Here is a 55,605-nt window from a genome sequence, read left to right on the forward strand (position 1 = left end):
GACACCATCACCAGCGGCCTGCCGGCCTCGTCGCTGTTCGTCGATCCGATCGCGCAGGCGATCGCCAATCGCTTCGTCGCAATCAATTTCCACAAGCCGAGCGTGGAGGCCGGCAAGCATCCGAACCTGCTCAGCAACCGGCAGATGGCCCGGATCCGCGAATTCGTCGACACCAACCTGGATACCGATATCCGGCTCGACCAGCTGGCAGAACTATGCGGCCGCAGCACCGAATATTTCGTGCGCCTGTTCAAGGCGACCAGCGGCATCTCGCCCTACCAGTACGTGCTCAATCTGCGCATCGAGCGCGCCCGGGCGCTGCTCGCCGACGAGACGCAAAGCCTCGCCGACATCGCGCTGGCCTGCGGCTTCTCCCATCAGGAGCATTTCACCCGCATGTTCCGCCGCTTCACCGGCGTGACGCCGGGGCGATACCGGCGCAGCCACTAGCGCCCGGCCGGCGGTTCGGACGGGCGCCGACGCTAGCCCAAGCCTGCGGATGATTTTTCCGGTTTCGTGCAGATTTTCTCCGGTTTCGTGCAGGCCCGCCGGGGCCGCCGGCCGCTAGCTTTCTCCCAACAAGACGAGACTGCCGGTTCGCCGGCTTGGGAGAAATGCCATGAGCATCGCAGTGCCTGATGCCGTACGCCCGCCCATCGTGGCGGCCGGAGATGCCGGCAGCGGCACATTTGCCTATTGCTCGCAGCAATATCGCGTGGTGTTCGGCGCCGGCACCTCGGCGCGGCTTGGCGAGGAGAGCGAGCGCCTTGGCATCAAGCGGGCGCTGGTGCTGACCACAAGCGAGCAGCAGCACCTCGGGCGACGGCTCGGCGCAGGCCTCGGCGACCGGCTCGCAGGGCTGTTTGCCGGCGCACGCATGCATACGCCGGTCGAGGTCACCAACGAGGCGCTTCGCATCGTCGAGTCCCGCGACATCGACGGGCTCGTCGCCATCGGCGGCGGCTCGACGGTCGGGCTCGGCAAGGCGCTGTCGCTGCGCACGGGGCTGCCGCACATCGCGATGCCGACCACCTATGCCGGCTCCGAAATGACGCCGATCCTTGGCGAAACCAGCAACGGCATCAAGACCACGCAGCATTCCCAGGACCTGGTGCCGGACACCGTCATCTACGACGTCGATCTCACTGTGAGCCTGCCGCCGCACATCTCCGCCGCCAGCGGCATGAATGCGATCGCCCACGCCGTCGAGGCGCTCTATGCGCCCGACGCCAATCCGCTGACCTCGTTGATGGCGGAGGAAGGTATCGCCGCGCTCGCGCGCGCGCTGCCGCGCATCATGGCGGCGCCGGCCGATGCCGGAGCGCGGCGCGACGCGCTCTACGGCGCCTGGCTGTGCGGCGTCTGCCTCGGCGCGGTCGGGATGTCGCTGCACCACAAGCTCTGCCACGTGCTGGGCGGCATGTTCAACCTGCCGCATGCCGAAACCCACGCGATCGTGCTGCCGCACGCCGCCGCTTACAACGCCGCCGCGGCGCCGGAAGCGATGAGCCGTGTCGCACGAGCGTTGCACAGCGCCAACGCCCCGCAGGGCCTGTTTGATCTTGCCCGGCAGCTCGCGTTGCCGCGCCGGCTCTCCGACATCGGGATGCCCGAGGACGGCATCGCGCGCGCTGCCGAGATGGCGGTGCGCAATCCCTATGCCAACCCAAGACCCGTGGAGCGCGTCGCAATCCAGGACCTGATCGCGGCAGCCTGGCGCGGCGATGCGCCCGTGCAGCACTGACATCTCCAAATCAAAGGACAACACGATGGCCAATTTCAACGAGCACGACCTCACCGACGAGGTGATCAGCAGCTTCGCCAACACGCCGAACACGCGGCTCAAGTTCCTCATCGAGGAGACGGTCAAGTCGCTGCACGATCTGGTGCGTCGCACCGAGCTCACTTTCGAGGAATGGAATCAGGCGATCGAATTCCTGACCCGCACCGGCCAGACCTGCACCCCGCTGCGCCAGGAATTCATCCTGCTCTCCGACGTGCTCGGCGTTTCGATGCTGGTCGACGCGGTCAATCACCGTGAGCGCGAGGGCGCCACCGAGACCACGGTGCTCGGCCCGTTCTATGTCGGCGAGCACCGCGTCACGCCGCACGGCGCCAACATCTCGGAAGGCATCGACGGCGAAGTGATGTTCGTGCAGAGCCGCGTCACCGACCTCGCCGGAAAACCGCTCGCCGGTGCCGAGATCGATGTCTGGCACGCTGACGACGATGGCTTCTACGATTCGCAGAAGGCGGACTATGCGGCGCAGGGCCCGTCGCTGCGAGCACGCTTCGTCACCGATGCCGACGGCCGCTTCTCGTTCCGCACCATCCTGCCGTGCAGCTATCCGATCCCGACCGATGGTCCGGTCGGCGATCTGATCACCGCGACGAAACGTCATCCGATGCGGCCGGCGCATGTGCACTTCCTGGTCAAGGCCGAGGGTTACGAGCCGTTGATCACCCACGTCTTCCTCGATGGCGACGAATATCTGCGCAGCGACGTGGTGTTCGGCGTCAAGGACGAACTGATTGCACGCGTCGAGCCGCGCAATGAGCCGGCGCTGCCGAACGGCGAGCGCGTCTCCGGCCCGTGGCACCTGATGTCCTACGACTTCCAGATGCGGCCCGGCGCAGGCCTGGTGCCGCAGCCGATGATGGCCGCGGAATAGCGATCGCAACCAACAAGACGACGGAGGAGACGACCATGACCAGCAAACCGATCGAGACCGACGTCCTTGTCGTCGGCAGCGGCCCGGCCGGCGCGACGGCGGCGGCGCTGCTCGGCATGTATGGCGTCAAGCACATCCTGGTGACGAAATATGGCTGGCTGGCGGACACGCCGCGCGCCCACATCACCAACCAGCGCGCGATGGAGGTCCTGCGCGACCTCGGCCTCGAGGAGAAGGCCGTGGCGCAGGCGGTGCCGCAGCATTTGATGGCCAATAACGTGTTCTGCGAGAGCCTCGCCGGCGAGGAGTTCGGCCGGCTGTATTCCTGGGGCAACCATCCCTCGCGCAAGGCGGATTACGATCTCGCCAGCCCCGCGCGCATCTGCGACCTGCCGCAGAACTTCCTCGAGCCGATCCTGATCGAGGCCGCCGGCCAGCGCGGCACCTCGCTGTGCTTCAACACCGAGTTCATCGACCTGGTGCAGGATGCCGACGGTGTCACGGCCACGGTGAAGGATCGTCTGTCCGGCGAGACCTATCAGATCCGCGCCAAATACCTGATCGGCGCCGACGGTGGCCGCAGCCGGGTTGCCGAAGTGATCGGGCTGCCGATGGAGGGCCAGATGGGCCGCGCCGGCAGCATGAACATCATCGTGCAGGCGGATTTGAGCAAGTACGTCGCGCACCGGCCGAGCGTGCTGTACTGGGTGCTGCAGCCCGGAGCCGAGATCGGCGGCATCGGTGCCGGCCTGATCCGAATGGTGCGGCCGTGGAGCGAATGGCTGATCATCTGGGGCTACGACATCGAGCAGGGCGAGCGCAAGCTCTCTGATGACGAGGCGATCTCGATCGTGCGCAATCTGGTCGGCGACGAGACGCTCGAGGTCAAGGTGCGCTCTACCTCGACCTGGACCGTGAACGAGATGTATGCCGGCCACTACGCGTCGGGCCGCGTGTTCTGCGTCGGCGACGCCGTGCACCGCCATCCGCCGACCAACGGCCTCGGCTCCAACACCTCGATCCAGGATTCCTTCAATCTGTGCTGGAAGCTGAAGCTGGTGCTCGAAGGTCACGCGGCACCGTCGCTGCTCGAAACCTATTCGGCCGAGCGCCAGCCGGTCGGCAAGCAGATCGTGACCCGCGCCAACAAGAGCATCGGCGACTTCCCGCCGATCTTCGAGGCGGTGGGCCTCGTCGCCTCGACCGATCCGGCCGAAGCACGCAAGGCGATCGCCGCGCGCAAGGCGCCGACCGCCGAGGGCAAGGCGCGCCGCAAGAAGCTCTATGAGGCCATCGCCAACAAGAGCTACGAGTTCAACTGTCACGGCGTCGAGATGAACCAGCGCTACGGCTCGACCGCCGTGGTGTCCGACGGCACGCCGATGCCGGCGTTCACCCGCGACCACGAGCTCTATTATCAGGCCACCACCTGGCCCGGTGCGCATTTGCCGCATGTCTGGGTCGAGCATCAGGGCGAGCGGAAGTCGACGCTCGATCTCACCGGCAAGGGCCGTTTCACGCTGCTCACCGGAATCGGCGGCGACGGCTGGAAGGCGGCTGCCGCCGCGGTCGAGAAGGCCTACGGCCTGCCGGTCGACGTCGTCACCATCGGCCCGCAAGGCTGCGATGCGCTCGACATCTATGCGGACTGGTATCGCCAGAGCGAGGTCGACGAGGACGGCTGCGTGCTGGTGCGTCCCGACATGTACGTCGCCTGGCGCGCCCGGGAGGCGGCGGCTGACGCCTCCGATGTGCTGCGCGATGTGTTCGGCCAAATCCTCGGCCGCAGCGCGAAGGCGCAGACGAAGTCCGTCGCCGCCGCGTGATGCGGCGCGACGCCGGCAATTTTTCAGAACGGAATGAACGGCAGCCGGCTTGAAACCGGCTTGCCTCAAGGGAGGGGAAAATGACCAAAGACCATTTGAACGTCATGTCTTTCGATCGCCGCCGTGTGCTGCAGGGCATCGCCGGCGGTTTCGCCGCCGCAGGCACGACGACGTTGCTCGCGCCGGCCGTGCGCGCGGCCAACAAGCCGATCAAGATCGGCTATGTCTCGCCCAAGAGCGGACCATTGGCTGCCTTCGCCGAAGCCGACGATTTCGTGCTCGGCGAATTCCGAAAATTCATCAAGGATGGCGTCAAGGTCGGATCGCAGACCTATCCGGTCGAGGTGGTGACGAAAGACAGCCAGTCGAATCCGAACCGCGCCGCTGAAGTCGCCAAGGAACTGATCACACGCGACAATGTCAGCCTGATCGTGGTCGGCGCCACCCCCGAGACCAACAACCCCGTGGCGACGCAGTGCGAACTCGAGCAGGTGCCGTGCATCTCGACTGTCGCACCGTGGCAGACCAATTTCATCGGGCGGCAGGCCAATCCGGGCGATCCGAAGAGCTGGAAGCCGTTCGACTACACCTTCCACTATTTCTGGGGCCTCGAGGACGTGATCGGCGTCTTCACCAGCATGTGGAGCCAGGTCGCAACGAACAAGTCGGTCGGCGCGCTGTTTCCGAACGATGCCGACGGCAATGCCTGGGGCGACACCACGATCGGCTTCCCGCCGGTCATGGCCAAGCAAGGCTTCAAGCTGACCGATCCCGGCCGCTTCCAGAATCTCACCGATGATTTCAGCTCGCAGATCGCCGCATTTCGAGGGGCCGATGCCGAGATCATCACCGGCGTGATCATCCCGCCGGACTTCACCACGTTCTGGAACCAGGCGCGGCAGAAGGGGCTGAAGCCGAAAGTCGTCTCGGTCGCCAAGGCGCTATTGTTCCCGGCGTCGGTGCAGGCGCTCGGCAAGGGCGGCAACAACATCTCGACCGAGGTGTGGTGGACGCCGACGCATCCCTACAAATCGAGTCTCAGCGGCGTCAGCGCAGCCGATCTCGCCAAGGGATATGAGCAGGCCTCCGGCAAGCAATGGACCCAGCCGATCGGCTTCGTGCATTCGCTGTTCGAGGTCGCGATCGATGCGATCAAGCGCTCCGGCGATCCGGCCGATGGCGCGGCGCTGGCGAAAGCGATCGGCGCCACCAAGCTCGACACCATCGTGGGCCAGGTCGCGTTCGGCTCCAGCGCGGTGCCGCCGTTCGCGGCGAAGAACATCGCCAAGACGCCGCTGGTCGGCGGCCAATGGCGGCTCAACGGCGACAAGTACAGCATGGTGATCACGGACAACAAGCTGGCGCCGCAGATCCCGCTCGGCGGCGACATGCAGGCGCTGAGCTAGCAAGCGCGTTCCGGACGAATTGTTCATCGGAGATGCGCGGGCCACCCGCGCATCTCCTCGAAGCAAATGGATGCGGTGAGCGACCATGCTCGAACTCCATGCCGTCTCGAAGAGGTTCGGCGCCATCGTCGTTGCCGACGCGATCGATCTGACGCTGTCCTCCGGCGAGGCGCTGGGCGTGATCGGGCCGAACGGCGCCGGCAAATCGACGCTGTTCAACCTGATCACCGGACTGCTGCGGCCGGATGCCGGCCGCATCGTCCTCGATGGCGTCGACATCACGGCTCTCTCGCCCGAGGCACGCTGCCGCGCCGGCATCGGACGCTCGTTCCAGATCCCGCAACCGTTCGATCACCTCTCGGTGTTCGAGAACCTTGCGGTCGCCGCCCAATTCGGCGGCGGCCTCTCGGAGGCCGATGCGATCCAGCATTGCGGCCGCATGCTTGATCTGACCGGCCTCGAGGCCAAGGCCAATCGACTGGCGGGAAGCCTGCCGCTGCTCGATCGCAAGCGGCTCGAGCTGGCGCGGGCGCTCGCCACCAGGCCGCGCACGCTGCTGCTCGACGAGATTGCAGGCGGCCTCACCGATGCCGAATGTCATGAACTGGTCGAGACAATCCGCACCATCCATGCCGAGGGTGTCGGCATCATCTGGATCGAGCATGTGGTGCATGCGCTGCTCGCGGTGGTGCAGCGGCTGGTCGTGCTGAACTTCGGCAAGGTGGTCGCGCAGGGCGTGCCATCGGAGGTGATGCGCTCGCGCGAGGTCGAGACCATCTACATGGGTGTGCCGGCATGACCGCGCTGCTCAATGTCTCCGCGCTCGATGCGTTCTACGGCGACTTCCAGGCGCTGTTCGGCATCGATTTCGAACTGGCGGAGGGCGAGGCGGTCGCGGTGATCGGCGCCAACGGCGCCGGCAAGTCGACCATGCTGAAGTCGCTGGCCGGGCTCGTGAAGAACCGTTCCGATGCCATCCGCCTCGGCGGGCGGGCGATCGGTGATGCATCCGCCGCCAGCATAGTGCGGCTCGGCCTTGCGCTGGTCCCCGAGGGCCGTCAGCTGTTTCCCTCGCTCAGTGTCGAGGAGAACCTGTTGATCGGAGCCTACGGCGGCGAACGAACAACTCCGTGGGATCTCGCTGCGGTCTACAGGATGTTCCCGGTGCTGAAGGAGCGGCGGCGCGGTGCCGTCACGGCGCTGTCGGGCGGTCAGCAGCAGATGGTGGCGATCGGGCGCGCGCTGATGTCCAACCCACAGGTCCTGCTGTGCGACGAGATCAGCCTCGGCCTCGCGCCGATCGTGGTGGAGGACATCTACCGCATGCTGCCGCAGATCCGCTCGGGCGGCACCGCGGTCGTGCTGGTCGAGCAGGACATCGCCCGCGCGCTGCGGGCCGCCGATCGCTTCTACTGCTTGCAGGAGGGTCGGGTGACGCTGAGCGGACGGCCCAAGGATGTGGATCAGGACACGATCCGCGCGGCCTATTTCGGAGCATGAGGGCGCCATGAGCGGGTTCGACACCATCATCGAGGGCGTGCTGCTCGGCGGCGTCTACGCTCTGTTCGCGCTCGGCCTGTCGCTGATCTTCGGCATCATGCGCCTCGTCAATCTGGCGCATGGCGACCTGATCCTGCTCGCGGCCTATCTGGTGCTGAGCGCGACCACGGCGCTCGGTCTGCCGCTTGCGGCCGCAGCCCTGCTGGTGGTCGTAACAATGTTCGTGCTCGGCTTCGTGTTGCAGCGGCTGGTGCTGGAGCGCGTGCTCGGCGACGACATCCTGCCGCCGCTGCTCGTCACCTTCGGCATGTCGATCGTGATCCAGAACGGGTTGCTGCTCGGCTACGGCGCGGATAGCCGCCGGCTGCAGGCGGGCGCCTTCGAATCCTCGTCGGTGACGCTCGCACCTGGCCTGAGCGTCGGACTTGCGCCGCTGACCGCGCTGGTCACGGCGATCGCCGCCGTCGCGCTGTTGCAGCTGATCTTCTACCGCACCTCGCTCGGCCGCGCCTTCCGCGCCACCGCCGACAATCCGGCGATCGCGCAGTTGATGGGCGTCAACGAGCGCAATGTCTACGCGATCGCGGTCGGGCTCTCGCTCGCGGTGTCGGTGATCGCCGCTGTCGTGTTCGGCATCCGCGCCAGCTTCGATCCGTCGATCGGCCCGGCGCGGCTGCTCTATGCGTTCGAGGCCGTGATCATCGGCGGCCTCGGCAGCCTGTGGGGGACGCTGGCGGGCGGCATCGTGCTCGGGCTCGCCCAGGCGATCGGCGGGCGGATCAATCCGGAGTGGCAGATCCTGGCCGGCCATCTCGCCTTCCTTGCCGTGCTGATGGTGCGGCCGCGTGGGCTTTTCCCGGCGAGGCGGACATGAGCGTTGAAAGCATCCGCATCCCGGCACGACAAGAGGAGCGTGCGGTGGACGCGCCGGTGTGGCAAGTTCGGGTCGGCACGCGGCTGTCGCGCGTCGCTGCCGTGGCCGGCATCGCGCTGGTCGTGGTGCTTGCCGCGCTGCCCGCGTTCGCCTCGCGCAATCTGATCCAGGATCTGATCTTCGTCTTCACCATGCTGACGCTGGCGCAACTCTGGAACGTGCTGGCCGGGTGGGGCGGGCTGGTGTCGGTCGGGCAGCAGGCGTTTGTCGGGCTCGGCGCCTATGCGCTGTTTGCCGCCATCGTGATGGCCGGGCTCGATCCCGTTGCAGCGATCCCGCTGGCCGGGCTGTTCGCGGCGCTGGTCGCGGCGGTGCTCGGCCCGCTGCTGTTCCGGCTGGAGGGGCCGTATTTCGCGATCGGCAGCTGGGTTGCCGCCGAAGCGCTGCGGCTGATCTGCGCCCAGTTCAAGTCGCTCGGCGGCGGCACCGGGATGTCGATCTCGCCGAGCGAACTGTCACAGATGTTCGGGCTGAAGGCGGTGCAGGCACTGCTCGGATTGCGTCCGGCGGCCGCGCGCGACGTGCTGGTCTACTGGCTGGCGCTGCTGCTCGCCGTGCTGGTCACGCTCGGCATCTACGCCTTCATCCGCTCGCGCCATGGCCTCGCGCTGGCGGCAAGCCGCGACAACGCGGCCGCGGCGCGCAGCGTCGGCGTGCGCACCGCGCGGATTCGCCATCTGCTGTGGATCGCGGTCGCCTTCGCCACCGGCATGGTCGGCGCGGTGGTCTATTTGCAGAAGGCGCGCATCTCGCCTGACGCCGCCTTCAGCGTCACTGACTGGACCGCCTATGTGATCTTCATCGTCGTGATCGGCGGGGTGCGCACCATTGAGGGCCCGATGGTCGGCGTGCTGCTGCTATGGGGGCTCGTCACCTATCTCGCCCAGTATGGCAGCCTGTATCTCGTCGTGCTCGGCACGCTCGCCATCCTGATCATGCTGTTCATGCCGAGGGGCGTGTGGGGTGCCGCGGCGCGGCGCTGGCAGGTGCAGCTGTTCCCGACACAGCGATGGCTCGGCCGCAGTCGGTAGCTCCGGCTGCGCGATCCCACGTCCTCAACCCGTCACCCTGAGGAGCGCGCCCTTGCGCGCGTCTTAGGATGACGGGATTGACGGCGACGCGTCGTCTTTGGATTTCGCCAGGGCGACGTCGGACTTTTATCTCGCTATCGCCTGTGGAGCCTCAGAACATCGTGTTGCTGTTCGCCGGATTTTCCGGCACCGGCTGCACCACGTCCCAATGCTCGACGATCTTGCCGTCCTCGAGCTTGAAGATGTCGACGATCGCATTGCCGCGGGTGCCGGGCTCGCGCACCGCGTGGACGTGCAGGATCACGTAGTCGCCGTCGACGAACGAGCGCTTGATCTCGCTGTGCGAGTTCGGAAACTTCTCGCGCAGGAAGCCGATGAACTTGCGGAAGCCTTCGGGGCCATCGGCCGCGCCGGGATTGTGCTGCACATAGCGGTTGCCGACATAGGCGAGCGCCGCGTCGGCATCCTTCTGGTTCAGCCCCTTCTCGTAGAAGGCCAGCACCGCCTTGCGGTTGGCTTCCTGCTGCGCGTCGCTGGTGGCGGCCATCGCGGTGGACGACGCGAGCGCGAGCAAGAGAGCGGCGGCGGCTGTCCGCGGCCGGAGGATGGTCTTCATCTTGGAACTCCCGAGGCTGATGGCGCGCGACCTGCGCGGTGCATGGCGCTCTCTACAGCCTCCATGCCGTCCCCGGAAGAACGCACCCCCGGCTCACATGGTCACCGGAAGATACCTGCCTCACGCCGCCTTCACTGCCGCCCCATGCGCGTGCTTGTCGATGGCGTCGATGATCTGCGGCCACATCGGGATCGGCAATGCGTGCCCCATGCCCTCGACCATCAGGAGCTTTGCACCGGGGATCGAGACTGCGGTGTCCTTGCCGCCTTCGGGATGCACCAGCGGATCGACGGTGCCGTGGATCACCAGCGTCGGCGCCCTGACGCTGCGCAGCCGCTCCTTGCGGCTGCCGGAGGCGAGGATGGCGCGCAGCTGGCGGCCGACGCCCTCCGGATTGAGACCGCGCTCAAAGGTGCGCCGCGCGCGCTCGGGGTCGAGCGCCTCATCTTCAGGGAACGAGCCGTTGCGCAGCACCTTCCAGGTCTGGCCGAAGCGCACGAAGTACTCCTCCTTGCTCTTCGGCGGCGGCGCCATCAGCACCGCGGTCGCCTCGCGGGTCGGCCCCGGCACCTTCGGATTGCCGGTGGTCGACATGATCGAGGTCAGCGAGCGAACACGCTCGGGGAAGGTGATTGCAACCTCCTGCGCGATCATGCCCCCCATCGAAGCGCCGACCAGATGCGCGGTGCGGATGCCGAGCGTATCCATCAAGCCGATGGTGTCGCGCGCCATGTCGGCCAGCCGGTAGGGCGCTGCGACCGGGATCTTCAGGAAGCGCAGCTTGAGCAGCTCAAGCGCGGTCAGCCGCTTGCCGCCGCTCATTCGGGAGGATTTGCCGATATCCCTGTTGTCGAACCGGATCACGCGAAACCCGCGCGCCGCGAGCTGGCGGCAGAACTCGTCGTCCCAATGGATCATCTGGGCGCCGAGGCCCATGATCAGGAGCAGCGGCTCGGCGTTCGCATCGCCAAAAACCTCGTAGCAGATGTCGATGCCATTGGCGTGGGCGAGCTGCGGTGGCTGATGGGCGAGCGTGGTCACGGGCGTCCTCTCCTGGATTCGCGGTCAGGAACCTCCATGCTGCCACGGATTGACGCAGCGCAGAAGAGCGCCGATGTCGCCGGGCGCGCCGCGCAGTTGACCGATCAGCGGCAACAGTGTCGTATGGCACAAACAAACGGAAGCGCAGCAAGCGCTCGGAATTGGTGTGGAGGAGCGCCGCATGGCCGACAAGGGCAACGACCCTGCCGTGATCTGGCAGACGATGATTGGCGAGATGGAGAAGGGGTTCAACTCCTTCGGCAGTCAGTTGATGACCTCGCCTGAATTCTCGAAGGTGATGAATCAGGCCGGCAGCGCTGCGGCGGGTGCGCAGAAGCAGCTCGGCGAGCTGATGGAGAAATATCTGCTGGCGATGAACCTGCCGAGCCGGGCCCAGCTCGTCGGCATGGCCGAGCGTTTGCAGTCGATGGAGACCCAGCTCAACGAGATCAAGACGCTGCTGCAGCAGGTGCATCACAATTCGCTGGCACCGGATGACGGCCATGGCGCAACGCCGCGGCCGCCGCGCACCAGGCGCCCGCCATCGGAGGGAGACAGCAAATGAATGCTCCCACCGGGTTAGATTTCGCCTCGATTTCCGAGCGGGTCCAGTCCGAGGTGCAGCGCGCGATCCAGCGCAGCATCAAGGGCGTCGAGTATTTCTCGAGCTCCGGCCCCGAGCTCGGCTCGACGCCGAAGGACGTGCTGTATTCGCGCGGCACCATGAACCTCTATCACTACCGGCCGCAGTCCGACGAAGTCTATCGCGTGCCGGTCCTGATCGTGATGGCGACCACCAACCGCGGCTACATCCTCGATCTGGTGCCGGGGCAGAGCTTCATCGAGTTCCTGCTGAAGCGCGGCTTCGACGTCTACATGCTGGACTGGACCGCGCCGAAGCCCGAGGAGAAATCGCTGCGGATGGAGGACTACGTCCTCGACTTCATCCCGGAATCGGTCCGCCGGGTGCAGCAGGATTCCGGCGAGAAGGACGTCTCCGTGATCGGCTATTGCTTCGGCGGCGTGCTGTCGCTGCTCTATGGCTCGATCTTCAGCGACGGGCCGATGAAGAATTTGATCTGCTTCACCACGCCGATCGATTTCCGCGAGATGAAGCTGTTCTCGAATTTCGCCGACCGCCGCTATTTCGACGTCGACCGCCTGATCGACAGCACCGGCAACATGCCGCCCGAACTGATCCTGCAATCGTTCGACATGCTGCGGCCGGCCGCGCGCGTCGTCGGCCAGATCCAGCTCTGGGACAACATCTGGAACGACGAGTTCGTCAAGTCGTACCGGATGTTCGACCGTTGGGCGACCGACACGCTGCCGCTGGCCGGCGAATATTTCCGCGCCATCACCAAGGACCTGATGTGGGCCAACAAGCTCTACAACGACACCATGACGGTCGGCGGCCGCGCGGCGAAGCTTGCCGACATCAAGGTGCCGATCCTGCACGCGGTCGCCGAGCACGACCACATCGTGCCGTATGACGCGGCAAAGCACCTGATCACCAAGATCGGCTCCGAGGACAAGGAGGAGGTGATGCTGAAAGGCGGTCACGTCTCGCTGGTCGCCGGCGCCAATGCAATCAAGCGGCTGTGGCCGAAACTGGACACCTGGTTGAGCAAGAGATCGACATGACCGAGCAACGTTCCTATCCGCGCCACGTCAAGACCGAGGCGGGCGACATCGAGTTCCGGCTGATGAAGCGGGCCGACGAGGCCGCGGTGCTGGCCTTCGCGCAGAAACTGCCGACGCATGATCTGCTGTTCCTGCCGCGCAACATCAGCCAGCCGAAGGTGTTGTCGGCCTGGATCAACGAGATCGAGCGCGGCGACATCACGAGCCTGCTTGCGGTCAAGGACGGCAGAGTGGTCGGCTGCGGCACCTTGGTGCGCGATCCGCATTCCTGGTCGCCGCATGTCGGCGAGATCCGGATGGTGGTGTCGCTCGACGTGCGCGGGCAGGGGGTCGGCCGGGCGCTGTCGCAGGAGACGTTCGCTATTGCCCTTGGCGCCGGGCTGGAGAAGTTCTCGGTGCAGATGACAGTCGATCAGCGGGCGGCGATCGCGCTGTTCGAAAGCCTCGGCTTCAAGGCGGAGGCCCTGCTGCGCGACCATGTCCGCGACGTCGAGGGCAAGGCCCACGATATCGTCGTGCTCGGGCATAATGTGGCGCAAGTCCGGGCGCAGATGGAGGCCTACGGCGTCTCCGAGGCGGTTGGCGGTAATTAGAAACCGGTATCCGCCGGTTTGTTAGGCAATCTGCCGGATATTCATCTCGTTCACGCGCTCGTGATACCGCGCTGCAACATTGATGTTGCGGCGCACCATGGATTGTGACACAACAGCCTTGCCCCGGGCCAAACCGGACGGGGTGAGCCCATAGCTCAAACCTGAGGATGGAGAGACCCCAATGACCACCGAAACCAATTCCGTGCTGAACAGCGTCAAGGAAGCGTTCGCGCCCGTCACCGAGGCGTTCACCAAGCTCCAGAACATGGAAGTTCCGGAAGCCGCCCGTGAGTTCGTGAAGAAGCAGGCCGAGGCCGCCAAGACCCGCGCCGCCGACGCGTATGCCGGCTCCGAGAAGGTGACCAACGTGATCGAGACCGCCGTTGCCGGTTCGGTGACCGAAGCCGCCAAGATCAGCCGCAACATCCAGCAGGCGCTCTACCAGGACGCCGAGGCGTTCTTCGCCGGCATCGACAAGCTCGCTTCCGCCAAGTCGCTGAGCGAAGCTGCCCAGATCCAGTCGGACATGGTCCGTGCGCGTGGCGAACTGTTCGTCTCGCGGGCGAAGGCGACCACCGAGTATCTCGGCAAGCTCGTCACCGACGGTGCGAAGACCGCGCAGGACAACTTCTCGAAGGTCTACAGCAAGACCGCCTGATCGCGCTTGCACTGACCACTGCCCTTTTCGAAGGCCCGCCATTTTGCGGGCCTTCTTTTTTGCCGACGCTTCTCATAGATCGTTGACGTTGCGCCTGCTGTCATTGCGAGGAGCGGTAGCGACGAAGCAATCCACGCCTCCACGTGCGGTGGCATGGATTGCTTCGCTTCGCTCGCAATGACGGTTACATTGCCGCCAATGCGAGAACCACTTCGATCCCCATGACCCTTCCCGCCGCCCTCATCGCAATGCCCGTCGATGCCGAACGCGCCGCCGAGCTGCGGCGCGTGAAGTGGCTGGCGACCGGCGTGCTGGCGGCCACCCTCGTCATCTTCGTCGCAGCGAAGGCGCTGCTCCCGGTGCATCCCGCTTTCGGCTTCATCGCGGCATTTGCCGAGGCCGCGACCATCGGCGGGCTCGCCGATTGGTATGCCGTCGTTGCCCTGTTCAAGCGGCCGCTGGGGCTGCCGATCCCGCACACTGCGATCATCCAGAGCAACCAGGAACGGATCGCCGAGAAGCTCGGCGAGTTCATCGAGAACAATTTTCTGGAATCCGGCCCGGTCGAGGCCAAGCTGCGCGAGATCGATTTCGGCAGCTTCATCGCCGATTGGCTGCGCGACCGCAAACGTTCGGAGGATCTCGCCCGCTTCGTGCTGCGGATGCTGCCCGAAGCGTTTGCGGCGACCGAGAGCTCGGGCCTGATGCAGTTCATCAGCCGCCGCGTCACGACCCAGGTGCTCTCGATCGACCTCGCGCCGCTAGCGGCCGGCGCGCTGCGCGGCTTCGTGCAGGAGGGCAAGCATGGCGGCCTGCTCGACGACCTGCTGCGCGTGCTGCACCAGACGCTGACGCAGCAGGAGACCATGGCCGTGATCCGCGACAAGGTCCGCGCGGAGATGCCGACGCTCTTGAGGCTCTATCGCGCCGACAAGTTCGTGGTGAATCGGATCATCGCCTCCGCCACGAAATTCTTCGAGGAGGTGCGCAACGATCCGCAGCATCCGTTCCGCGGCGAGTTCGACCGCATGCTGCTGTCGTTCGTCGATCGGCTCGGCAGCGACAAGGCATTCGCCGATCGCATCGACGGTCTCAAGCGCGATCTGATGGCGCGGCCGGAGCTCGCCAATCTCGGGCGCACGATCTGGGCCAACGTCAAGGATTTCATCGAGCGCAGCGCCTCGGGTGAATCGCAGGTGCTGCAGCATCAGCTGGCACGGATGTTCGTCGAGGCCGGCGACGCGCTCGACGGCGACGCCGAGCTGCGCGCTGAAATCAACCAGGGCCTGGTCGCGATCCTGCGCTCGGTCGTTGCCGAACAGAAGAGCGGTGTCTCGACCTTCATCGCCGACCAGATGAAGAGCTGGGACATGGAGCAATTGATCGCGTTGATCGAGGTCAATGTAGGCAAGGACCTGCAATACATCCGCTTCAACGGCTCGTTGATCGGCGGGCTTGCGGGTTTGGCACTCTACACGCTGGAATATGTGCTGCGGCTGCTGTGACCGATTGGGCACGGAGGTCACTTAAGTTGTGGCAAGTGTGACCTGGGCCGCTTGCACCAAAGTGATCGGTTCCCTAGCTTTTCAAGGTTGATTGTTGCGTCGCGGAACGATTCCGCCGGGTTTGCGTCAATCCTGTTGACCCATTTCCGTTGATTCCATTGCCGGCCGCCGAGACGTCAGGGGCCGTGCCGAAGAGGAGTTGAAATGTCCGTTGCTGCGCAGACGCTACGCCCGCCGTCCAGGACACTAATGTTCCTGGAAGGCCGCGCCATTCACGAGCTCGGTGCCTTTCTTGGTGCATTGCCGCTGCTGAGCCTCGCGCCGCGCGGCGATGGGCATCCGGTGCTGGTGCTGCCCGGGCTGATTGCCTCCGACATGTCCACGCGCCCGCTGCGCGACTTCCTCAAGAGCAAGGGCTACGCCGTTAGCGGTTGGCGCCAGGGCCGCAACCTCGGGCTGCGCGCCGGCGTGCAGGACGGGATGGTCGATCTGCTGCAGGAGATGAATGAGACCAGCGGCCGCAAGGTCTCGGTGGTCGGCTGGAGCCTCGGCGGCCTCTACGCGCGCCAGCTCGCCAAGATGATGCCGGAGCGCGTGCGCCAGGTGATCACCCTCGGCAGCCCGTTTGCAGCTGGCCCGAAGGCGACCAACGCCTGGCGCGTCTACGAGATGGCCAGCGGTCGCCGTGCCGACGAAGAGGATGCGCGCTTCGGCGGCTCGCTCGCCAGCGCGCCGCCCGTGCCGACCACCGCGATCTTCAGCCGCACCGACGGCGTCTGCGCCTGGCAAGGTTGCCGCGAGCAGGCCTCGTCGATGACCGACAGCATCGAGGTCGAGAGCAGCCATTGCGGCATGGGCCATCACCCGGCCGTGGTCTACGCGGTGGCCGATCGCCTCGCGCAGAAGGACGGCGAGTGGGCGCCGTTCGATCGTAGCGGCTGGCGCAGCCTGGTCTATCCGGATCCTAATCGCTGACGCTTCTTTCTTGCCTCGCCCCGCTTGCGGGGAGAGGCCGGAGCGCATCGCAGATGCGATCCGGGTGAGGGGGAGTCTCCACGCACTCACCTCGATCCAATTTGCTGAGGCGGCCCCTCACCCCAACCCTCTCCCCGCAAGAGCGGGGCGAGGGAGCAGAGGGACCGCACTCGCATTGTCGTGAATCGACAAAACGCGCTATGCGTTGGGCATGCCACAGCCGCTTGCCCGCATTGTCGATCAGCTGAAGCGCGAGCCGTCACGCACCGGCTCGATCATCATCACCGTATTCGGCGATTCCATCGTGCCGCGCGGCGGCTCGGTGTGGCTCGGCACGCTGCTGGAATTCTTCAAGTCGCTCGATATCGACGGCAATGTGGTGCGCACCGCGATGTCGCGGCTTGCCGCCGACGGCTGGCTCGAGCGCAGCAAGGTCGGCCGCAACAGTTTCTACAGCTTGAATGCCAAGGGCCGGCAGACCTTCGACACCGCAACCCGGCACATCTACGATCCACCGCCGTCGGACTGGACCGGCCGCTTCGAACTGCTGCTGATCGGCAATGCCGAGGATCGCGACGCCGCGCGCGAGGCGTTGAAGAATGCCGGCTTCGGCAGTCCGCTGCCGGGCGTGTGGGTTGCGCCGTCGGGCGCGCCGATCCCCGATGAAGCATCGCGCGCGATCCGTCTCGAAGTGTCGGCCGAAGATGACAGCGGACGCCGGCTGCTCAGTGAGAGCTGGCCGCTCGATCGCACCGCGGACGCCTATCTGAAGTTCATGAAGACGTTCGAGCCGCTGCGCGGCTGGATCGTCAGGGGCGAGACGCTGAGCGATGCCGACGCCTTCACCGCGCGCATCCTGCTGATCCATCATTACCGCCGGGTCGTGCTGCGCGATCCGCTGCTGCCGTATCAGCTGCTGCCGAAGGATTGGCCGGGCAGGGCAGCGCGGAAACTCTGCGGCGAGATCTATCGCGGGCTGCTTCCGCCGTCGGAACAATGGCTTGACGACCATGCAACCAATGAGGACGGGCCGCTGCCGAAGCCCAACGGGGCCGTGGCGCGGCGCTTCGAGGGCGTCTGAATATATTACAAAAACTTCTTGTGTTTTGAAATTTGTGTTATATATTCCTGCCTAACAACACACTGGGAGGTCGGCCATGTATACGCAGGCGCTCAATTCATCCGATGGCGACGATCGCGGCGTCGAGGATGTCGCCCGTGCCAATCAGTTCCAGGCCCGCATCGATGCCGACGAGCGCATCGAGCCGAACGACTGGATGCCGGCGGCCTACCGCAAGACGCTGACCCGGCAGATTTCCCAGCACGCCCATTCCGAAATCGTCGGCATGCTGCCGGAGGGCAACTGGATCACCCGCGCGCCGTCGCTGCGCCGCAAGGCCGCGCTGCTCGCCAAGGTGCAGGACGAATGCGGCCACGGTCTCTATCTCTACGCCGCCGCCGAGACGCTCGGCACCTCGCGCGAGGAGCTGGTCGACGGCATGCTCTCGGGCAAGGCGAAATATTCCTCGATCTTCAATTACCCGACCCTGACCTGGGCCGACATCGGCACCATCGGCTGGCTGGTCGATGGCGCAGCGATCATGAACCAGATCCCGCTGTGCCGCTGCTCCTACGGCCCCTATGCGCGCGCGATGATCCGCGTCTGCAAGGAAGAGTCGTTCCATCAGCGCCAAGGTTTCGAGATCATGGTGACGCTGTGCCGCGGCACCGCGGAGCAGAAGGCGATGGCGCAGAACGCGCTCGATCGCTGGTGGTGGCCGGTGCTGATGATGTTCGGCCCGCCGGACCAGGTCAGCCAGCACAGCGACACCTCGACCAAGTGGAAGATCAAGCGCTTCTCCAACGACGAGCTGCGCCAGAAATTCATCGACGCCACCGTGCCGCAGGCCGAATTCCTCGGGCTCACGATCCCCGATCCCGGCATGAAGCAGAACGAGAACGGCAATTGGGAACACAGCCCGATCGACTGGGACGAGTTCAAGCAGGTGCTGGCCGGCAACGGCCCCTGCAACCGGGATCGCCTCGCCGCGCGCCGCAAGGCGCATGAGGAAGGCGCTTGGGTGCGCGAGGCCGCGATGGCCTATGCCGAGAAGCGCAAGAGCCGCCAGCGCGCGCAAGCCGCAGAATAAGGGAGCGTTAGAGATGGCCACGCCGAACGTTCCGCTCTGGGAAGTCTTCATCCGCAGCCGCAATGGGCTTGCGCACAAGCATGTCGGTTCGCTGCATGCGACGGACGCGACGCTTGCGCTACAGGCAGCGCGCGACATCTACACCCGCCGCGGCGAGGGGCTGTCGATCTGGGTGGTGCCCTCGAATGCGATCACCGCGTCCGATCCGGCCGAGAAGGGCATGATGTTCGAGCCGGCGGAAACCAAGATCTACCGCCACCCGACCTTCTACGACGTCCCCGACGAAGTCGGGCATATGTGAATTTCACCCGTCATGGTGAGGAGGCGCGCAGCGCCGTCTCGAACCATGACGCCCCGATCGTAACCGCGGCCATCCTTCGAGACGCCTGCTGCGCAGGCTCCTCAGGATGACGTCGAGCAAATGGATGCAGGTGGAATAGAGAACATGGCAACCGCCAACATCGAAGTTTCCGAAACGCCGCTGGTGCTCTATGCGCTGCGCCGTGCCGACGATGCACTGATCCTCGGCCATCGGCTGTCCGAATGGTGCGGCCATGCGCCCGCGATGGAAGAGGACATGGCGCTCGCCAACATGGGGCTCGACCTGCTCGGCCAGGCCCGCGAGCTCTACAGCTACGCGGCCAAGGTCGAGGGCAAGAACAACGACGAGGACAAGTTCGCCTATCTGCGCGACGTCAGACAGTACCGCAACCTGCTGCTGGTCGAGCAGCCGAACGGCGATTTCGCGCGCACCATGGTGCGGCAATTCTTCTACGCGGCATTCGCCGATCTCTACTGGCGCGCGATGATGGCCTCGTCCGATACCACGTTTGCTGCGATCGCGGCGAAGTCGGAGAAGGAGAGCGCCTATCATGTCAGGCATTCGTCGGAATGGATCGTTCGCCTCGGCGACGGCACTGAGGAGAGCCATCGCCGCGCGCAGGATGCGATCGACGATCTCTGGGCCTATACCGGCGAGATGTTTACGGTCGACGACGGCGAGCGCAGCCTGATCGATGCCGGCATCGCAATCGATCCTGCGACGCTCAAGCCGCGCTGGCTGAAGACCATCACCGGCATCGTCAACGAGGCGACGCTGGCGTTGCCGAAGAGCGATTGGATGCAGCAGGGCGGTCGCACCGGCAGCCATAGCGAGCATCTCGGTCATCTCCTCAGCGAATTGCAGTCGCTGCAGCGAACCTTCCCGGGGGCAACATGGTGACGGTTGCACTCAGCGATGCCGATCTGCGCCGGCGCGCCTGGAGCGCAGCTGCGCAGGTGGTCGATCCCGAAATCCCTGTTCTGACCATCGCCGATCTCGGCGTGCTGCGCGATGTCGCGGTCCACGACGGTCATGTCGAGGTCGCGATCACGCCGACCTATTCCGGCTGTCCGGCGATGAACATGATCGCGCTCGAGATCGAGCTCGCGCTGGAGCGCGAAGGCATTCATGGGCCGAAGGTCCGCACCGTGCTGTCGCCGGCCTGGACCACTGACTGGATGAGCGAGGACGGCCGCCGCAAGCTGAAGGAGTACGGCATTGCGCCGCCGCTGACGGGCTCCTCGCGCCGCGCGCTGTTCGGCGTGCAACAGGTCGCGTGCCCGCAATGCGGCTCGGGCGATACCGAACTGCTGTCCGAATTCGGCTCGACCTCCTGCAAGGCGCTGTGGCGTTGCAAGAGCTGCCGTGAACCCTTCGACTACTTCAAGTGTCATTGACCATGTCGACACCGCGATTCCACCGTCTGTCCGTCAGCGATCTGCGCCGCGAGGCGTCGGACGCGATCTCGATGACCTTTGCGGTCCCCGACGATCTGCAAGGCGACTACCGCTTCACGCCGGGCCAGTATCTGACCTTGCGCACCACGATGGACGGCGAGGAAGTCCGCCGTTCCTACTCGATCTGCTCCGGCCCTGACGATGGCGAGCTGCGCATCGCGGTGAAGAAGGTCGACGGGGGCGCGTTCTCGAACTGGGCCGCCGACGAGCTGAAGACCGGTGACGAGCTCGACGTCATGACGCCGACCGGCCGCTTCGGCGTTGCGCATGCGCCCGCCGAGGCGCGAACCTATGTCGGCTTCGCCGCCGGCAGCGGCATCACGCCGATCCTCTCGATCGTCAAGGGCGTGCTGGCACGCGAGCCGGAGAGCCGATTCTTCCTGTTCTACGGCAACCGCTCGACCGAAGGCGTCATGTTCCGCGAGGCGCTGGAGGAGCTGAAGGACCGCTTCATGCAGCGGCTGTCGGTGTTCCACGTCATCTCGGGCGAGGAGCAGGACATCCCGATCCTGCACGGCCGGCTCGACGGCGAGAAGGTGCGGGTGCTGCTGCGTTCGCTGGTGCCGGCTGCGACCGTCGATCACGTCTTCGTCTGCGGCCCGGCCGCCATGAGCGAAACGATCGAGGCGACCTGCCGCGAGATCGGCATCGCCGACGAGCGCATCCATGTCGAACGCTTCGTGTCCGAATTCGGCGGCAAGCCACGGGCCAAAGTCATCGTTCCGGCCGGCGCGCCGCCGAAGGCGATCGCCGGACTGATCATCGACGGCAAGCGCCGCGAGGTCCCGGTGGCCGACGGCGAGTCGATCCTCGACGCCGCGCTGCGCGCCGGCATGGATCTGCCGTTCGCCTGCAAGGGCGGCATGTGCTCGACCTGCCGCGCCAAGCTGGTCGAAGGCGAGGCGCCGATGGATCTGAACTATTCGCTGGAGCCGTGGGAGCTGAAGGCGGGGTTCATCCTCACCTGCCAGGCCAAGCCGTGCTCCGGCAAAGTCGTGGTCGATTATGATCATGTTTGATCGTCATTCCGGGGCATCGCGCAGCGATGAGCCCGGAATCCATAACCACGATCGTGAGTATGGATTCCGGGCCTGCGCCTTACGGCGCATCCCGGAATGACGAAAGCGGCGTTGACGCCTCGCGCGTCGCGCCCAACACTGACACCAAGAGGCCCGCTGCAAACGGGCCCGCGCACAGGGAGTTCGATGTGAACGTGAAGGCCACGCTATCGCCCGAGGACATCGCCCGCGCCTGCGCGGATGCGATGTGGAAGGAAGACGACGCCAGCAAGGGTCTCGGCATGGAGCTGGTCGAGATCAAGCCGGGGCAGGCTACGATGGCGATGACGGTGCAGGCGCACATGGTCAACGGCCAGCGCATCTGCCATGGCGGCTACATCTTCACGCTCGCCGATTCAGCGTTCGCCTTTGCCTGCAACAGCCGCAACGATCGCGCGGTGGCGGCGCAGGGCAACGTCACGTTCATCCGGCCGGGCAAGCTCGGCGACCGTCTGGTCGCGACCGCGCGCGAGATCTCGCGCAGCGGCCGTTCGGGAATCTACGACGTGCGTGTCACCGCCGGCGACGGCGTGATCGCCGAATTCCGCGGACATTCGCGCGTGATACCCGGCACCTGGCTGCCGGACACGGACATCAAGGCATAAGGCTTCAGGGGAAACGTCGATGGCAACGGCAAGACTCAAGGATAGCGGCTATCGCGCCGAGCTCGATGCGGCCGAACGCGCCTCGCGCGACGAGATCATGGCGCTGCAGACCAGGCGGCTCGCCTGGTCGCTCAAGCACGCCTATGACAATGTCGCGCACTACAAGAAGAGCTTCGACGCGGCGGGCGTGCACCCCACAGATTTCAAGCAGCTTTCCGATCTCGGAAAATTTCCGTTCACGGTGAAGACCGATCTGCGCGACAACTATCCCTTCAACATGTTCGCGGTGCCGCGCGAGCAGCTGGTGCGTGTCCATGCTTCCTCGGGCACGACCGGCAAGCCGATCGTGGTCGGCTACACCAGGGCCGACATCGATACCTGGGCGGATGTGATGGCGCGCTCGATCCGTGCCGCCGGCGGCCGCACCGGCATGCTGATGCACAATGCCTATGGCTACGGGCTGTTCACCGGCGGTCTCGGCGCGCATTATGGCGCCGAGCGGCTCGGCTGCACGGTGATCCCGATCTCCGGCGGCATGACCGAGCGGCAGGTGCAGCTCATCAACGACTTCCGGCCCGACGTCATCACGGTGACGCCGAGCTACATGCTGGCGATCCTCGATGAATTCAAGCGGCAGGGCCTCGATCCGCGCAAATCGTCGCTGAAGTTCGGCATCTTCGGCGCCGAGCCCTGGACCAATGCGATGCGGGTCGAGATCGAACAGGCCTTCGACATGGATGCGACAGACATCTACGGCCTCTCGGAAGTGATCGGCCCCGGCGTCGCGCAGGAATGCGTGGAGACCAAGGACGGGCTGCATATCTGGGAGGATCACTTCTATCCCGAGGTGATCGATCCCCTGACCGGCAAGGTGCTGCCCGACGGTGAGAAGGGCGAACTGGTGTTCACCTCGCTGACCAAGGAAGGCTTTCCGATCATCCGCTACCGCACCCGCGACCTGACGCGGCTGTTGCCTGGCACGGCGCGGCCCGGCATGCGGCGGATGGAGAAGGTGACCGGCCGCTCCGACGACATGATCATCCTGCGCGGCGTGAACGTGTTCCCGACCCAGATCGAGGAAGCGCTGCTGGCGACCGACTGGTGCGGCGGCCACTTTGTTATCGAACTGACCCGCGAGGGTCGGATGGACGAGATGACGGTGCTGGCCGAAGCCCGGCCCGAGAGCTGGGACGGCGAGGGGTTGACCGCGCACGCCGAGAAGGTCTCGGCCTTCATCAAGAACACGATCGGCATCTCCACCCGCGTTCGCATCGTGGCGCCCGAGACGCTGGAGCGTTCGCTCGGCAAGGCGAAACGTGTTTACGACAAGCGGCCGAAAGAATAGCCTCTCGCCCGCAATGCAAGAGGGGCGGGGTTTCCATGGCCGATACGAACGAAACAACCGCTGCGCAGATCGTGGCTGATATCCGCGATGGGAAGGTGACGGCGGTCAGCGTCGTCGAGGCGGCACTCGATCGCGCCGAGCGGCTCAAGCACCTCAACGCCTTCATCGTGCTGAACCGCGACGGCGCGCTGGCGGCGGCGCGCGAGGTCGACGCCGGGAAACGCACCGGCGTGCTGGCCGGACTTCCGATCGTCGTGAAGGACAACATCAACACCTCGGACATGCCGACATCCGGCGGCACGCCGGCGCTGCAACACGCACGGCCCGCGCGCAATGCGCCCTCGCTGCAAAAGCTGCTCGACGCGGGTGCTGTCGTCATCGGCAAGACCAATTTGCACGAGCTCGCCTTCGGCATCACCAGCACCAATCTCGCGCCGTTCGCGGGACCAGTGCGGAATCCATACGACACGAACCGGATCCCGGGCGGCTCGTCTGGCGGAACGTCGGCGGCGATCGCCGCACGGATCGCCACCTGCGGCCTCGGCTCGGACACCGGCGGCTCGACCCGCGTCCCCGCAGCGCTGACCGGGACCGTGGGCTTGCGGCCTTCGGTCGGCAATGGCGGCGCCGAGCGGCGCTATCACGACGACAACCAGGTCGTTCCGATCAGCCATACCCGCGACACCGTCGGCCCAATGGGACGCACGGTCGCCGATGTCGCGCTGCTCGATGCCGTCATCACCGGCGCGCCACAGGCCACAGCCATTCCGCTACGCGGCGTGCGTCTCGGCATTCCCGCCTGCTTCTGGAGCGGTCTCGATCGCGACGTCGAGGCCGTTGCTCGGGCGGCCTGCACACGGCTCACGGCGGCCGGCTTGGTGCTGGTCGACGTCGATATGCCTGAGCTGTTCGAGCAGAACGACAAGGTGTCGTTCGTGGTCGCGCTGCATGAACCGATTGCGGATATCCCGGCCTGGCTCGCCGCCTCCGGGATCGAGGGGATCACGCTGACCGACATCGCGGCCGGCGTCGCCAGTCCCGACGTCGTCGGCGCGTTCGGCGCCATCACCGCGGACGCCTTCGGTGCCGCCTATGACGATGCGATCAAGGTGCAGCGGCCGGCGCTGCAGGCGATCTATGCCGCCTATCTCAGGGACAACAAACTGGACGCCATCCTGTTTCCGACCACGATTGCGCCTGCGCCTGTCATCGACGAGAAGACCGGGTCCGGCGAGATGTCGGTCAATGGCGGTGAGCCGGTGCCGACCTTCGGCACCATGATCCGCAACACCGATCCCGGCAGCAATGCCGGCCTTCCCGGGCTGTCGCTCTATGCCGGCATGACGCCTGATGGCCTGCCGGTTGGGCTCGAGCTCGACGGTCCGGTCGGCAGCGATGCCAAATTGCTCGGGCTCGGCCTGTCGATCGAGGCGATCCTGGGCACGGCCCCACCGCCGAAGCTCTGAATAACAAGCCCCTTGAATTGATCGGTCAGTCGATTAGTCATGGCATGAGGCCGCCCGGCGGCCACGATCCGCGCGCCTTGCGGCGCGCTTCATGACCAAGACTGGACTGCCCATGCCGCCGGCCCCGCCAGCAAATCGTCGTCCCGTCGATGCCCATTGCGTCCGCCTGCTGACGAAGGCGGAGGATGCGGCGGCGGTCGCGCCCGTTGTCGAGGCCCATGCACTTTCGCGCGGGGATAACGACGTCCTGATCGAGGTGAAGGCCGCTGCGGTCAATCCGTCCGACGTCAAGGCCGCGACCGGGCTGATGCCCTATGCCGTCTTCCCGCGCACCTCGGGCCGCGACTACGCCGGCGTCGTGATCGACGGTCCGTCGGGCTTGGTCGGACGCGAGGTGTTCGGCTCATCCGGCGACCTCGGCATCCGCCGCGACGGCACCCACGCCACCCATCTGGTGGTCGAGGCCGATGCCGTGGTGGAAAAGCCCGCCGGCATCTCCTGGGATGAGGCCGCCGGGATCGGCGTGCCGTTCGTCACCGCGATGGAAGGCCTGCGTCGCGCCGGCGTGCCGAAGGCGGGCGAGATCGTGCTGGTGATGGGCGTCAACGGCAAGGTCGGTCAGGCCGCCGTTCAGATCGCGAGCTGGCACGGCGCGCGCGCGATCGGCGTGGTGCGCAAGAGCGAGCCCTATGAGGGCCACAGCAATTCGCCGGTCGAGGTGATCGACGCCTCCGCCACCGATGTCGCCGCGCGGGTGCGCGAACTGACCGGCGGCAAGGGCGCCGACATCGTCTACAACACGGTCGGCGATCCGTATTTTCAGGCCGCGCACAAGTCGCTGGCGCTGCGCGGCCGGCAGATCCTGATCGCGGCGGTCGATCGCATCGTGCAGTTCAACATCCTCGAATTCTATCGCGGCCAGCACACCTATGTCGGCATCGACACGCTTGCGCTGTCGTCGGTTGCGACCGGCGAGGTGTTGCGCGAGCTCGCGCCGGGCTTTGCCAGCGGACATCTGAAGCCGTTTCCGATCAGGCCAAGCGCGATCTATCCGCTGGCACAGGCCAAGGCGGCGTTTGTTGCCGTGGCAGGCTCGTCGCGCGACCGCGTGATTTTGCGACCATGACCTACCGTCATTGCGAGGAGCAAAGCGACGAAGCAATCCATTCTCTGTCGTGTGATAGTATGGATTGCTTCGCTTCGCTCGCAATAACGAAGGCAATTGAAGGATTGTTATGGACACCGCCACCATCGTCATCCTCGCCGCCCTGATCATCGGCCTGATCTATGGCTCGGTCGGGCTCGTCAGCGGCTTCTGCATGATGAGCGGCCTGCGCGGCTGGTGGGCTGACGGTGACGGCCGGCTGGTGCGCACCTACGCGCTGGCGATGGGGGTTGCGATCGCGGCGTCGCAGCTGCTGGCGGCGGCCGGCCTCGTCGATCTCGGCAAGTCAATTTATCTGCAACCGTCCTTCTCGGCGCCTGTGATGTTCCTCGGCGGGCTGTTGTTCGGCTACGGCATGGTGCTGTCGAATGGCTGCGGCTCGCGCGCGCTGGTGCTGCTCGGGCGCGGCAATCTGCGCTCCTTTGTGGTCGTGATCGTGCTCGGCATCTTTGCCGAGATGACGCTGAAGGGCCTGATCGCGCCCATGCGGATCGCGATGGTGCAGGCCTCGCAGGCCACAGTATCAGCCAATTCGGTGCCGGCGCTGCTGGCTAGCCTCGGCCTCGGCGCGGTGCCGGCGCGGATGGTCGCCGCCTCGGTGCTCGCGGCGGTCCTGATCATCTTCGCCTTTGCCCATGCGCCGTTCCGCAAGTCGCCGGGCCAGATCGCGGCCGGCCTGATCGTCGGCCTGCTGGTGGCGGGCGGCTGGTACGCGACCGGCTATCTCGGCGCCGATGATTTCAATCCGGTGCCGGTGACCTCGCTCACCTTCATCGCGCCGATCGCCGACGCGCTGCAATATGTGATGCTGTCGACCGGCTCGACGCTCAATTTCGGCATCGTCACAGTGTTCGGCGTGTTCGCCGGCAGCCTGGTCACCGCTGTTACCACCGGGCGCTTCCAGTTCGAAGGCTATCGGTCGCCGCAGCACATGCTGCGCTCGGCAAGCGGTGCCGCGCTGATGGGCGCGGGCGGCGTGATGGCGTTCGGCTGCTCGGTGGGGCAGGGGCTCACTGGCTTGTCGACGCTGTCGCTGTCGTCCTTCATCGCGATCGCCGGCATCATGCTCGGCACCGGCGCCGGCCTGCGCGGCGCCTTGCGGGTCAGGCCGCTCGCGACGGCCTAGGGCGTGTACTCATAACCGTCGGCTTCCAGTCATAAAGCGGAAGTTGCCCGGTTCGGCAGTTATCGGCGGCTGATGACCCTGAGCGGAAGTCGAGACCGCCACCATCTCGGGCCGCCGGACATCTGATGTTCGAGCAACGCAGCTCCCGCCAATTTCATCAGCTGTCAGTGTGCCCTATTGGGCGAGCGCGCCGCGTTGCTCCCATGGTCCCGGATTGAGAACCGCGCCGTTGACTTTGCCGGCTGTGTCTCTGACGAAGGCAATCCGCGTGCGATCGCCACTCTCGACTTGGAATTCATCCTTCGAGCGAACCGCCACGGGCGTCGGCCGGCCCTTGTCGAAATCGAGGATTGACCAACCGCCTGTCGCCTCGACGACGAGCTTGCCGTCTACGACACTGACTTGAAGCGCGACACTCTGCGCGGGAACCGCCTCCCGGGCAAAGGCAACAACGAGCGGACCTCTCTGCGTCGCGCGGATGATCTTGAACTTGATCGCGGCGTTGACCGGACCTGAAATCCGACGAAAGGCCGCCTCCAAGGTCAGGCCCTTGATCGACTTGTCGTCGATCGCTGTGATGAGATCTCCCGCCATGACGCCTGCTTTCGCGGCAGGGCCGGTATCGGCCAATTTGATCACCCTGAGGCCATCGGTGCCCGCGATAACGGACTCAAGACCGGTCCAGCCGTTGCCGTCGGCGATCGAGGTCTGTCTGTCCAGCGAACTTGCAGACCCGCCGAAAGCGTAACGTCCGACATATTCGGCGAGCGCGCCGGCATTTCCTTGCCCGGAGGCAACCGGCGCCGGCGCTTCAGGCACATTCAGCGCCGCATAGGGTAGACGCCGGATGGCATTGAAGTAGAAACCGTTCTCGCTGTGCTCGCTCCGCTGCATCATCATCACCAAAATCAGCTTCTGCACCGGATCAACCGAGAAAAATGTGCCCCAGCTTCCCTGCCAGTTGAAGCTTCCGACTGCGCCCGGAATGTAGCTGAAATCGGGGCTGGTGCGGACTGCGAAACCGAGCCCCCAGCCCGTACCGAAGGCCGGACCGACTTCATGCCCCGCAATGTGCATTTTGGGCGGCAGCGAATTCGTCGTCATCAGCCGGACCGTTTCGGGCTTCAAGATACGCACGCCGTCAAGCTCGCCGCCGTTGAGCAGCATCTGGCAGAAGCGCAGAAAATCAGGAACCGTGGAGACGATGCCTCCGCCGCCCGAGAAGAACGTCTGCGGCTTGCCGACGTCGCCATTCGCGAAAGGGGGTTGGGGCTGCGGCCCCGGCACGGCGACGAGACGGGCAAGCTTGTCCTGCGGTACCGAGAAGCCGCTATCGACCATATGCAGCGGCGCGAAGAGGCGGCTTTGCAGAAACTGATCGAAGGGCTGTCCCGACACGACTTCAATGACGCGGCCGAGCACGTCGTAGCCGATGGCATATTCCCAGACTTCGCCCGGCTGGTGCAGAAGCGGCAGGGCGCCGAGGCTCGCGACGAAGTCCGCGATAGGCTTGTCGCGCCGGAACGGCGCCCTGGCGCCGTACAGTACGTGAATCGCGGCATTCTCAAATCCGGGATCGGCGTAGTCCGGCGAAGCATAAACGAGGCCGGACGTATTGCGCAGCAGGTCCCGGATCGTCATCGCACGCTTCGCCGGTTCAAAAATATTCCGCGCAACATCCGAGAGGATCGGATCCCCGGTGACCGGATCCTTTTTGACGACCTGCATATCCCTGAGCTCCGGCAGATACTGGGCCACGGGAGCATCAAGGTCGAGCTTGCCTTCATCGACCAGCATCATGGTGGCGACGCTGGTGATTTGCTTGGACATCGATCCGATGCGGAAGATCGAATCCGGCCGCATCGGCGTTTTCTTGTCCTGGTCCTCGAAGCCGGTAGCTTGCAAATAGGCGAGCTTGCCGCCCCGAGCGATCCCCACGACAAAACCGGAAGGGTCGCCTTTTTCGCTCTGCGCTTCGAACCAGGAGGTCATGCGCGCCAATCGCCGCGCCGAAAAGCCGAGCGCGCCCGGGTCGCCGACAGTCTGCAAATCGTCGGCAAGCGCCGCCCCTGCTGGACCGAGTGTAAGCGCCGCCAGCGCGGCCAATAGAACGACAAACCGCTGATTCCGCATGGAGATCCCCGTTGGCGCAGCTACTGCGAGGAAGGATCGCCATCAGTCTGTCGAATGTTTTCGATTGCTTCTCGCCGATTCCTGCAAACCGGCTGGCCGATTCCTCAACTCGACTGGCCGATCTTCAATCGATCGCTTTACCGGGGCTGCATTTCCCGCCATTGCGAGACGGCGGAATTCGGTTGGGGTCAAACTGGTCGCCGCCTTGAAGGCGCGGTTGAACGGCCCGATCGACTGGAAACCTGTGTCCATGGCAATTGTCAGCACCGGGACTTCCACTTGTTCAGGGTCGACCAGCGCTGCCTTGGCTTCCCCGATCCGGTAATGATTGAGGAACGCATTGAAATTGCGATAACTGAGGCCCTCGTTGATGAGTTGCCGCAGCCGGTACTCCGGCACGCCAAGCTCGACGGATAGCAATTTGATGGTCAACCCCTCACGCCGGTAGATGCGCTCGACGGTCATGAGCTGTTCCAACCGGCGCAGGAGAGCCGGTTCAATCGTTGCGTCAGACGCCTTGGTTGGCGCGCTGGAGGGGGCGTTTGCGGCGGGCAGCAGGATCGAACCTTTCCGCGTCCCCGCCTCCAGCAGATTCCATGTGCTCAAACCAGCTAACGCGAACAGAACGAAGGCGTTGGCGACGCTAGTCATGGAAAAAGTGGGATGCGAGGGCTGCTCCAGGAAGCTCAAGTAAGAGTTGAGAACGGTTTGGGCCGACGCGCCGATCAGGACGACCAGCCGGAGCCCACGCCGGCCTTGCACAAGGTCCGCCGGCCAAGTGACAAGCGTCTGCGCCACCGCCAACAGGGCCAGGCCGAGAGAGGCAAACGACAGCGTGCGCTCGATCGCAAGCTCGAGCGCTGCCGATCTTGTGACTCCGCTGGCGTCCAGCCACTGAGCGACGGCGACGGCCGCCCACAAGACGCCATGCCAAGGCCGTGGTACGAAATCGTCATCGAAGGCAGCACGCGCCCATAGCCAGAACACGACACTGTTCGCGCTGGACAACGCCAGTAGCAACAGGCCCCACCACGCAAATGGCCGCGGGAACGTGGGCGCCGAGCAGACCATCGAAGCCGCGGCGCCGATTGCGAGCGCGGCGCCCAGCAGTGCGGCCGTGCTATCGCGGCGATCGCGTAGCGCCATGGCTGCGATCAGCAGGCACAATGCTATGACGGCGCCTCGTAACCCGAGGTCAATCGACATCAAACCGCTGGTGCCCACTCTCGGAAATACTCCCAAGTGCCATTGTTGAGCCGCGCAGGCTCGCTCATACGCCCTGGGCGCAACTGATGTCGAGTCGTCAGATAATCTCGAAGCGGCTACGAACTGAAAGAGCCCCGGTCGGGCAGGGGCTGACCGGCCTGTCGACGCTGTCGCTGTCGTCCTTCATCGCGATCGCCGGCATCATGCTCGGCACCGGCGCCGGCCGGCGCGGCGCACTCCGGGTCCGGCCGCTCGCGACGGCCTAGCGCGTGTACAAATAACCGTCGGCTTCCAGGCATGAAACGGAAGTTGCCCAGTTCGGTAGCTATCGGCGGCTTATGACCCAAGGTGGACCTCGTGCAGCCTCAGGGGTAACCGGACGCCGAGATTTATGGTATAGGCCCTAGAAATCGTCGACCGCATCTTCGAACGTTTCTAGAAATCGCTGACGCCTGCCTCATTTATGCTGGCTATTCAAACGATCCGTACGCTTAACCAATAAACGCCATTCCAATCGGCGCGACGCATCTCGGCGCTCGTGCCCGAAGCTGGGCCGCGAAACGGGGGGAACGATGAGCGACTGGTTCCATGAACTGCCCATTTCGTGGATGTCACTCCTCGTTTTCGGCTTTACCTATGTGCGTACATTCGCCATCCATGTCGGCGTTGCGGCGCTGGCGAGGCGCGGATACGCCAAATCGTTCAAGGCCGTTTCTCCGGGCATGCTGTCCCCGCTCGGTGTAATTTTCGGCCTGTTTGTCGCGTTCACAGCTGCGCAGGTCTGGAGCGACAATGACCGCGCCAGCGCAGCAGTGACCCATGAGGCGAGCGCGTTGAGAACCGCGCTCGTCGTCGCAGCGAGTCTTCCAGCCGAGCAGGAAGCCAAATTGCACGATCTCATCCGAGCTTACGCTCATGAAACTGCGACCATGGAATGGCCCATGATGGCGCACCGAAACGCATCGCTCAATGTGACTCCGCTCCCCATTCAGGAGGCGCTGCAACTCGTTCTCTCATCCCCCGCCATCAACTCCGGGCAGCAAGCGGCGCAACGTGAGATCACAAACGCAATCGAAGCTGCTCTTGATGCGCGCAGACAACGGATCATCGTGAGCCGGGCGGAGGTCAACGCTGTGAAATGGTCCTGCCTTTACTTGCAGGCTATCTGCGCCCTGTTGGCAATCGCGCTGGTTCACTGCGATGATCGGCTTTCATCGTTGATAGCGCTGGGGTTGTTTGCGACCGGCACGGCCGCCTCGGTCTTGCTTATCGCTGCGCATGATCGGCCGTTTGTCGGACAGATCGCGGTCACGCCGGATCCGTTGCTGCAGATCATATCGGAGCCCGTAACAAAGCGCTGAGCGAATGAGGGTCTGAAGTGTTACTTGGCGCTGATTCACATCCTTTTCCGGCGCGCTAGGACCATTTCCAGCGTGGCCGAAAATGTTCCGGCCCGCTATCTACCAGTTGCGCGGTTTTGCCCCCAGTTGCGGCCTGCGCCATCTCATGTCACCTGTTGGCCCGAAGCGTCGGAGGCAGGTCGGGCAGAGTATTGTCCGCTCTGCCCGGGCACTTCAGACGTCAACCTGTTCCGCTATGGCCAAGGCGTCATCGACCTCAATGCCGAGATATCGGACGGTGCTTTCAATCTTGGTATGACCGAGCAAGAGCGCCCGGCGCAAGGTCATTGACTTTCAAAGCTACGACGTCACAGCCGCGCAGCTTGCTGTCGATGGCGACGTTGAACAGTGCCAGATCCCTCATTCGGCCTTCGACCTCGAGCTTGGTTCGGATTGACCAGACGTGCTTCGGACGGAGCGGCGGCTTTGCGCCGACGATCCTCCCCTTGTTCCAAGGAACGTGTTTCGAGACGGCCGGGATGGTGCTTGCGATATCAGTCATGTTGACCTCCTCAGCTAGTGAGGCCGGCCATGTTCAGCCCGGAGCCCTTCCAATCCCGCGTCCGCTTCGAGACGATTGGAGACGTACTTGCGTCCAATTCGAGCGACGGCAGGACCGATCTTGACCCGAAGCGGACTCCTGAGCCAAGCATTCATCTCTGCCGATCGCCGACGAGGCCGTATCCTGATGATTTGACCTAGGTCACCAAGGCTGGATCCGGCAGGTCATCTGCCATTGCGACTCGAGACCTGAAACTTGATCTCATCCAGCTTTGAGAGCAGAAACTTCAGCATCGGTGAACCGTTAGCCTCGTTGTAACCGATCACCAGATCGACCATCGGTGCTCCCTGTATCGGACGGCTAATGATGGTTTTCGGCAGCAGATTTTGCGCATAGAGCGGAAGCAGGCTGATGCCGCCGGTCGAGGCAATCAGTGAGACCGCCATTGCCAGATTTTCTGCCTGATGCGCAGGCTTGATCGTCAGTCCGTGGCGCTTGAAGAACCTCTCGATCGCGGTTCGCAAGACCAGCGCCCGCACCGGGGACACGCCGACATACACTTCATTCGCCAGATCCTGGGGCCGGATCGCGCTGCGCGCGGCGAGCGGATGGTCGCTAGGCATAAAGGCCAGCACCGGATCCTGTCTTAGCAACTTGAATTGCAAGCCCGCGGCGTGCTTCTCCGGACGGAGGAACGCCAGGTCGATCATGCCGCGCACCAGTCCGGCGGCGAGGTCGGGCGAGTCTTCGCTACGGATCGTGATTTCGGTGCTTTGCAGCTTGCTGCGCAGGATGTTCATCACGGCCGGAAGCCAATCCATTTCGTAGCCGGTGAGAAATCCGATCGTGATGGCCGATTTCTCCGGTTGAGCAGCGCGGCGAGCGGCTTCCGCGGCGGCCTCGACCTGCAGTAGAGCCACTCGGGCATGGTCAAGGAACACACGCCCGGATGGAGTCAGTTCGATGCCGCGCGGTCCGCGCACGAACAGCTGCACGCCGAGCTCCAGCTCGAGATCGTGGATCTGACGGCTCAGTGATGGCTGCGCGGTGTGCAGACGCTTTTCGGCCGCAACCGAGAAGCTACCCTCCTCGGCTACCGCGACGAAATAACGGAGGTGTCGTAGCTCCATATCCATGCCTCAAAAGTATATTTCGAACCCTACGAAGTCTTTCTCAAAGACGCTATCCCTAACTAAATCTTCTGCCAATCAAGACGTACCGACGCAAACGCCTCCGAGGCCCCCGTTGCGAACGGATTGGCTAACTAGGCCGGTCAAGCATATCGGCCATACCAGCTGGAGAGTGACATGAGCAATCCCGTTGTCCTGATTACAGGTGCCCTTACCGGCATCGGCCGCGCCACGGCGCTCGCCTTCGCCCGCGAGGGCGCCAGCCTGGTGGTATCCGGTCGCCACGACGATGCAGGCCGTGCGCTGATCGGCGAACTCCGCTCGCACGGCGTCGAAGCCGAATTCGTCCGCGCCGATGTCCGGCGCGAGAGCGACGTTTCGGCACTGGTCGAGCAGGCGACGAAGCGGTTCGGCCAGCTCGACGTGGCGGTCAACAACGCCGGCACGGAAGGCACGCCCGGCCCGGTGACCGAGCAAACCGCAGAAAGCTACGCGGCGACGTTCGACACCAATGTGCTCGGTGTCCTCCTGTCGATGAAGCACGAGCTACGGGTCATGCAGCCGCAGGGCTTCGGCAGCATCGTGAACATCTCGTCGACCATGGGCAGCCGCGGCGCGCCGAATGCTTCGCTCTACGTCGCCAGCAAACACGCTGTCGAAGGCTTGACCAAATCCGCCGCTCTGGAGGCGGCCGCCTTCGGCATTCGCATCAACGCCATCGCACCCGGTCCGATAGAGACTGCGATGCTCGACAGGTTCACCGGCTCCGCCGATCGCAAGGCCGGGATGGTCGCGGGAATTCCGCTGAAGCGCGCGGGCCGCCCCGAGGAACTCGCGGACGCCATCCTGTTCGCGGCTTCGCGCAAGGCGTCGTTCATCACCGGCCAGATCATCAGCGTCAACGGCGGCAAGACCGCCGCGTAAATGTATCCCGATAGCAATCCAACCAGGAGAACAACCATGACCGATCTCGTCAGCCGAACCGCCCTCGTCACCGGTGCCTCCCGAGGTATCGGCCGCGCCACGGCCCGCGCGCTCGCTCTCGCCGGCGCCCGCGTCATCGTTCACTACGGTAATTCCGCTGAGGATGCGCACTCGCTGGTCGCGGAAATCCGCGAAGCCGGTGGGCAGGCCGATGCCGTCGGCGTCGATCTATCCGCGTCCGACGGCGCGCAGCGGCTCGCCGCCGAGGTGCGTAGGCTCGTCGTCGGCCAACTCGACATTCTGGTCGCCAACGCAGGAGTTGCGGTGCCCGCCACCATCGAAGCGCAGACCGTCGAGGATTTCGATCGCATGTTCGCGGTCAACGTCCGCGCACCGTTCTTCCTGGTGCAGCAGTTGCTCCCGCTCATGGGGGACGGCTCCAGCATCGTGATGACGTCGTCACTGGCGGCGCGGGCCGCTGTCGGACAGTTGCCGGCGTATTCCGCCACCAAGGGCGCGATTGACACGATGGTAAGGCATTTCGCCTCGCTGCTCGGACCGCGTGGCATCCGCGTCAATGCCGTGGCACCGGGCATCATCGACACCGACATGTCGCAATTCACCAAGACGAATGAGGGCCGCGACTACGCGCTCAAGATGCAAGCCCTGCAGCGCATCGGTCACGCCGACGACGTCGCCGACGCCGTGACCTTTCTCGCTTCTAATTCCGCCCGCTGGGTGACCGGCGACACCATCCAGGTCGGCGGTGGCTCAAAGCTTTGACTTCGGGAGATAAGTTATGAGGCTCTACCAGTCTTCCAGCTCGCCCAACTCGCGCCGCGTCAGAATCTACCTTGCGGAGAAGGGCATAACGATGCCCCTCGTGCCGGTTGACCTCGGCGCACGCGAACAGTTCTCGGACGCCTACGCGGCAATCAACCCGCGACGCGTCGTGCCCACCCTCGTTCTTGACGACGGGACGGCCATTGCGGAAGTGCCGGCGATCGTTCGCTATCTCGAAGAAGCGTATCCGAACCCGCCGCTGCTCGGCAGTTCTCCCAAGGAGAAAGCGACCATCTCCATGTGGGAGCGCCGGATGGAGATAGAGGGCTTCGCCGCGGTGATGGAAACCGTGCGCAACGGGCTCGTCGCCCTCAAAGGGCGCGCAATCGCGGGGCCCCATGGCTACGACCAAATTCCGGAGTTGGTCGAGCGCGGCCGGCGTCGCATCGCCGACTTCTACCGCGATCTTGAGAACCGCTTAGTGGAAGTGCAATTCCTTGCTGGAGACCAGTTCAGCGTCGCCGATATCACGGCGGTTGTCGCCATCGACTTCGCGACAAAGGCCTTGAATCTATCGATTCCGGCGGAGAGTGCTGCATCAAGGCGTTGGTACGATTCTGTGATATTGCGTCCAAGTATGAGCTCGTAGAGGCAAGAACGGTATCCGACACCGATACGCAGGTCCTCATGACTGGGTCCGCATTTGGCCCAAGGCCGACATGCAGCGATGTCGGTTTCGACGTCAGCTTCCGAGATCGAAGTGGACGTGACGAATCTATGAGTACAGGCCCTAACTACGCCCGCGCCGGCGCGTCCGCGAGCGCGCTCAACGCGATGCCGCCGACGATCAGCGCCGCGGCGATCGCGAGCGACAGATCGATCGGCTCGCCGAGCAGCAATGCCGCGGTCACGATGCCGACGATCGGCGTCCCCGTCGTGCCGAGCGAGGTCGTCAGCGCCGGCAGGCTCTTGTTGACCATGGACATCGCCCAATAGGCCAGCGCCGTGCCGATGAATCCGGAATAGAGAAACAGCAGCACGAGGTGCGGCGACCATGTCACCGTGGGCACGCCCTCGGTGACCAGCGCCGTCGTGGTCAGCACCAGCGTCGCGACCAGCACCTGCCACAGCAACAGCTGCAACGGCGTCGCGACCCATCGATGCGAGCGGATGTAGATGATGTTGGCGGCCCAGCAGATCGCGGCGAGGATGATCATGCCGGCGCCGGCGATGACGTGCAGATTGCTCCAGTCCAGCGACGCCGGGTTGAGGATCACGCAGAGGCCCGCGAGCCCCAGCGCGACACCGACCAGCTTGAGCGCGCCGAGGCGTTCGGTTCGCCCGGCGCCGGCGGCAAGCGCGACCCACAGCGGCGTGGTGTAGCCGAGCACGATGCCCTTGCTGGCCGGCAGATAGCGCAGGCCGGCGGCGACCAGTGTCGAGAAGAACGTCATGTGCAAGAGCGCGACGCTGAGCACGACAGGAACATCAGCGATCCGCGGGATGATCAAATTGCCGCTGGCCCGCAGGATCACCAGCAGGGCGACCAGCGCGACCCAGCTGCGGATCGATGCGGTCCACAGCGGCGGCACCGACACGACCAGCGATTTCGTCACCGACCAGTTGATGCCCCAGGCCAGCACCACGACGATGAACAGGGCGGTGGCCTTGGCAGGGGAGAGTGATTGGTTCACGGGCGGCATCCTTGCAGGCGATACCGCTTCTGAATAGGATCGCGCTGGCTCTCTCGAAAGAGCCAGATTTGACAGATCAAAGGAGCCAGATTGATCCTTGCCGAATTGCTCGCGCTGAAGCGTGCCGATGATGCCGGGCTGACCGCGCAGCTGACGCAGCAGCTGCGCGGACTGATGGCAAGCGGCCGGATCAGGAGCGGGGCCGTGCTGCCATCGAGCCGCACCCTTGCGGCCGAGCTCGACGTGTCGCGCAACACCGTCACGCACGCCTACGAGCAGCTCGCGGCCGAGGGATATCTGCGCGTCGCCGCGCGGCGGCGGCCGGTGGTGTCAGACGATATTGAGGCGCGCTTCGCCAGGGCGGTGCCGGCGCCGCGGCGCGATGCCGCCCGCAAGCCGCTGCTGTCGCCCTGGGCCTTGCAGCTCTCGGGCACGGATTGGCCGCTGTCCTACCAGGCCGATTTCCGGCCGCTGCGTCCCGGGCTCGCGGATGCGCGCGAGTTTCCACACGAGATCTGGGCGCGCTGCCTGCGCCGCAGCGCATTGCGCCGCCGCTTCAACGATCAGACCGTGATCAACCGGCCGAGCCTGCGCGAGGCGTTGCGCGATTATCTCGAAATCAGCCGCGGCGTGCGTGCCGAGGCCGACCAGATCCTGATCCTGCCGACGGCGCAGGCGGCGCTGACGCTGATCGCCGCGACCACTATTGTTACCGGTGATGCGGTGTGGACCGAAGATCCCGGCTATCCCGGCGCCGCGGCGGCGTTTCGCGCGGCGGGTGCCGACGTCGTCGGCGTCAGGCTCGATCAATGGGGCATGATGCGGACGCGCGAGGCGCGCGCGCCGAAGCTCATCTTCACGACGCCCTCGCATCAGCATCCGACCGGGCGGCTGATGCCGGTGGCACGCCGCACCGAGCTGCTGGCGGCGGCCGAGCCCGGCAAGACCTGGATCGTCGAGGACGATTACGACGGCGAGTTTCATTATGACAGCCGCCCGATGCCGGCCCTGCAAGGGCTCGATCGCGAGGGACGCGTGCTCTATCTCGGCACCTTCGCCAAGGCGACGACCGCCGATATCCGCATCGGTTATCTGGTGGTGCCGCCACAACTGGCGCGGACGATGGAGATCGCGCAGCGCCACCTCGGGCTGATGGCCTCCGTGCACGTCCAGGAGGCGCTGGCCGGCTTCATGGGCGACGGGCACTTCCTGGCGCATGTCAGGCGGATGCGGCGCATCTATCGCGCGCGCCGCGATCACCTCGCGGCGGCGCTGGCGCGGCACCTCGAACCAGTGCTCACGGCCGAGGTCCCGCCGGGCGGCATGCAGCTGATCGCGCGTTTCAGGGATGGCGCCCCGGACCGGAGCGCCGTGGCGCGACTGGTCGCCGCCGGGGTCGAGGTGCGCGCGCTGTCGAGTCTCGCACTGGAGCGGCCGCACGACCACGGCCTGTTGCTCGGCTTCGCCGCCTGGCGCGAGAGCGAGATCGGCGCCGCGGTCCGGATCATGGCGAACTGCCTGACCGGCAAGCGCCCGGCGCGTGGGTAGAGAGGCATGCATAATTTCGGAATAATAGAAGAATACCCCTGAGTTGCCCGACATGTCAAGTCGCCTTGTCGAACGCCGCTGGCCGCCGGCTACTGTGCATGGGGTTGTTTTCGATATTTTCAGTGCGCCCCTTACTCCGCCGCCTTGGTGACGATCCGCACCTCCGACGTCAGCGTCTTGTGCACCGGGCACTTGTCGGCGATCTCCATCAGCCGCTTGCGCTGGTCAGGATCGAGGTCGCCCTCGATCCTGATGACGCGATCGATCTGGTCGAGCATGCCCTCGCGCGTCTCGCACTCCTCGCAATCCTTGGCGTAGATCTTGTTGTGCTGGAGCGTGACGGTGATGCGATCGACCGGCAGCGACTTGCGGTCGGCATACATCCGCATCGTCATCGAGGTGCAGGCGCCGAGACCCGTGAGCAGGAAATCGTAAGGCCCGGGGCCGGTGTCATCGCCGCCGACCGCGACCGGCTCGTCGGCGATCAACCGGTGCGGACCGGTGGTGACGATCTGCTGGAACTTGCCGTTGCGGGTCTCCTGCACCACGACGTTGCGCGGCGCGCTGCCGGCATCGGCCACCGGCTGTGGCGCGAGGTCGACGTAGCGCTCCGCCCAGGCGCCGATCACGTCGGCGACATAGGCGGCATCCTGCTTGCCGCTCAGCAGATGATCGGCGCCCGCAAGCGAGACGAAGCTCTTCGGGTGCTTGGCCGCGATGAAGATGTTGGTGGCGTTGTCGATGCCGACGGTGTCGTCGGTCGGCGAGTGCATGACCAGCAGCGCCTTGTGCAGCTGCTTGACCTGCGCCATCAAATTCTGCTCCGCGACGTCGTCGAGGAATTCGCGCTTGATGCGGAACGGGCGGCCGGCGAGCGACACTTCGCCTTCACCCTGCGCGCGGATGTCCTCGATCCGGTCCTTGAAGAAATGCGTGACATGGACGGGATCGGACGGCGCGGCGATGGTCGCGACCGCCTTCGCCTCGGGAATCCGGCCTGCGGCCGCGAGGATCGCGGCGCCGCCGAGGCTGTGGCCGATCAGGATCGCGGGCGCCTCGCGGGTTTCGCGCAGATGGTCGGCGGCGCGGACCAGATCGGCGACGTTCGATGTGAACGTCGAATTGGCGAAATCGCCTTCGCTGGAGCCGAGGCCCGTGAAGTCGAACCGCAGTGTGGCAATACCCTTGGCGGCGAGGGCAACCGCGATGCGCTTGGCCGCCAGCACGTCCTTGCCGCAGGTGAAGCAATGCGCGAACAGCGCATAGGCCTTGATCGGGCCATCAGGCGTATCAAGCGCGGCGGCAAGCTGATGGCCGCCCACACCGGTGAATTGAAAGCGTTCATGCGGCACGGGCAGGCTCCATCATTGTGTTGATCGGTCAGTCGCCAGAATAGCGCTGTTCGGTCCAGGGATCACCGCGATTGTGATAGCCGCGCACCTCCCAGAAGCCGGGCGCATCTTCGGTCAGGAATTCGATGCGCTGCAGCCACTTCGCGCTCTTCCAGAAATAGAGATGCGGCACCACCAGCCGCACCGGGCCGCCATGCTCCTGCTCCAGCGGCTTGCCCGACCAGCTATGGGCGAGCAGCGCGTCCTCGGCGGCGAAATCCTCGAGCGACAGGTTCGTCGTATAACCGTCATACGAATGCAGCGCGACGAAGCGGGCGTCATCGCGCGGCCGGCAGGCGGCGAGCAGGTCGCGGGTCGAAAGCCCCTCCCATTGATTGTCGTAGCGCGACCAGGTGGTGACGCAGTGGATGTCGGAGACGAATTGGGTCTGCGGCTGCGCCGCGAATTGCGGCCAGGTCCAGTAGATCGTCTGCTCGACCGCGCCGTAGACGTCGAGCCGCCAGCGCTCCCGCGTCACGTTCGGCATCAATCCGAGATCGAGCACCGGCCAGTCGGCCGTCAGATGCTGTCCCGGCGGCAGGCGCTGCTCGTCCGGCCGGGTGATCCTGCCGGTGAGGAATTTGCCCTCGCGCGCCCAGCGCTGCTTGCTGCGCGTCAGCTTGCTCTCGGGTGGCTCGGCGTCGTCGGTCATCGGCGTTGCGCCATCATTCGTGGCGCTGCATCGCGGAATCGTGCTTGGTGTCGCGCATGGTCGAGTAGATCAGGAGCGACAGGAAGATCATGCCGCTGAGATAATAATAGAACCAGTCTTCATGCCCGATGCTCTTGAAATAGAGCGCGACCGCAGGCGCGGTGCCGCCGAAGATCGATACCGTGATGGCGTAGGGCAGGCCGACGCCGAGCGCACGGACATTGGTCGGGAACAGCTCAGCCTTCACGATCGCATTGATCGAGGTGTAGCCGGCGACGAAGATCCAGGCGCTGCAGATCAGAAGGAAAGCGATGAAGGGCGACTTGGTCTCCTTCAGAGCAGTCAGGATCGGGATCGTCGCCAGCGTGCCGACGACGCCGAAAAAGATCAAAAGCGGCTTGCGGCCGATGCGGTCGGACAGCGCGCCATAGATCGGCTGCAGGAAGGTCGCGAAGATCAGCGAGCCGAAGATCACGAAGGTGGTCTGGTCCTCGGTGAGGCCGACCGACAGTTTCACGAAGGTCTGCATGTAGGTGGTGAAGGTATAGAACGCCGCGGTGCCGCCGGCGGTCAGGCCAACCACCAGCAGCAATTCGCGGGGATAGTTCAGGAGGCCGACGATCGAGCCGGTCGGCTTGGAGACCTTCTTGGCCTCCTCGAACGCCTCGGTCTCGTGCAGGCCGCGCCGCATCACCGCCGCGAAGATCGCGAGCATGGCGCCGATCACGAACGGAATCCGCCAGCCCCAGGCCTTCAACTCGTCCGGGGTCAGGAACACCTTTTGCAGCAACAGCAGCACGATGATCGCGGTGAGCTGGCCGCCGATCAGCGTGACGTACTGGAAGCTAGAATAGAAGCCGCGATGCTTGGCGTCGGCGACCTCGCTGAGATAAGTGGCGCTGGCGCCGTATTCGCCGCCGAGGCTCAGGCCCTCGATGATGCGGGCGAGCGCCAGGATCGTCGGTGCGGCAATGCCGATCGTGGCATAGGTCGGCGTCACCGCGATGATCAGCGAGCCGAAGCACATGCAGACCACCGAGAGCGTCAGCGACAGCCGCCGGCCGTAGCGGTCGGCGATGTAGCCGAACAGCCAGCCGCCGAGCGGGCGCATCAGGAAGGTCGCGGCAAACAGCACGGCGGCATTGAGCTGCTGCACCACCGGATCGCTGTGCGGGAAGAACGCCGGCGCGAAATACAGTGCGAACGCGGTGTAGGCGTAGAAATCGTACCATTCGACGAGATTGCCGACCGAGCCGATGAAGATCGCCTTGACCCGCCGCTCGACGTCATGGATGTCGAGATGGTCGCTCGCGGATTGAGCGGTTTGTTCGGACATTGGCAGGCCTCCCCGGATTCTCTGGCGCGATTCCGGGGCAACTATCGCATTTGCGTGGTGCGATGTAACTGCTGTCCTGTTCCTTTAGGCGTTCTTGCCGAACAGGACGGGCAGTTGACGCGGGCCGCGCACCGTGCCTTCGGACCAGGTCACCTTGCCGGCCGGGTCGAGGCGGAAATCCGGAATCCGCTTCAGCCATTCCTCGATCGCGACCTGCATCTCCATCCGCGCCAGGTTGGAACCGACGCAGCGGTGGATGCCGAGGCCGAAGGCCGCGTGGCGGTTCTCCTTGCGGTCGATCACCACCTTGTCCGCATCGGGGAACATGGCGGGGTCGCGGTTGGCCGCGGGGAAGGACAGCAGCACCATATTGCCCGCCTTGACCGGGCAGCCGGAGATCGTGGTTTCCTTCATCACCTCGCGGGCCATCGTCACCGGCGAATAGGCGCGCAGGAATTCCTCGATCGCGGTCGGGATCAGCGACGGCTCCGCGACCAGGCGCTCGCGATCGGCGGGCGTCTTGGCGAGATGCCAGAGCGAGGAGCCGAGCGCGCTCCAGGTGGTGTCGATGCCGGCGATCAAAAGCAGCCGCAGCGAGCCGAGCACGTGCTCGTCGGTCAGCGGCTGGCCGCCGGGACCCTTGGCCCGCAGCAGCTGCGAGATCAGATCGTCGCCCGGCTCAAGCTTGCGCTGCTCGAGATGGGCCATGAAGTAGCCGGTCATCTCGCGCACGCCGCTCATCATCTCGTTCTCGTCCTTGATGCCGAGCTCGAGGATCTGGTGGATCCACTTGATGAAGAGGTCGCCGTCCTTCTCGGGGATGCCGAGCATGTGCGCGATGGCGCGCACCGGGATGTGCTTGGTGTAGCGCGCCGCGGCGTCGCAATGGCCATCGGCGATGAATTCGTCGATCAGCTCGTTGCAGATCGCGCGCACCCGCGGCTCCAGCCGCTTCATCGCGTCCGGCGTGAACGGCGGCAGCAGCACCTGCTTGGCGGGCTTGTGCTCCGGCGGATCGGAGGTGATCGGCGGTGCACGGGCGGAGATCTCGGGGCGGACGTCGCGCACGATGACTCGGCGCGAGGAGAAGTGCTCGGTGTCGTAAGCGATCTCCTTCACCGCCTGATAGGTGGTCGGCATGTAGCAGCCGAGGAAGCGCTCGGTATGCACGACCGGCGAGGCCGCGCGCAGCGTCTCCCAGATCGGGAACGGGTCGTCGGTCCAGACCGGATCGGTATGGTCGAAATCATGGACCCAATCGGTGACCGGGGGATGCTCGGGCAGAAAGCTTGCGGACGGGGAATCGGACATCGGCTCGTTTCCTTCTCGTTCGATCAAATGCTGGTCGGCTCAACGGGAGGCACGCGGCCATCCCTGCCGGCTGCTATTCCTCGGTGACTTCGATCGCGATTTCCGGGCAATTGGTCTGCGCGAGCCAGGCCTTGTCCTCGAGCCCGGCCGGAACGGTCCCGTCGCCGACTTCATGGGCGTTGCCGTATTCGTCGAGCTCGAACAGTTCGGGGGCGAGCGATTTGCAGCGGGCGTGACCCTGGCATTTGTCCTGGTCGACGCGGATTCTGAGCTTGGACATGCAAGCACTCTCCCTCGGCTCTGGCGCACAGGTGGAGCGCGCCGGGTTCCTCATCTTAGTTTATGCAAGTCCAGCTTGCTTGGGCGGCCGGCCCTTTAGCCGGCTCGCCAAGTTATAGCATATTACATTATCGTCGTGCTTGCGCGTCAAGCGAAAACTGCGTGCGTCCCACCGCCGGGTCTCGTCATTTGGATATTCGATCGAAGTCATTGGGGAATTTAATTTCCAAATGACGTGAGGAGGCGTCAACTTCGCCGGAAGGGTGGAGGGGATTTGCGATGACACTCATTGGCCCGCGTCCGGACTGGCTGACGTTCGATTGCTATGGGACGTTGATCCAATGGGATGAGGGCCTGATCGCGGCGACCAATCGAATTCTGGCCCGCTCCGGATCGCGGATCGAGCCGCGTGCGTTCATCTCGGTGTTTGATCGCCACGAACATGCCCTGGAGCGGAGCCGCCCGCATCTGTCGTTCAGGGAGGTGACGGCGAGGGCGCTCGAAGCCGCCATGACCGAGTTGTCACTGCCCTCGGATCCGAACGATGCGGAAATCCTGACCTCGTCGATCGGCAAGATGCCGCCCTTTCCGGAAGTCGTCGCCACGCTCGGCCGTCTGAAGGCCGCGGGCTTCAAGCTGGCGATCATCTCGAACACCGACGATGCGATCATCGCCGGGAACGTCGCGCAGCTTGGCGGGCGCATCGATCGGGTCATCACCGCGCAGCAGGCCCGAGCCTACAAGCCATCCCGCGAAACATTCGAATATGCCTGGGCGTCGATCGGAATCGACAAGCCGCAGCTCGTCCATATCTGCGCCAGCCCGCATCTCGACCTCGCCGCGGCCCGCGATCTCGGCTTCCGGGCGATCTGGATCGACCGCGGCACGGGCCGTCAGCCGTTGCCGGACTACTCCCCGAACAAGGTTGCCGCCGCACTCGATCAGGTTCCGGGATTTCTTTCCGAAGCCGGCTGGATGTAGCTCGCGAGAGACCCGGATGAGCGCTGACCGAGCCGATGCACTCCCGGGAGACGCGCTCCCTTAATGCTTGCGCGCCGTCGGCGCGGTGAGCGGGCCCCAGGCGGCGAGAGCGGCGGCTGCGATCTGCTCGAGCTGCTTCCGGGTGGCGCCGTCGCGCGCCTGGATCGACATGCCCTGCTGCACCGTGATGTAGTATTGGGCGATCGCGTCCAGGTCGGCCGCGGGCGAGATCTCGCGACGCTCGACGCCCTGGCGCAGACGTTCGCGCAGCTCGGTCACCGCCTGCGCGCGCCGCTGCACGAGTTCGCGCCGCACGGTCTCGGAATGTTCGTTCGGATGCAGCGCCGACAATACCACCAGGCAACCGGGCGGGCGTGAGCGGCGGGTGAAGACGCGCGCGGTCCGCATCAGGAAGGTTTCCACGGCCTGATAGGCGGTGTGCGTCTCTGCCACCGCACCCCAGATCAGTCCACCTTCGCTCGCCACGTAATAGTCGAGCGCCTTGCGGAACAGGTCCTCCTTGCTGCCGAAGGCAGCGTACAGGCTGGGCGAGGCGATACCCATCGCCGAGGTGAGGTCAGCCATCGAGGCGCCCTCATAGCCCCTCAGCCAGAATACCTCCATCGCGCGCGCCAGAGCGGCGTCTTTGTCGAAATTCCGGGGGCGGCCACGCTCAGCCATCGGTCCGTCCATTTCTGTGTTGATCACTAAATAATTCACTTGACGCGCCGGCGCAAGCTTCCTAATTCTGTGTCGATCGTTACAGATATATCGCCACCAACGAATGAGCCGAACATGACCCAGTCCCTGCAGGGAAAACGCGCCCTCGTCACCGGCGGCAGCCGCGGCATCGGTGCAGCCATCGCCAGGCGTCTTGCCGCCGAAGGCGCCGACGTCGCCATCACCTATGAACGCTCGGCGGATCGCGCCGAAACGGTCGGAGCTGAGATCAGGAAACAGGGCCGCCGTGCCCTAGCGCTGCAGGCGGATAGCGCCGACGCCAGCGCCGTGCGCGACGCGGTCAACGCAGCCGCCAAGGCGTTCGGCGGTCTGGACATCCTGGTCAACAATGCCGGCATCTTCCGCGGCGGCGGCTCGATCGATGCCGTCACGCTGGAGGATATCGACGCCACGCTGGCCGTGAACGTGCGGGCGGTAGTGGTCGCATCGCAGGCCGCGGTCGCCCACATGGGCGAGGGCGGCCGCATCATCAATATCGGCAGCAACCTCGCCAGCCGGGTGCCCGATGCCGGCATGAGCCTCTATTCGATGAGCAAGTCGGCGTTGATTGCCTGGACCCAGGGCCTGGCCCGCGACCTCGGCGGCCGTGGCATCACGGTCAACATCGTCCATCCCGGCTCCACCAACACCGACATGAACCCGGCCGATGGCGAGCAGGCCGAGGCGCAGCGCGCGCGCATGGCGATCAAGCGCTACGGCAAGGCCGATGACGTCGCTGCCCTGGTCGCGTTTGTCGCCGGTCCCGAAGCCGGCTCGATCAATGGCGCCGGTCTCACGGTCGATGGCGGCGCCAACGCCTGACGACGTTGGAGCGAGGAGTGCGCTGCCCCTGCGCGCTCCTCGGCCTGGTGCCCGTGCTGGCCCCGCGACCCTACGGTTACGATCCGCATCGTCGCGGGCGGCCGGGCATGATGGCCGTCTCGCGTGCGGAATCCCGAGCCCTTCGGCCGCTTGGACCCCGGCAGGGAACCCGTTAAGCAAGTCAGAGTCCACGGGAGATCTTGATAGACTTTCTAATGGACGCGCTTGCCGGTTTCGCGGTTAATTGCCAATGGACGTCTCGTCCGCGGATGGAAGTGACCTGAACGCCCGATGTCGCTATTGTGGCGTATCCGCTTTAGCTTGGCCGACCGGTGATCAGCATCTCGATGGGACAAATCGTTCGTAAGTCGTTCAAAACCTACCACCATGGCGACCTCCGGGAGGCGCTGATCCAGGCCGCGCTGCGCGAGGTTGAACTCGGTGGCCCCGAAGCGATCAGCATCAAGGCGCTGGCCAAGCAGCTCGGCGTCTCGCAACCGGCGCCGTATCGGCATTTCGCTGACCGCGAAGCGCTGCTGGAGGCGGTGACCGCGGAAGCGTTCCGGCAGTTCAACGTGATCATGCGCGAGGCGATCGCGCAGCCCGGCAACGCCTCGAAACTGTCGCGCTTTGCCCAGGCTGCGCTGGCCTTCGGGCTCGAGCGCCACGGCATCTACCGCTTGATGTTCGCGTCCAGAACCATGGCCTGCGCGCCTGTCGGCAGCGAACTGCACGTCGCGGCGATGGAAACGCTGGCGCTGCTGATCGAGTCGTTCGAGGCGCCGGCCGTCGGACTGTTGCGCGAACGGCAGGCGCTGAAGATCTGGGCCGGGCTGCACGGCATCGTGATGCTTGCCGAGCAGGGCCTGCTCACCGGCGAGGTCGGCCAGATCAGCCGCGAAGAGCTGATGGACGAGATCGTCGAGCAGACCAAGCTCGCGCTCACCGCCGCGCTGCATGCGACGGAAGAAAAAGCGTAGAGCAGATCGTCTGCAGTCTATGCCTTCGTCCCATGGAGATAGGTAGCCCCGTCATTGCGAGGAGCGACGCGACGAAGCAATCCATCGCTCTGCGGGCTCGATGACAATGGATTGCTTCGCGTAGCCTGTCATCGGGCGCGCGTTCGCGCGACCCGTTGGCTCGCAATGACGAAGTGGAGGGCGTTGCCCACGCTCTCCACCATGAGGGTTAGGATCTCGGCGGTCGCGGATCGATCGGGGTGGTGCCGCGCACGCCCAGAATGTCCTCGAGCACTTTCGCGCCGGCCAGAAGCTGCGCCTCGGCGCGCGGCTTGGCGATCATCTGCAGGCCGACCGGCAGGCCCGATGCGGTGAAGCCGCAAGGCAGCGACAGCGCCGGGCAGCAGGCCAGCGTGATCGCATAGACGATGCCGAGCCATTCGACGTAATTGTCGAACTTCTTGCCGTCGCATTCGACGACATAGCGGTTCTCGACCGGGAATGGTGGAACGATGGTCGCGGGCGCCAGCAGCAGGTCGTATCGCTCGAAGAACTCGAGCGCGCGCGCGGTGATCGCGACGCGCTGCGCCTCGGCGCGTTCGAGCTTCTCGACGGTGAGCTTCAGCCCTTCCTCGATGTTCCAGATCACTTCGGGCTTGAGCAGGTCGCGCTTGGTGCGCAGCAATTCGGCCTTGCTGATCGCGAAATCGAATGCGCGCAGCACGTGGAAGCATTCATGGGCCTCGCGGAAGTCGGGATGCGCCTCCTCGACGATCGCGCCGGCTTCCGCGAAACGCTCGGCGGCCTTGCGGGTCAGCGCCTTGACCTCTGGATCAACAGGCGTGATGCCGAGATCGGGCGAATAGGCGATGCGCTTCGGCTTGCTGCCCGACCGCGTCGCCGACAGGAACGATATCGGCAGCACCGGCAGCGACAGCGGATCGGCAGGATGCTCGCCGCTCATCGCGTCGAGCAGCAGCGCGAGGTCCTCGACATTGCGCGCCATCGGTCCCTGCTGGCCGAGCGTGCGGTCGACGCCGAATTTCGGCGTCTGCGCGACGCGGCCGATCGACGGCCGGAGGCCGACGACGCCGCAGAAGCTCGCCGGGTTGCGCAAGCTGCCGCCCATGTCGGAGCCGTGGGCGAGCCACGCGGTGCCGCTGGCCAGTGCCGCCGCGGCGCCGCCGGAGGAGCCGGCGGCCGAGCGCGATGTGTCCCAGGGATTGCGGGTCGGGCCGAACACCTCGTTGAAGGTGTTGGCGCCGGCGCCGAATTCCGGCGTGTTCGATTTGGCGTAGATCACGCCGCCGTTCTGCTCGAGGCGCTCGACCAGGATGTCCGACTTCGCGGGGACATTGTCCTTGAAGATCGGCGAGCCCTGCGTGGTCAGCACGCCGGAGACGGCGGTGAGGTCCTTGATCGGGACCGGAAGACCCGCAAGCAGGCCGCGTTCGCTGGCCGGCTTCTGCATCAGGGCCTTGGCGTGGGTGCGGGCGCGGTCGAAGCAGAGCGTCGGCAGCGCGTTGACCTTGCCGTCGACCTCGGCGATGCGCTTTTCCAGCACATCGAGCAGGTCGAGCGGCGTGACGTCGCCGGCTTTCAGCTTCTCGACGACGGCACACGCCGTTTCCTTCACCAAGCCCTGATCAGCCATGCACCGTTGCTCCTATGTCTTCTGTTTCCTTGTGCTGTAGAACATTTCCTGCCGTCGTGGCAATGCGACGAGAACCGAAGAGGCAGGGATGGCAGCGTTGTTTTCCGCGCTGGACTGGCGCGCGATGAGCCAGCAGGAGCGGGACCTCGGCTTGAACAATGGCGTTGCCGTCAAGGGCAGCGCCGAGATCGCCGCCGGCTGGGAGCAGCGCTCCGCGGCGATGCGGCAGAAGCATCCCGACCATCTCGACCTCCGATATGGTCCGCGTGAGCGCAACCGGATCGATTTCCTTAAAGTCCGCGACGGCGCGCCGACCTTGCTGTTCATCCACGGCGGCTATTGGCAGACCCGCGCCAAGGAGGTGTTCACGATCTTCGCCGAGGGGCCGATGGCGCACGGCATCAATGTCGCCCTGATCGGCTACACGCTGGCGCCGGATGCGACGCTGGATGACATCGTCGCCGAGATTCACGCCGGCATCGATTTTCTGGCCGGGCAGTTGCCCGCGCTCGGCGCCGCTGCCGAAGGCATTGTGGTGTCGGGCTGGTCGGCCGGCGGACATCTGACGTCGATGGCGTTGTCGAACGCCCATGTTCGGGCCGGCATGGCGATCTCGGGCATCTACGACCTCGAGCCGATCAGGCATTCCTACCTCGACGAGAAGCTGAGGCTCGACGAAGCCGCCTCACGGCGCAATTCGCCCATGATGCAGCAAGGCGGCACGCCAAAGCCGCTGTCGCTGGTGGTCGGCAGCGCCGAACTGCCGCTGCTGCGCAAGCAGACCGCCGATTTCGCCGGCCATCGCGCCCGCTACGGCTTGCCGGTGACCTACGAGGAGATCGCCGGAGCCGATCATTTCTCGATCATGAACCAGATGCTGGCGCCGCAGGGGCGCGTCACCGCGCTGATCCGGCAGTTGTTCGAACGGACGGCCGACTAGGCCGTCATTGCGAGGAGCGAAGCGACGAAGCAATCCATCGCTCCGCATATGCCGGCGCATGGATTGCTTCGCTTCGCTCGCAATGACGTGGAGGGAACTAACCCCACCCCGACGTTAGCCCGCCGTCCACCGTGTAGATCACGCCCGACGTATAGCCTGCGCGGTCGGAGGCCAGGAACGCCATCAGGTCGCCGATCTCGCGCGCATGCGCGGGGCGGCCGAGCGGGAGGCCCTTCTGGAACTCCTTGTAGCGGCTCTCGTCGCCAAACTGGTTCTTGGCGCGGGTCTTGAGCAGCGTGACGTGGCGGTCGGTACCGACCGGGCCGGGATTGATACCGACGACGCGGATGTTGTCGGCGAGGCTCTTGCCGCCGAGCGCGCGGGTGAACGACATCAGCGCCGCATTGCCTGCGCTGCCGCAGATGTAGTTGGCGTCGAATTTCTCGCCGGCCGCGCCGATGTCGTTGACGATCACGCCGCCGCCGCGCGCCTTCATCTGGGCATAGACCGCGCGCGTCAAATTGACATAGCCGAACACCTTGAGCTCCCAGGCATGCCGCCAGGTCGCCTCGTCGATCTTGTTGATCGAGCCGCCCGGGATGTCGCCGGCATTGTTGACGAGGATGTCGATGTCGGCAGCCTCTTTTGCCAATCGCGCAAGATCTTCGGATTTGCGCAGGTCGACGACGCTGATCGCGGCATCGATCTGGTGCGCGGAGCGCAGCCGCTCGGCCAGTGCCTTCAATTGCTCGCCGTTGCGGGCGGCGAGCAGCAAATTGGCGCCTTCCTCGGCAAAGGCTTCGGCGGCGGCCGCGCCAATGCCCTTGGAGGCGCCGGTGATCAGGACACGTTTGCCGCGCAGATGCAGATCCATGGGATGTCTCGCTTTGGTATGAGGAATGGATGTCAGCGAAATTGGTGGGGCAGGGTCGCGCCGCGGTCAACACTGCACTGCAGCGTTGCGCTCTCGCGAAGTTTGGTCCATTGCAGGACCATCAGGATAGGCGGCATTGCCGGCCGGGCAAATCACAAGGGTGTTCTCGATGAGCAGCAAAAAGCAGTATCGGATTGCAGTCATTCCCGGTGACGGCATCGGCAAGGAAGTGATGCCGGAGGGCCTGCGCGTCATCGAGGCGGCGGCGAAGAAGCACGGCGTCGACGTGAAGTTCGACCATTTTGACTTCGCCTCCTACGACTACTACGAAAAGCACGGCGAGATGATGCCGGCCGACTGGAAGGACCAGATCGGCAAGCATGACGCGATCTATTTCGGTGCGGTCGGCTGGCCGGCCAAGATCCCGGATCACATTTCGCTGTGGGGCTCGCTGATCAAGTTCCGGCGCGAATTCGACCAGTACGTTAATCTACGCCCGGTGCGGCTGATGCCCGGCGTGCCGTCGCCGCTGGCGAACCGCAAGCCCGGTGACATCGATTTCTGGGTGGTGCGCGAGAACACCGAGGGCGAATACTCCTCCGTCGGCGGCCGCATGTTCCCGGATACCGACCGCGAATTCGTCACGCAGCAGACCGTGATGACCCGCGTCGGCGTCGACCGCATCCTGAAATTCGCGTTCGATCTAGCGCAGTCGCGGCCGAAGAAGCATCTGACTTCGGCGACCAAGTCGAACGGCATCTCCATCACCATGCCCTATTGGGACGAGCGCGTGGAGGCGATGGCCAAGAAGTATCCGGGCGTGAAGTGGGACAAGTACCACATCGACATCCTCACCGCGAACTTCGTGCTGCATCCGGACTGGTTCGACGTCGTGGTCGGCTCCAATTTGTTCGGGGATATCCTGTCCGACCTCGGTCCGGCCTGCACCGGCACGATCGGCATCGCGCCGTCGGGCAACATCAATCCGGAAGGCAATTTCCCGTCGGTGTTCGAGCCGGTGCACGGCTCGGCGCCTGACATCGCGGGGCAGGGCATCGCCAACCCGATCGGCATGATCTGGTCGGGCGCGATGATGCTGGAGCACCTCGGCGAGAAGCAGGCAGCCGCCGCCATCGTCGGCGCGATCGAGCGCACGCTCGGCGAACGCACGCTGCGCACCCGCGACCTCGGCGGCAACGCCGACACCACGGCGTGCGGCAAGGCCGTGGCGGAGATGGTGGAGTAAGCTGCGCTGTCAACCACGGGGTCGCCCTGGCGAAAGCCAGGACCCATTACCCCGAGTGCTCGTTGGCTTGATAGGTCTGACCACCGGCCTGCGCGATGACACAGGCCGGTGGTAATGGGTCCTGGATTGCGCTCGCTACGCTCGCTTGTCCAGGACGACGTCGATAATTATTGCTTCACGATCCTGCGGCAATGCTCCCATGCCGCGTGGATCAGGTTCTCGCTCGCCTCGGGCGTGCGGAACGCGGAATGCGCCGACAGCGTCACGTTCGGGATCTTGGTCAGCGGGTGATCCTTCGGCAGCGGCTCGATGTTGTAGACATCGAGGCCGGCGTGGCGGATGTGGCCCGAATTGAGCGCATCGATCATCGCCTGCTCGTCGACGATGGCGCCGCGCGCAGTGTTGATCAGCACTACGCCCTTCTTCATCCTGGCGATCTTCTCGCGCGTGATCATCCCGCGGGTCTCGTCGTTCAAGAGCAGATGGAGCGAGACCACGTCGCTGTTCGCCAGCACCGTGTCGAGCTCGGTGAATTCGACGCCCGGATGGCTCTTGGGCGACCGGTTCCAGGCGATCACCTTCATGCCGCTGCCGAGCGCGATGCGGGCGACTTCGGCGGCGATGCCGCCGAAGCCGACCAGGCCGAGCGTCTTGCCGGTGAGCTGCATGCCGTCCTCGCGCAGCCAGTTGCCGGCGCGCATCTCGCGGTCCATCTGCGCGATCACCCGCGCCGACGACCACATCAGCGCGATTGCGGATTCCGCGACCGCGGTGTCGCCATAACCCTTGATCAGGTGCACGGAGATGCCGAGCTCCGCGAGCTCTTCCGGGTTCATGTAGCTGCGCGCGCCGGTGCCGAGGAACACGACGTGCTTCAGGCCGGCGCACTTTTTCGCGATGTCGGTCGGCAGCGCGGTGTGATCGACGACCGCGATCTCGGCGCCGTCGAGCACCGCCGGATAGTCCTCGGACTTGATGTCCGGGTTGCGGTTGATCCGCATCCTGGGATCGCCGGGCTTTTCCAGCCGCTCCGTGATGACAGCGAGCGATTCATTGGCGTCGACAAACACTGCGCGCACGAAAGCCTCCACTGAAGGAAGAAGGGATGATCAGGATGCGACGCCGGCGAGCGCCAGCACCGTATGCATCAGGACGTTGGCGCCGGCGGCACAATCGGTCTGCGTGGCGTCTTCAAGCTCGTTGTGGCTGATGCCGTCCTTGCAGGGCACGAACACCATCGCCGCCGGGATCACCGTGTTGAGGTTGCAGGCGTCGTGGCCGGCGCCGGAGGTGATGCGGCGGTGCGAATAGCCGAGGTGCTGGGCTGCGTTCTCCACGGCGTCGACCAGCTTCGGGTCGAAATGCGTCGGCGCCTTGCGCCAGACCAGATCGAGCTGAACCTCGACCTTGCGCCGTGCGGCGATCTCGGCAACCGCGGCCCGCAGGTCACGATCCAGCGCGTCCATGATCGCGGCATCGGCGCTGCGGCAATCCACCGTGAAGGCGATCTCGCCGGGAATGACGTTGCGCGAGGGCGCTGCGATCACCGCCTCGCCGATGGTGCCGACCGCCTTCGGGCCATGTTTCTTTGCGATGCTTTCCATCGCCAGCACGATCTCCGACAGCGTCGCTAGCGCGTCGCGGCGCAGCGGCATCGGGGTGGATCCCGCGTGGCTCTCGAAGCCTGTGATCTTGCCGTCGTACCACAACACGCCCTGGCCGGAATCGACCACGCCGATGGCCTTGCCTTCGGCCTCCAGGATCGGGCCCTGTTCGATATGCAGCTCGACGAAGCTGGTGAACTTCTGGCGGCCGACCGGGGCATCGCCGCGATAACCGATCGAGTCGAGCGCCTGCGCCACCGTGACGCCCTCGGCGTCCTTGCGCGACAGAATGTCGTCGGTGGTGAAATCGCCGACATAGGCGGCCGAGGCCATCATCGCCGGCGCAAAGCGCGAGCCTTCTTCGTTGGTCCAGTTGCAGATGCAGATCGGCAGCTCGGTCTCGATCCCGGCATCGTTGAGCGTACGCACCAGTTCGAGCCCGGCCAGCGTGCCGAGGATGCCGTCATATTTGCCGCCGGTCGGCTGGGTGTCGAGATGCGAGCCGACGCCGATCGGCGGCTTCGACATATCCCGCCCTTTCCGCAACCCGAACATCGAGCCGAGCGCATCGACCTGCACCTCGAGGCCGGCGCTCTCGCAGGCCTTGCGGAACCAGTCGCGTACCTGCTTGTCTTCGGCGCTGAGGGTCAACCGCCGCACGCCGCCCTTGGGCGTCGCACCGAATTGCGCGGTTTCGTGGATGGTGCCCCAGAGGCGGGCGGAATCGATCTGCAGGTTGGTGGCGGCTCGGCTCATGTCGTCAGTCCATTTTTATTCGGTCATTCCGAGGCGATGCGTCAGCATCGAACCCGGAATCTCGAGATTCCGGGTTCGGCTCTTCGAGCCGCCCCGGAATGACGTTTGATTATCCGGCACTCGTTCAATGGCGCGCCGCGTCCATCGCGTCAACCGCCACGCTCGCCTGCGCGATCTGCCTGGCGAGATGGGCGACGCGCTCGATGGCGACCGCATCGGGGGAGGCGAGCCAGCTCGCGGTGAAGGTGAGGGGCGGCAGCTTGAGGTCGGTATCGAGCAATTGCAAGCGGCCGTCAGCGAGTTCGTTCTCGACGATCGCCGACGGAATCACCGCAATGCCAAGGCCTTCATTGGCCATGTGGATCACGGTCGCGAGCGAGGTCGAGGCATGCAGCCGGATCGGCGGCAGATCGGGGGCATTGAACAGCGCACGCACGGTCTCATAGGGCTGGGTCTTGCGCGGAAACGTGATGATCGGAAACCGCGCCAGATCCCGCCGCGCCACCGGGCCGGGGCCGAGACCGAGCGACGGGCTCGCCAGGAAACCGATCGGGTAATCGCACAGCACATGATTGTGCGCGCCGGATGCCGAGACCGGTCCGAGCACGAAGGCGAGCTCGATCTCCTGCGCCAGCAGCCGCGGGGTCAGGTTCGGCGTGATGTCGACCTCGATCTCGAGCGACAGGTTCGGGTAGATCTCGTTGACGCTCTTGACCAGCCGCGGCAGCCAGGTGTGCACGATGGTCTCCGCGACACCGAGCCGCAGCGCGCCGCGCATCGCCGAGCGGTCGCCGACCTCCGCCATCATCTCCGAGCGCAGGCCGATCAGTTTCTCGGCGTAGGTCATCATCAGCCGTCCGCTCGGCGTCGGCGAGGCCACCCGGTGATCCCGGTTCAACAGCTTGACGCCCATCTCGCGCTCGAGCTGGGCGATGCGCTGGGAGATCGCGGGCTGGGTGGTGTTGAGCCGCTGGGCGGCGCCGCGGAAGCTGCCGAGCTTGACGACCCAGAGGAAGGTTTCGATCGAGCGGAAGTCCGTCATTGGAAGCATATCCCCGATCGATAAATCCTATTTATCGATTTTGATTAGAAAGGACGATTAGACATTATATCACGCTTGGTGTTGGTTTGTCCTTGTCGAGATTATGGGCAGGAGAATCCCATGACTGTTTTTGCGGCAGTGCAGCGATCTCAGGGGGAGCCGGTGCTGGCGAGCGTCGAAGCGCGGCGCGCCAGCCGCAACGGCATGGCCTCGGCCACCACGGCCGGTCTCGCCAACGGTTTCGTCCAAGGCAATCTGGCGATCCTGCCGGAGAAGCTGGCCGGCGCCTTCCATCGCTTCTGCCAGCTCAATCCCAAACCGTGCCCGATCATCGGCATGTCCGATGTGGGCGATCCCCGCATCCCCGCGCTCGGCCTCGACCTCGACATCCGCACCGACGTGCCGCGCTACCGGGTTTGGCGCGACGGCGAGGTGGCCGACGAGCCGACCGACATCACCAAATACTGGCGCGACGATCTCGTCACCTTCGTGCTCGGCTGCTCCTATTCGTTCGAGGAGGCGCTGCTGGAGGACGGGCTGCCGATCCGTCACATCGAACGCAACCTGCGTGTGCCAATGTACCGGACCAACATCGCCTGCCAGCCGTCGGGGCCGTTCGCGGG

55 protein-coding genes and 1 pseudogene (1 of these 56 cut by a window edge) are annotated in these 55,605 nt (G+C 65.0%); 38 read left to right on the forward strand and 18 right to left on the reverse strand.

Annotated features, from left to right (window positions below; genetic code table 11):
• The 9 genes from BraRD5C2_RS20125 to BraRD5C2_RS20165 all read left to right on the forward strand — a co-directional run.
• A partial coding sequence (locus BraRD5C2_RS20125) for a helix-turn-helix domain-containing protein (protein WP_223970671.1) occupies nt 1-450 on the forward strand: 450 nt, incomplete at its 5' end.
• 169 nt (nt 451-619) lie between these two features.
• Entirely contained in the window at nt 620-1,744 is a 1,125-nt protein-coding gene (locus BraRD5C2_RS20130; RefSeq protein WP_223970672.1) for a maleylacetate reductase, read from the forward strand.
• Nucleotides 1,745-1,769: 25 nt separating this feature from the next.
• Nucleotides 1,770-2,672, forward strand: a complete 903-nt coding sequence (locus tag BraRD5C2_RS20135) for an intradiol ring-cleavage dioxygenase (RefSeq protein WP_223970673.1) — start codon at nt 1,770-1,772, stop codon at nt 2,670-2,672.
• A 35-nt stretch (nt 2,673-2,707) separates the two neighbouring features.
• The gene (locus tag BraRD5C2_RS20140) at nt 2,708-4,498 is read left to right on the forward strand and encodes an FAD-dependent oxidoreductase (RefSeq protein WP_223970674.1); all 1,791 of its coding nucleotides are present in this window, start codon (nt 2,708-2,710) and stop codon (nt 4,496-4,498) included.
• 80 nt (nt 4,499-4,578) lie between these two features.
• Nucleotides 4,579-5,904 (forward strand): ABC transporter substrate-binding protein, encoded by a 1,326-nt coding sequence (locus BraRD5C2_RS20145; RefSeq protein WP_374708026.1) that lies wholly within the window; start codon nt 4,579-4,581, stop codon nt 5,902-5,904.
• An 85-nt stretch (nt 5,905-5,989) separates the two neighbouring features.
• On the forward strand, nt 5,990-6,703 hold the full coding sequence (locus BraRD5C2_RS20150) for an ABC transporter ATP-binding protein (RefSeq protein ID WP_223970675.1): 714 nt from the start codon (nt 5,990-5,992) through the stop codon (nt 6,701-6,703).
• Nucleotides 6,700-7,404 carry an ABC transporter ATP-binding protein gene (locus BraRD5C2_RS20155; protein WP_223970676.1) on the forward strand — a complete coding sequence of 235 codons (705 nt, stop codon included), beginning with the start codon at nt 6,700-6,702 and terminating at the stop codon, nt 7,402-7,404. Before BraRD5C2_RS20150 ends, BraRD5C2_RS20155 begins: the two co-directional genes overlap by 4 nt.
• A 7-nt stretch (nt 7,405-7,411) precedes the next feature.
• Complete coding sequence (locus tag BraRD5C2_RS20160; protein WP_223970678.1) at nt 7,412-8,278, forward strand: branched-chain amino acid ABC transporter permease; 867 nt, start codon at nt 7,412-7,414, stop codon at nt 8,276-8,278.
• A complete protein-coding gene (locus tag BraRD5C2_RS20165) occupies nt 8,275-9,369 on the forward strand; it encodes a branched-chain amino acid ABC transporter permease (protein WP_223970679.1) in 1,095 nt (364 codons plus the stop codon). Before BraRD5C2_RS20160 ends, BraRD5C2_RS20165 begins: the two co-directional genes overlap by 4 nt.
• A gap of 151 nt (nt 9,370-9,520) precedes the next feature.
• On the opposite strand, the gene BraRD5C2_RS20170 is transcribed toward BraRD5C2_RS20165, so the two are convergent.
• Together BraRD5C2_RS20170 and BraRD5C2_RS20175 are read right to left on the reverse strand one after the other, a co-directional pair.
• Nucleotides 9,521-9,916 carry a nuclear transport factor 2 family protein gene (locus BraRD5C2_RS20170; protein ID WP_223970779.1) on the reverse strand — a complete coding sequence of 132 codons (396 nt, stop codon included), beginning with the start codon at nt 9,914-9,916 and terminating at the stop codon, nt 9,521-9,523.
• Nucleotides 9,917-10,105: 189 nt separating this feature from the next.
• A complete protein-coding gene (locus tag BraRD5C2_RS20175; protein WP_223970680.1) occupies nt 10,106-11,026 on the reverse strand; it encodes an alpha/beta fold hydrolase in 921 nt (306 codons plus the stop codon).
• Nucleotides 11,027-11,207: 181 nt separating this feature from the next.
• Here BraRD5C2_RS20175 and BraRD5C2_RS20180 point away from each other — a divergent pair, with 181 nt between their 5' ends.
• The 17 genes from BraRD5C2_RS20180 to BraRD5C2_RS20260 all read left to right on the forward strand — a co-directional run bounded on the left by BraRD5C2_RS20180 (nt 11,208) and on the right by BraRD5C2_RS20260 (nt 27,095).
• Complete coding sequence (locus tag BraRD5C2_RS20180) at nt 11,208-11,591, forward strand: hypothetical protein (protein ID WP_223970681.1); 384 nt, start codon at nt 11,208-11,210, stop codon at nt 11,589-11,591.
• Nucleotides 11,588-12,670, forward strand: coding sequence for a PHA/PHB synthase family protein (locus BraRD5C2_RS20185; RefSeq protein ID WP_223970682.1), 1,083 nt, complete (start codon nt 11,588-11,590; stop codon nt 12,668-12,670). Before BraRD5C2_RS20180 ends, BraRD5C2_RS20185 begins: the two co-directional genes overlap by 4 nt.
• Complete coding sequence (locus BraRD5C2_RS20190; RefSeq protein WP_223970683.1) at nt 12,667-13,263, forward strand: GNAT family N-acetyltransferase; 597 nt, start codon at nt 12,667-12,669, stop codon at nt 13,261-13,263. Before BraRD5C2_RS20185 ends, BraRD5C2_RS20190 begins: the two co-directional genes overlap by 4 nt.
• 181 nt (nt 13,264-13,444) lie before the next feature.
• Complete coding sequence (locus BraRD5C2_RS20195; RefSeq protein ID WP_223970684.1) at nt 13,445-13,921, forward strand: phasin; 477 nt, start codon at nt 13,445-13,447, stop codon at nt 13,919-13,921.
• 221 nt (nt 13,922-14,142) lie between these two features.
• A complete protein-coding gene (locus BraRD5C2_RS20200) occupies nt 14,143-15,426 on the forward strand; it encodes a DUF445 domain-containing protein (protein ID WP_223970686.1) in 1,284 nt (427 codons plus the stop codon).
• 204 nt (nt 15,427-15,630) lie between these two features.
• On the forward strand, nt 15,631-16,401 hold the full coding sequence (locus BraRD5C2_RS20205) for an esterase/lipase family protein (protein ID WP_223970688.1): 771 nt from the start codon (nt 15,631-15,633) through the stop codon (nt 16,399-16,401).
• A gap of 211 nt (nt 16,402-16,612) precedes the next feature.
• Nucleotides 16,613-17,482 (forward strand): phenylacetic acid degradation operon negative regulatory protein PaaX, encoded by an 870-nt coding sequence (paaX, locus tag BraRD5C2_RS20210; protein WP_223970690.1) that lies wholly within the window; start codon nt 16,613-16,615, stop codon nt 17,480-17,482.
• Nucleotides 17,483-17,558: 76 nt separating this feature from the next.
• Complete coding sequence (gene paaA, locus BraRD5C2_RS20215; RefSeq protein WP_223970692.1) at nt 17,559-18,551, forward strand: 1,2-phenylacetyl-CoA epoxidase subunit PaaA; 993 nt, start codon at nt 17,559-17,561, stop codon at nt 18,549-18,551.
• Between the two features lie 13 nt (nt 18,552-18,564).
• Nucleotides 18,565-18,852: a 1,2-phenylacetyl-CoA epoxidase subunit PaaB gene (gene paaB / locus BraRD5C2_RS20220; RefSeq protein ID WP_223970694.1), complete on the forward strand. Its 288-nt coding sequence runs from the start codon at nt 18,565-18,567 to the stop codon at nt 18,850-18,852.
• 144 nt (nt 18,853-18,996) lie between these two features.
• Nucleotides 18,997-19,773, forward strand: a complete 777-nt coding sequence (paaC, locus tag BraRD5C2_RS20225) for a 1,2-phenylacetyl-CoA epoxidase subunit PaaC (protein WP_223970696.1) — start codon at nt 18,997-18,999, stop codon at nt 19,771-19,773.
• Nucleotides 19,767-20,270 carry a 1,2-phenylacetyl-CoA epoxidase subunit PaaD gene (gene paaD / locus BraRD5C2_RS20230; protein WP_223970698.1) on the forward strand — a complete coding sequence of 168 codons (504 nt, stop codon included), beginning with the start codon at nt 19,767-19,769 and terminating at the stop codon, nt 20,268-20,270. Before paaC ends, paaD begins: the two co-directional genes overlap by 7 nt.
• A gap of 2 nt (nt 20,271-20,272) precedes the next feature.
• A complete protein-coding gene (gene paaE, locus BraRD5C2_RS20235) occupies nt 20,273-21,349 on the forward strand; it encodes a 1,2-phenylacetyl-CoA epoxidase subunit PaaE (RefSeq protein ID WP_223970700.1) in 1,077 nt (358 codons plus the stop codon).
• A 188-nt stretch (nt 21,350-21,537) separates the two neighbouring features.
• Nucleotides 21,538-21,993 carry a hydroxyphenylacetyl-CoA thioesterase PaaI gene (paaI, locus tag BraRD5C2_RS20240; protein WP_223970702.1) on the forward strand — a complete coding sequence of 152 codons (456 nt, stop codon included), beginning with the start codon at nt 21,538-21,540 and terminating at the stop codon, nt 21,991-21,993.
• Nucleotides 21,994-22,012: 19 nt separating this feature from the next.
• Nucleotides 22,013-23,338 (forward strand): phenylacetate--CoA ligase PaaK, encoded by a 1,326-nt coding sequence (paaK, locus tag BraRD5C2_RS20245; protein WP_223970703.1) that lies wholly within the window; start codon nt 22,013-22,015, stop codon nt 23,336-23,338.
• A 35-nt stretch (nt 23,339-23,373) separates the two neighbouring features.
• Complete coding sequence (gene iaaH, locus BraRD5C2_RS20250; protein WP_223970704.1) at nt 23,374-24,804, forward strand: indoleacetamide hydrolase; 1,431 nt, start codon at nt 23,374-23,376, stop codon at nt 24,802-24,804.
• A gap of 91 nt (nt 24,805-24,895) precedes the next feature.
• Nucleotides 24,896-25,930, forward strand: a complete 1,035-nt coding sequence (locus BraRD5C2_RS20255; protein ID WP_223970705.1) for a quinone oxidoreductase family protein — start codon at nt 24,896-24,898, stop codon at nt 25,928-25,930.
• Between the two features lie 109 nt (nt 25,931-26,039).
• Nucleotides 26,040-27,095 carry a YeeE/YedE family protein gene (locus BraRD5C2_RS20260; protein ID WP_223970706.1) on the forward strand — a complete coding sequence of 352 codons (1,056 nt, stop codon included), beginning with the start codon at nt 26,040-26,042 and terminating at the stop codon, nt 27,093-27,095.
• A gap of 174 nt (nt 27,096-27,269) precedes the next feature.
• Here BraRD5C2_RS20260 and BraRD5C2_RS20265 read toward each other — a convergent pair whose 3' ends face one another.
• Nucleotides 27,270-29,228: a serine hydrolase domain-containing protein gene (locus BraRD5C2_RS20265; protein ID WP_223970707.1), complete on the reverse strand. Its 1,959-nt coding sequence runs from the start codon at nt 29,226-29,228 to the stop codon at nt 27,270-27,272.
• Between the two features lie 42 nt (nt 29,229-29,270).
• Nucleotides 29,271-30,434, reverse strand: a complete 1,164-nt coding sequence (locus BraRD5C2_RS20270; RefSeq protein ID WP_223970708.1) for an AraC family transcriptional regulator — start codon at nt 30,432-30,434, stop codon at nt 29,271-29,273.
• Between the two features lie 137 nt (nt 30,435-30,571).
• Here BraRD5C2_RS20270 and BraRD5C2_RS20275 point away from each other — a divergent pair.
• Nucleotides 30,572-30,700: pseudogene (locus tag BraRD5C2_RS20275) on the forward strand (YeeE/YedE family protein); the annotation flags it as partial.
• A gap of 306 nt (nt 30,701-31,006) precedes the next feature.
• A complete protein-coding gene (locus BraRD5C2_RS20280; RefSeq protein ID WP_223970710.1) occupies nt 31,007-31,795 on the forward strand; it encodes a bestrophin-like domain in 789 nt (262 codons plus the stop codon).
• A 283-nt stretch (nt 31,796-32,078) separates the two neighbouring features.
• Here BraRD5C2_RS20280 and BraRD5C2_RS20285 read toward each other — a convergent pair whose 3' ends face one another.
• Nucleotides 32,079-32,336: a site-specific integrase gene (locus BraRD5C2_RS20285; RefSeq protein ID WP_374708027.1), complete on the reverse strand. Its 258-nt coding sequence runs from the start codon at nt 32,334-32,336 to the stop codon at nt 32,079-32,081.
• 224 nt (nt 32,337-32,560) lie between these two features.
• Nucleotides 32,561-33,466 (reverse strand): LysR family transcriptional regulator, encoded by a 906-nt coding sequence (locus BraRD5C2_RS20290; RefSeq protein ID WP_223970712.1) that lies wholly within the window; start codon nt 33,464-33,466, stop codon nt 32,561-32,563.
• 177 nt (nt 33,467-33,643) lie between these two features.
• On the opposite strand from BraRD5C2_RS20290, the gene BraRD5C2_RS20295 reads away from it, so the two are divergent.
• The 3 genes from BraRD5C2_RS20295 to BraRD5C2_RS20305 are packed head-to-tail and all read left to right on the forward strand — an operon-like array spanning nt 33,644 to nt 35,822.
• Complete coding sequence (locus tag BraRD5C2_RS20295; protein ID WP_223970714.1) at nt 33,644-34,390, forward strand: SDR family NAD(P)-dependent oxidoreductase; 747 nt, start codon at nt 33,644-33,646, stop codon at nt 34,388-34,390.
• Nucleotides 34,391-34,426: 36 nt separating this feature from the next.
• A complete protein-coding gene (locus BraRD5C2_RS20300) occupies nt 34,427-35,173 on the forward strand; it encodes an SDR family NAD(P)-dependent oxidoreductase (protein WP_223970716.1) in 747 nt (248 codons plus the stop codon).
• Nucleotides 35,174-35,189: 16 nt separating this feature from the next.
• Nucleotides 35,190-35,822, forward strand: a complete 633-nt coding sequence (locus BraRD5C2_RS20305) for a glutathione S-transferase family protein (protein WP_223970718.1) — start codon at nt 35,190-35,192, stop codon at nt 35,820-35,822.
• 145 nt (nt 35,823-35,967) lie between these two features.
• On the opposite strand, the gene BraRD5C2_RS20310 is transcribed toward BraRD5C2_RS20305, so the two are convergent.
• Nucleotides 35,968-36,876: a DMT family transporter gene (locus BraRD5C2_RS20310; RefSeq protein WP_223970720.1), complete on the reverse strand. Its 909-nt coding sequence runs from the start codon at nt 36,874-36,876 to the stop codon at nt 35,968-35,970.
• Nucleotides 36,877-36,957: 81 nt separating this feature from the next.
• On the opposite strand from BraRD5C2_RS20310, the gene pdxR reads away from it, so the two are divergent.
• The gene (gene pdxR, locus BraRD5C2_RS20315) at nt 36,958-38,415 is read left to right on the forward strand and encodes a MocR-like pyridoxine biosynthesis transcription factor PdxR (protein ID WP_223970722.1); all 1,458 of its coding nucleotides are present in this window, start codon (nt 36,958-36,960) and stop codon (nt 38,413-38,415) included.
• A 131-nt stretch (nt 38,416-38,546) separates the two neighbouring features.
• On the opposite strand, the gene BraRD5C2_RS20320 is transcribed toward pdxR, so the two are convergent.
• From BraRD5C2_RS20320 to BraRD5C2_RS20340, 5 genes are all read right to left on the reverse strand, one after another.
• Nucleotides 38,547-39,767: a bifunctional alpha/beta hydrolase/OsmC family protein gene (locus tag BraRD5C2_RS20320; protein WP_223970723.1), complete on the reverse strand. Its 1,221-nt coding sequence runs from the start codon at nt 39,765-39,767 to the stop codon at nt 38,547-38,549.
• 28 nt (nt 39,768-39,795) lie between these two features.
• Complete coding sequence (locus BraRD5C2_RS20325; RefSeq protein ID WP_223970724.1) at nt 39,796-40,458, reverse strand: sulfite oxidase-like oxidoreductase; 663 nt, start codon at nt 40,456-40,458, stop codon at nt 39,796-39,798.
• A 13-nt stretch (nt 40,459-40,471) separates the two neighbouring features.
• A complete protein-coding gene (locus BraRD5C2_RS20330) occupies nt 40,472-41,794 on the reverse strand; it encodes an MFS transporter (RefSeq protein WP_223970725.1) in 1,323 nt (440 codons plus the stop codon).
• 84 nt (nt 41,795-41,878) lie between these two features.
• A complete protein-coding gene (locus tag BraRD5C2_RS20335; RefSeq protein WP_223970726.1) occupies nt 41,879-43,105 on the reverse strand; it encodes a cytochrome P450 in 1,227 nt (408 codons plus the stop codon).
• 73 nt (nt 43,106-43,178) lie between these two features.
• Nucleotides 43,179-43,385 carry a ferredoxin gene (locus BraRD5C2_RS20340; RefSeq protein ID WP_016842874.1) on the reverse strand — a complete coding sequence of 69 codons (207 nt, stop codon included), beginning with the start codon at nt 43,383-43,385 and terminating at the stop codon, nt 43,179-43,181.
• Nucleotides 43,386-43,663: 278 nt separating this feature from the next.
• On the opposite strand from BraRD5C2_RS20340, the gene BraRD5C2_RS20345 reads away from it, so the two are divergent.
• The gene (locus BraRD5C2_RS20345; RefSeq protein WP_223970727.1) at nt 43,664-44,365 is read left to right on the forward strand and encodes a haloacid dehalogenase type II; all 702 of its coding nucleotides are present in this window, start codon (nt 43,664-43,666) and stop codon (nt 44,363-44,365) included.
• A 60-nt stretch (nt 44,366-44,425) separates the two neighbouring features.
• Here the strand turns inward: BraRD5C2_RS20345 and BraRD5C2_RS20350 are convergent, their stop codons facing one another.
• Nucleotides 44,426-45,046 (reverse strand): TetR/AcrR family transcriptional regulator, encoded by a 621-nt coding sequence (locus BraRD5C2_RS20350; protein ID WP_223970728.1) that lies wholly within the window; start codon nt 45,044-45,046, stop codon nt 44,426-44,428.
• A 114-nt stretch (nt 45,047-45,160) separates the two neighbouring features.
• On the opposite strand from BraRD5C2_RS20350, the gene BraRD5C2_RS20355 reads away from it, so the two are divergent.
• Nucleotides 45,161-45,907, forward strand: a complete 747-nt coding sequence (locus BraRD5C2_RS20355; protein ID WP_223970729.1) for an SDR family NAD(P)-dependent oxidoreductase — start codon at nt 45,161-45,163, stop codon at nt 45,905-45,907.
• Between the two features lie 347 nt (nt 45,908-46,254).
• On the forward strand, nt 46,255-46,887 hold the full coding sequence (locus tag BraRD5C2_RS20360) for a TetR/AcrR family transcriptional regulator (RefSeq protein WP_223970730.1): 633 nt from the start codon (nt 46,255-46,257) through the stop codon (nt 46,885-46,887).
• A gap of 208 nt (nt 46,888-47,095) precedes the next feature.
• Here the strand turns inward: BraRD5C2_RS20360 and BraRD5C2_RS20365 are convergent, their stop codons facing one another.
• Complete coding sequence (locus BraRD5C2_RS20365; RefSeq protein ID WP_223970731.1) at nt 47,096-48,520, reverse strand: amidase; 1,425 nt, start codon at nt 48,518-48,520, stop codon at nt 47,096-47,098.
• Nucleotides 48,521-48,608: 88 nt separating this feature from the next.
• On the opposite strand from BraRD5C2_RS20365, the gene BraRD5C2_RS20370 reads away from it, so the two are divergent.
• Nucleotides 48,609-49,460: an alpha/beta hydrolase gene (locus tag BraRD5C2_RS20370; protein ID WP_223970732.1), complete on the forward strand. Its 852-nt coding sequence runs from the start codon at nt 48,609-48,611 to the stop codon at nt 49,458-49,460.
• A gap of 97 nt (nt 49,461-49,557) precedes the next feature.
• Here BraRD5C2_RS20370 and BraRD5C2_RS20375 read toward each other — a convergent pair whose 3' ends face one another.
• The gene (locus BraRD5C2_RS20375; protein ID WP_223970733.1) at nt 49,558-50,334 is read right to left on the reverse strand and encodes an SDR family oxidoreductase; all 777 of its coding nucleotides are present in this window, start codon (nt 50,332-50,334) and stop codon (nt 49,558-49,560) included.
• A 169-nt stretch (nt 50,335-50,503) separates the two neighbouring features.
• On the opposite strand from BraRD5C2_RS20375, the gene BraRD5C2_RS20380 reads away from it, so the two are divergent.
• Entirely contained in the window at nt 50,504-51,580 is a 1,077-nt protein-coding gene (locus tag BraRD5C2_RS20380) for a tartrate dehydrogenase (protein WP_223970734.1), read from the forward strand.
• 167 nt (nt 51,581-51,747) lie between these two features.
• Here BraRD5C2_RS20380 and BraRD5C2_RS20385 read toward each other — a convergent pair whose 3' ends face one another.
• From BraRD5C2_RS20385 to BraRD5C2_RS20395, 3 genes are all read right to left on the reverse strand, one after another.
• Nucleotides 51,748-52,659, reverse strand: coding sequence for an NAD(P)-dependent oxidoreductase (locus BraRD5C2_RS20385; RefSeq protein ID WP_223970735.1), 912 nt, complete (start codon nt 52,657-52,659; stop codon nt 51,748-51,750).
• A 30-nt stretch (nt 52,660-52,689) separates the two neighbouring features.
• On the reverse strand, nt 52,690-53,940 hold the full coding sequence (locus BraRD5C2_RS20390; protein ID WP_223970736.1) for a Zn-dependent hydrolase: 1,251 nt from the start codon (nt 53,938-53,940) through the stop codon (nt 52,690-52,692).
• A gap of 124 nt (nt 53,941-54,064) precedes the next feature.
• A complete protein-coding gene (locus BraRD5C2_RS20395) occupies nt 54,065-54,982 on the reverse strand; it encodes a LysR family transcriptional regulator (protein WP_223970738.1) in 918 nt (305 codons plus the stop codon).
• Nucleotides 54,983-55,102: 120 nt separating this feature from the next.
• On the opposite strand from BraRD5C2_RS20395, the gene BraRD5C2_RS20400 reads away from it, so the two are divergent.
• Nucleotides 55,103-55,605 carry the 5' portion of a putative hydro-lyase gene (locus BraRD5C2_RS20400; RefSeq protein ID WP_223970740.1) on the forward strand. 316 nt of this gene lie beyond the right edge of the window, so 503 of the gene's 819 nt are visible here — the first part of the coding sequence; it begins with the start codon at nt 55,103-55,105; the stop codon falls past the right edge of the window.

This window comes from Bradyrhizobium sp. RD5-C2, assembly GCF_019972155.1.
Taxonomy (GTDB): Bacteria; Pseudomonadota; Alphaproteobacteria; order Rhizobiales; family Xanthobacteraceae; genus Bradyrhizobium.

Bases quoted from the DNA above. Each gene is read 5' to 3' on its own strand.
- BraRD5C2_RS20305 (WP_223970718.1), top strand. From the start codon at position 35,190: ATGAGGCTCTACCAGTCTTCCAGCTCGCCCAACTCGCGCCGCGTCAGA.
- BraRD5C2_RS20130 (WP_223970672.1), top strand. From the start codon at position 620: ATGAGCATCGCAGTGCCTGATGCCGTACGCCCGCCCATCGTGGCGGCC.
- BraRD5C2_RS20345 (WP_223970727.1), top strand. From the start codon at position 43,664: ATGACACTCATTGGCCCGCGTCCGGACTGGCTGACGTTCGATTGCTAT.
- BraRD5C2_RS20265 (WP_223970707.1), bottom strand. From the start codon at position 29,228: ATGCGGAATCAGCGGTTTGTCGTTCTATTGGCCGCGCTGGCGGCGCTT.
- BraRD5C2_RS20155 (WP_223970676.1), top strand. From the start codon at position 6,700: ATGACCGCGCTGCTCAATGTCTCCGCGCTCGATGCGTTCTACGGCGAC.
- BraRD5C2_RS20290 (WP_223970712.1), bottom strand. From the start codon at position 33,466: ATGGAGCTACGACACCTCCGTTATTTCGTCGCGGTAGCCGAGGAGGGT.
- BraRD5C2_RS20195 (WP_223970684.1), top strand. From the start codon at position 13,445: ATGACCACCGAAACCAATTCCGTGCTGAACAGCGTCAAGGAAGCGTTC.
- BraRD5C2_RS20285 (WP_374708027.1), bottom strand. From the start codon at position 32,336: ATGACTGATATCGCAAGCACCATCCCGGCCGTCTCGAAACACGTTCCT.
- BraRD5C2_RS20270 (WP_223970708.1), bottom strand. From the start codon at position 30,434: ATGTCGATTGACCTCGGGTTACGAGGCGCCGTCATAGCATTGTGCCTG.
- BraRD5C2_RS20140 (WP_223970674.1), top strand. From the start codon at position 2,708: ATGACCAGCAAACCGATCGAGACCGACGTCCTTGTCGTCGGCAGCGGC.
- BraRD5C2_RS20165 (WP_223970679.1), top strand. From the start codon at position 8,275: ATGAGCGTTGAAAGCATCCGCATCCCGGCACGACAAGAGGAGCGTGCG.
- BraRD5C2_RS20330 (WP_223970725.1), bottom strand. From the start codon at position 41,794: ATGTCCGAACAAACCGCTCAATCCGCGAGCGACCATCTCGACATCCAT.
- paaA (WP_223970692.1), top strand. From the start codon at position 17,559: ATGTATACGCAGGCGCTCAATTCATCCGATGGCGACGATCGCGGCGTC.
- BraRD5C2_RS20300 (WP_223970716.1), top strand. From the start codon at position 34,427: ATGACCGATCTCGTCAGCCGAACCGCCCTCGTCACCGGTGCCTCCCGA.
- BraRD5C2_RS20370 (WP_223970732.1), top strand. From the start codon at position 48,609: ATGGCAGCGTTGTTTTCCGCGCTGGACTGGCGCGCGATGAGCCAGCAG.
- BraRD5C2_RS20145 (WP_374708026.1), top strand. From the start codon at position 4,579: ATGACCAAAGACCATTTGAACGTCATGTCTTTCGATCGCCGCCGTGTG.
- BraRD5C2_RS20390 (WP_223970736.1), bottom strand. From the start codon at position 53,940: ATGAGCCGAGCCGCCACCAACCTGCAGATCGATTCCGCCCGCCTCTGG.
- paaE (WP_223970700.1), top strand. From the start codon at position 20,273: ATGTCGACACCGCGATTCCACCGTCTGTCCGTCAGCGATCTGCGCCGC.
- BraRD5C2_RS20190 (WP_223970683.1), top strand. From the start codon at position 12,667: ATGACCGAGCAACGTTCCTATCCGCGCCACGTCAAGACCGAGGCGGGC.
- BraRD5C2_RS20295 (WP_223970714.1), top strand. From the start codon at position 33,644: ATGAGCAATCCCGTTGTCCTGATTACAGGTGCCCTTACCGGCATCGGC.
- BraRD5C2_RS20395 (WP_223970738.1), bottom strand. From the start codon at position 54,982: ATGACGGACTTCCGCTCGATCGAAACCTTCCTCTGGGTCGTCAAGCTC.
- BraRD5C2_RS20180 (WP_223970681.1), top strand. From the start codon at position 11,208: ATGGCCGACAAGGGCAACGACCCTGCCGTGATCTGGCAGACGATGATT.
- paaK (WP_223970703.1), top strand. From the start codon at position 22,013: ATGGCAACGGCAAGACTCAAGGATAGCGGCTATCGCGCCGAGCTCGAT.
- BraRD5C2_RS20260 (WP_223970706.1), top strand. From the start codon at position 26,040: ATGGACACCGCCACCATCGTCATCCTCGCCGCCCTGATCATCGGCCTG.
- paaB (WP_223970694.1), top strand. From the start codon at position 18,565: ATGGCCACGCCGAACGTTCCGCTCTGGGAAGTCTTCATCCGCAGCCGC.
- BraRD5C2_RS20150 (WP_223970675.1), top strand. From the start codon at position 5,990: ATGCTCGAACTCCATGCCGTCTCGAAGAGGTTCGGCGCCATCGTCGTT.
- paaD (WP_223970698.1), top strand. From the start codon at position 19,767: ATGGTGACGGTTGCACTCAGCGATGCCGATCTGCGCCGGCGCGCCTGG.
- BraRD5C2_RS20335 (WP_223970726.1), bottom strand. From the start codon at position 43,105: ATGTCCGATTCCCCGTCCGCAAGCTTTCTGCCCGAGCATCCCCCGGTC.
- BraRD5C2_RS20310 (WP_223970720.1), bottom strand. From the start codon at position 36,876: ATGCCGCCCGTGAACCAATCACTCTCCCCTGCCAAGGCCACCGCCCTG.
- BraRD5C2_RS20200 (WP_223970686.1), top strand. From the start codon at position 14,143: ATGACCCTTCCCGCCGCCCTCATCGCAATGCCCGTCGATGCCGAACGC.
- BraRD5C2_RS20375 (WP_223970733.1), bottom strand. From the start codon at position 50,334: ATGGATCTGCATCTGCGCGGCAAACGTGTCCTGATCACCGGCGCCTCC.
- BraRD5C2_RS20350 (WP_223970728.1), bottom strand. From the start codon at position 45,046: ATGGCTGAGCGTGGCCGCCCCCGGAATTTCGACAAAGACGCCGCTCTG.
- BraRD5C2_RS20365 (WP_223970731.1), bottom strand. From the start codon at position 48,520: ATGGCTGATCAGGGCTTGGTGAAGGAAACGGCGTGTGCCGTCGTCGAG.
- paaC (WP_223970696.1), top strand. From the start codon at position 18,997: ATGGCAACCGCCAACATCGAAGTTTCCGAAACGCCGCTGGTGCTCTAT.
- BraRD5C2_RS20325 (WP_223970724.1), bottom strand. From the start codon at position 40,458: ATGACCGACGACGCCGAGCCACCCGAGAGCAAGCTGACGCGCAGCAAG.
- paaX (WP_223970690.1), top strand. From the start codon at position 16,613: ATGCCACAGCCGCTTGCCCGCATTGTCGATCAGCTGAAGCGCGAGCCG.
- BraRD5C2_RS20255 (WP_223970705.1), top strand. From the start codon at position 24,896: ATGACCAAGACTGGACTGCCCATGCCGCCGGCCCCGCCAGCAAATCGT.
- BraRD5C2_RS20135 (WP_223970673.1), top strand. From the start codon at position 1,770: ATGGCCAATTTCAACGAGCACGACCTCACCGACGAGGTGATCAGCAGC.
- iaaH (WP_223970704.1), top strand. From the start codon at position 23,374: ATGGCCGATACGAACGAAACAACCGCTGCGCAGATCGTGGCTGATATC.
- BraRD5C2_RS20380 (WP_223970734.1), top strand. From the start codon at position 50,504: ATGAGCAGCAAAAAGCAGTATCGGATTGCAGTCATTCCCGGTGACGGC.
- BraRD5C2_RS20360 (WP_223970730.1), top strand. From the start codon at position 46,255: ATGGGACAAATCGTTCGTAAGTCGTTCAAAACCTACCACCATGGCGAC.
- BraRD5C2_RS20340 (WP_016842874.1), bottom strand. From the start codon at position 43,385: ATGTCCAAGCTCAGAATCCGCGTCGACCAGGACAAATGCCAGGGTCAC.
- BraRD5C2_RS20185 (WP_223970682.1), top strand. From the start codon at position 11,588: ATGAATGCTCCCACCGGGTTAGATTTCGCCTCGATTTCCGAGCGGGTC.
- BraRD5C2_RS20160 (WP_223970678.1), top strand. From the start codon at position 7,412: ATGAGCGGGTTCGACACCATCATCGAGGGCGTGCTGCTCGGCGGCGTC.
- BraRD5C2_RS20205 (WP_223970688.1), top strand. From the start codon at position 15,631: ATGTCCGTTGCTGCGCAGACGCTACGCCCGCCGTCCAGGACACTAATG.
- BraRD5C2_RS20170 (WP_223970779.1), bottom strand. From the start codon at position 9,916: ATGGCCGCCACCAGCGACGCGCAGCAGGAAGCCAACCGCAAGGCGGTG.
- BraRD5C2_RS20355 (WP_223970729.1), top strand. From the start codon at position 45,161: ATGACCCAGTCCCTGCAGGGAAAACGCGCCCTCGTCACCGGCGGCAGC.
- BraRD5C2_RS20280 (WP_223970710.1), top strand. From the start codon at position 31,007: ATGAGCGACTGGTTCCATGAACTGCCCATTTCGTGGATGTCACTCCTC.